Below are 57671 nucleotides of genomic sequence, written 5' to 3' on the forward strand. Positions count from 1 at the left end.
GTGCGCCGCAACAAGGGGCGGGTAGGGGCCGCCGGTGCGCCGCTGGCGGTGCGCAAGCTGCTGGCCAACAGCGCCTGGCATCTGAGCCGACCCGTCTATGACAGCGGTGACGTGAACTGCGAGGATGGCGATCTCGATGCCGCCCACGGCCGTCTGGCCGAACGGGTGGCCCGCTTGCTGGACGAGGGGCACTTCCCGCTGGTATTGGGCGGTGGTCACGAGGTGGCCTTTGGCAGCTGGAGCGGCCTCAATCGTCATCTGGCTGGCCGTGGCCGGGTCGGCATTATCAACTTCGATGCCCACTTCGACCTGCGCATGAAGCTGGAGCAGGCGAGCTCCGGCACCCCCTTCTTCCAGATCGCCGAGCAGTGCGCCGCCCAGGGCACGCCCTTTACCTACGCCTGCCTCGGGGTGGCCGAGACCGCCAATACCCGGGCGCTGTTCGCGCGCGCCGAGGCGCTGGGAGTGTGGCACGTGCTGGACGAGGCGATGACGCCGGCCGAGCTACCGGTCTTGCTCTGCGGGCTGGATGCCTTCATCGCCCGCTGCGATCACCTCTATCTGACCATCGATCTCGACGTGCTGCCGGCAGCCGTGATACCGGGAGTGAGCGCCCCCGCCGCCCGCGGCGTGGAGCTGGCGGTCATCGAACCCCTGATTGCCCATATCCGGGCCAGCGGCAAGCTGCGGCTCGCCGATCTGGCCGAATACAACCCGAGTCTGGATCAGGACAACCGCAGTGCCCGCGTGGCCGCCCGGCTGGTCCATCAGTTAACCAAGTAGCGGCCTGCCACCGGCCGGCCGCCACCCTGCTGCATCGATAAACAAGGAGTGTATATGTCCCAGCAACACCAGGATCCCCGTCACGATCCCAATCGCGTGATCCGCGCCCCGCGCGGCACCACGCTGACCGCCAAGAGCTGGCTCACCGAAGCGCCGCTGCGGATGCTGATGAACAACCTGGATCCCGAGGTAGCCGAGCATCCCCAGTCGCTGGTGGTGTATGGCGGCATCGGCCGCGCCGCCCGCAACTGGGCCTGCTTCGACAAGATCGTCGAGGTGCTGACCCGGCTGGAGGAGTATCAGACTCTGCTGGTGCAGTCCGGCAAGCCGGTCGGGGTGTTCCAGACCCACAAGGACGCACCGCGGGTGCTGATCGCCAACTCCAACCTGGTGCCGCACTGGGCCAACTGGGAGCACTTCAACGAGCTCGATAAAAAGGGTCTGATGATGTACGGCCAGATGACCGCCGGCTCCTGGATCTACATAGGTACTCAGGGGATCGTGCAGGGCACCTACGAAACCTTCTTCGCGGTGGCCAACCAGCACTTCAACGGCGAGCCCAAGGGGCGTTGGATCCTGACCGGCGGTCTGGGTGGCATGGGTGGCGCCCAGCCGCTGGCCGCTACCATGGCCGGCTTCTCGATGATCGCGGTGGAGTGCGACGAGACCCGCATCGATTTTCGTCTGCGTACCCGCTACGTGGACAAGAAGGCCCACAGCTTGGATGAGGCGCTGGCCATGATCGAAGAGGCCAAGCAGAGCGGCAGCGCCGTCTCCGTCGGCCTGCTTGGCAACGCCGCCGATGTGTTCGCCGAGCTGGTGGCCCGTGGCATCACCCCGGACGTGGTGACCGACCAGACCTCGGCCCATGACCCGGTGCACGGCTACCTGCCGCAGGGCTGGAGCGTGGCCCAGTGGCGCGCGCTGCAAAAATCCGCGCCCCAGGAAGTGAACCAGGCCGCTCGCCACTCCATGGCCCGTCAGGTCGAAGCCATGCTGACTCTGCAAGCCCGCGGTGCGGCCACGCTGGATTATGGCAACAACATTCGCCAGATGGCGCTGGAGGAGGGGGTGAAAAACGCCTTCGACTTCCCCGGCTTCGTCCCGGCCTACATTCGCCCGCTGTTCTGCGAGGGCATTGGCCCGTTCCGCTGGGTGGCGCTCTCCGGCGATCCGGAAGACATCTACAAGACCGACCAGAAGGTGAAGGAGTTGATCCCCGATGATCCTCACCTGCACAACTGGCTCGACATGGCTCGCGAGCGCATCGCCTTCCAGGGCCTGCCGGCGCGGATCTGCTGGGTCGGGGTCAAGGATCGGGTACGCCTCGGCCTGGCCTTCAACGAGATGGTCAAGAATGGCGAGCTGAAAGCCCCCATCGTCATCGGCCGCGATCACCTGGATTCCGGCTCGGTGGCGAGCCCGAACCGCGAGACCGAGTCGATGATGGATGGCTCCGATGCCGTCTCCGACTGGCCGCTGCTCAACGCCCTGCTCAACACTGCCAGCGGCGCGACCTGGGTCTCCCTGCACCACGGCGGCGGGGTCGGCATGGGCTTCTCCCAGCACTCCGGCGTGGTGATCGTCTGTGATGGCTCCGATGATGCCGCCAAGCGGGTCGGTCGGGTGCTGCGCAACGACCCGGCCACCGGGGTGATGCGTCACGCCGATGCCGGCTACGAGATTGCCATCAACTGCGCCCACGAGGCGAAACTGGATCTGCCGATGATTGACGGCGCCAACGGTGTCAAAGGAAAGGTGTAACACCATGTTTGAATTGACTATTACCCCGGGCGAGCTGGATCTTGCCACCCTGCGTCGCGTCAGCCGCGAGCCGGTACACATTTCACTGGATCCCGTCGCCCTGGCGGGGATCCACGCCTCCGCCGCCGTAGTCACCAAGGTGATCGAGCAAAACCGAGTGGTGTACGGCATCAACACCGGCTTTGGCCTGTTGGCCAACACCCGCATTCCGGTGGAGCAGCTGGACGAGCTGCAGCGCTCCATCGTGCTTTCCCATGCGGCAGGGATTGGCGAGTACATGGATGACGCCACCGTGCGGCTGATGATGGTGCTCAAGCTCAACTCGCTGGCGCGCGGCTTCTCCGGCATCCGGCTGGCGGTGCTTGAGGCCCTGATGACCCTCATCAACGCCGAAGTCTATCCGGTGGTACCGAAGAAGGGCTCCGTCGGTGCCTCCGGCGATCTGGCGCCGCTGGCTCATATGAGCTGTCTGCTGATCGGTGAAGGCAAGGCTCGCCACAAGGGCGAGCTGATCGACGCCGCCACTGCCCTGAAGATTGCCGGGCTGGAGCCCATCGCGCTAGCACCGAAAGAGGGGCTGGCGCTGCTCAACGGCACTCAGGCGAGCACCGCCTTCGCGCTGGAAGGGCTGTTCCACGCCGAGGATCTGTTTGCTGGTGCCATCACCATCGGCGCCATGAGCGTGGAGGCCGCCCTTGGCAGCCGCCGGCCGTTCGATGCCCGTATCCACGCGGTGCGCGGTCAGCGCGGCCAGATCGACGCGGCCGCCTGCTACCGTCACCTGCTGATGGATGGCAGCGAGATCGGCATGTCTCATCACAACTGCGAGAAGGTGCAGGATCCCTACTCCCTGCGCTGCCAGCCACAGGTGATGGGCGCCTGTCTGACCCAGATCCGCCAGGCAGCCGAGGTGCTGGTGTGCGAGGCCAACGCGGTCTCCGACAACCCGCTGGTGTTTGCCGAGGATGAAGAGATCCTCTCGGGCGGCAACTTCCACGCAGAACCCGTGGCCTTCGCCGCCGACAACCTGGCGCTGGCCATCGCCGAGATCGGCTCGCTCTCCGAGCGGCGCATGGCGCTGCTGATCGACTCGCGGATGTCCGGTCTGCCGGCGTTTCTGGTCAACAACGGCGGCGTCAACTCCGGCTTTATGATCGCTCAGGTCACCTCGGCGGCGCTCGCCTCCGAGAACAAGACGCTGGCCCATCCGGCCTCGGTGGACAGCCTGCCCACCTCCGCCAATCAGGAGGATCACGTCTCCATGGCCACCTTCGCCGGCCGTCGACTGGCGGACATGGCCGAGAACACCCGTGGCATTCTGGCGGTGGAACTGCTGGCGGCAGCGCAAGGGCTGGATTTTCGTGCTCCCCTGCGCAGCACCGAGCTCATCGAGCTGGCCAAGGGCCGGCTGCGGGAAGAGGTCAGCTTCTACGACAAGGACAGGTACTTCGCGCCGGACATCGAGGCGGCCGCCGCGCTGCTGGGCCGTGCCAGCTACAACGACCTGCTCCCGACCGGGGTGCTGCCGAGCCTCTAGGTGGCCATCCAGCCCATAACAAAAGACCGCCCAATCGGGCGGTCTTTGCGTTTCTGGTGTTGGTTGAACGCGGTTATTCGTGTTCGAACATCAGGAACAGATAGACCACGAACAGCACCAGGTGAGTGGCTCCGTGCAGCACATTGGTGCGGCCGCTGCTGAAGGTCACCTTGCACACCATCAAGGTCGTGACCAGCAGTACCATATCGGCGGGGGAGAGACCGAGGCGCACCTCCTGACCGAGCATGGAGCCGATAAAGAGCACGGCAGGCACGGTGAGGGCGATGGTGGCCAGCACAGAGCCGAAGTAAAGGTTCATGGCCCGCTGCAGCTGATTATTGAAGGCCGCCTTGATGGCGCCGACTGCTTCGGGTGCCAGCACGATACAGGCGACGATAAAGCCGCCCAGTGCTGGCGGAGCTGCCAGCACCTTGACCCCGTGGTTGATGGGAATGGCCAGGGTCTTGGCCAGCAGGATCACCACCAGCAGATAGGCGAGCAGCAACAGGGTGTGATAGAGGTTGCTCTGTAGCGGGCCGTGGTGCTCTTCGTAATCCTCATGATCGCTGTCGATGAAGAAGTGGCTGTGGCTGCGGGTCTGGATCAGCAGGAAGACACCATAGAGCAGTACCGAGATGATGATGAGCATCCAGGACATGGCGCTCGACATGCTGCCGATGTTGCCCCCTTCGGTGAAGTTGGGCAGCACTAGGCAGAGCAGGGCCAGCGGGATGATGGCCACCAGATAGGATTTGACCCCGTCCAGATTGAAGCTCTGGGTGTGGTAGCGCCAGCCGCCGAACAGCAGGGTAAAGCCTACCAAGCCGTTAGTCACCAGCATCACCACCGCAAACATGGTGTCACGGGCCATGGTGGGGTTGGGCTCGCCGGTCAGCATCACCGAGGAGATCATCACCACTTCCAGCGATATGACCGACAGGGTCAGGATCAGGGTGCCGAAGGGCTCGCCAAGCTTGATGGCGAGGGCATCCGAGTGGCGCACCACCGAAAAGATGGCCCAGGTGACGATAGCAAGCAGCATCGCCGAGACAGGAAGATAAATCCCGAGCGGAGTGGTCTCTGTCAGCAGGTCGCTGCCGAGCGTCTTGAAAAAGAGCAGGGTGAGCAGGCCAATGGGCAGGGCAATCTCTTGCCGGATAAATGTCTTCATAGGCAATGGTTCTCATCTCGGGGCGGCGCTGGCCGACGGGGATTGATGGGAGGCACGCGTAAAGGTGCTCACGGTAGCCGAATGCTTATGATAAGCGCTCCATCCGGCCAGGGGCAGATCATTTTGTTTCTGAATGTAAACAGGTGGTTGAAGGCGATCAGCCTAGTGGCTCCAGAGGCTGCGTCAGTGCCAGCCAGCCTCTGTGGAAAAGGGAGCAAGCGGGTCAGTTGGGAGGAGCTCTGCCGGACCTGTCTTGTGTAATATCAGTGTCAGCTCTCCTGCGAATATTGTGGGGGCCACGTTTGTTGCCAGATGGCAAGATCTGCCAGCGCCATTGGTCTGCCAAAGACGTAACCCTGGATCAGACAGACGCCGCGTTGTCGTAAATACTCAACCTGTTCCCGCGTATCAACCCCTTCTGCAATCATCTCCATGCCTGATTCCAGACCAAATGTGATGATGGCATCCAGCACACTGCGTTTGAGGTCGTTGGTGCCTATGGTGTCGACAAACATCTTGTCAATCTTGATTTGGCGAATGCCCAGCCGTTGCAAATAGGCAAACCCCCCGTAACCGGTGCCAAAGTCGTCCAGTTTGAAGTGATATCCCATTTGTTGCAGCAGGGTGATCTCGTCGGTGGCACTCTGAATATCGATGATCGGCTTGCGTTCAGTCAGCTCGAAGGTAAGGCGCTCGGGCGACGGATTGTGGTGTTCGCTCAACATGTTGCGCAGCAAGGGTTGTTCGATATGTGCGGCGACCAGGTTGACGCTGATCCACTGCTCTGGCGCCAACTGCGGCAGATCCGTGATCACTTGTTCCAACAACTGTCTGGTAATCGGCAGGATCAGTCCCTGATCTTCCGCATATTCGATAAAGGCGCTCGGGGGGATCAGCTCGTGTCCCCGTTGCCAGCGCAACAGAGCCTCAAAACCGGCCACCTGCCAGGTACGAATATCTACGATGGGTTGATAGAAGGGAATGAACTCCTGGCGCACCACTCCGGCCTGCAATAGCCCCTTGAGCGAGCGGCGATAGTTTCGCAGCGACCAATAGGCGGTCACCAGCAGTCCGCTCAGGATAGCACCGCACCAGAGTGCGATGCGTCTGACTTGCTCGCGAGCAAATTGATCGAGTGCGGAACCTGCCCAGATGGTTTGTCGGGTGAGTTTGTCCTGATCGAAGAAGCTCAGACTGCGGCTGCCTTCTTCGAGCTTGATTGCCTGGTTACCGCGCGGGAAGCGGGGGGTCATTGCCACGGGATCCCGCTGACTGAACTCCAGATAGAAACAGCCACTGCAGGGGAGTTGCAGCAGATCGTGGCTCCAGCTGTTATCGAGCACCCAGTAGGCAATGTTGCCGCCGCTTTGGTAGTAGGCAACCATCTCCTGCTCAGTATTGAAGCTGGCTGTTGTGGCGGTTAGTCCCAGTTTATCGGGAAGCTTTCCCTCCTGGGTGACATTTTTGATGAGCGAAATGCCTATACCCAGGCTTGAGCAGCTTTTCCCTGATGCCAGTTCCAACCCCTGCAGACGAATATGGGTGCTGTAAAAACGGGGATCCCGCAGCAACGCCATGTCGTTGGCACCACAATCGAAATCAAACTGTGCCAATTGCTCGTTCATAGCCTTGTCCAGGGTGTGATGGCGTATCGCCATGGCACGCTTTATCTCGGCCACCTTCTGCTCCATCAGGTGGTTGGCCATTGGTCTGGTAAGCCAGATGCCGACGGACTGGCTTGCCAGAATGGGCAAGACACATAGAAGAACAGTGATCCAGAGGGGGGAGATGCGTAACAAGGTAGTCCTGCCTGTTTCACGAGACACAGATGGGTCACGCAATCATAGTGCATTAGCACAATCAATTTGAGTCCGATATGTCACACTTATTGATTGATTTTTTAACTAATTGGTTTTAATCGATTTTTTTAATTTCTTTTTAAAAGAGGCAATCGTTGACCTGTCATAAATGACAATTGCCCAACTTATCCGAACTGCTTTAGAGTACCCCTGCGGTTTGACTCACCGTGTGTTCAATACTCCTGTATCTGTTTTTTGTCAGTAGCACAGAGTGTTAGTTTTGATATGAGTGTTCCTTTTGGTCCCTTTTGAGGGACCATTTTTCTGTCTGCTATCTTCCCCTGCTCCACCTGTGTACCTTCCTTGGTATTCCCTCTCTGCTTTGGGTATGCTGCCTCGCTTAAATTACAGAAGCGGGATCCCCGTCCATAGTGATGGCTACAGTGCCACTGCTACCATGAACTCCAATGGATGATGCCGGGCATACGGAAAGGCACATGAAACTTACAACACATCTTGTCTCGTTTATTACCTTGTGCGTGATCGCAGCCATGGCGACCGTGCTGATTGGCGGGGTGTTCAGCTTTCGTGAGCTGGGCATGGAGTTGCAGCAAAAGAAGGTTGATGCGCTGGTCGAAGTGATCGACAAGCAGCTCGATGTTGCTCACGGCATGGAGGATATGAGCCGCTGGCTGCCCACCTTGCTGCGGGCGGCTCATGTGGTGGAGCTGGAGGTGCGCCAGAACGACCAGCGGGTCTACTGGTTCCGTGATGTACAACGTCCGGTTAATGAACCGCTGCTGGTGCCATACAGCCATCTACTGCCCCATCAGGCGGGCATGCAGGCCAACTTCAAGCTGGAGCGTCCTTTCAAGGAGGCGGAGTACTCCATCAAGGCGATGTCGGGCATCTCGTTCGGTATCTTTATCGTGGTGTTCGGTCTCTGGTACTCCATCCGCTGGTTGCGCCAGCAGTTGCGCGGGGCCGAGCTGCTGGGCATACGCGCCCAGCTGATCCTCGATGACAAACTGGTCAAACTGAGCCATGACCCCGCCGAAGAGTGGCCGGTTGCCGCCAGCCAGGCACTTGACCATCTGCTGGCTGAGCTGGCGGATGCTCGCAAGGAGCGCAGCCGCTTCGATAACTTCATTCGCAGCAACGCCTTCGTCGACAAGATGACTGGTATTGGCAACCGCCTTTTCTTCGATAACCGGCTCGAGAGCGCCATCATGGAGGCGAGCGTCATGAGTGGCGGTGTCTTGCTGATTGAACTCGCCTGCCTGGAAGAGCTGGAAGCTGACCAGTTCGAGCTGCAGGGACACGATCTGCTGCTGGAGGCGAGTGCCGTGATCAGTGCTTTTGTGCGCAAGCATAATGGCGCCTTGCAGGCTCGTTATGCTGGGCATGTCTTTGCGGTGTTGTTGCCCAATATGTCGGAGAGCGAGATGGTGGACAGTGCCAGCCAGTTGCTCAAGAGCCTGCAACGGCTGCACTGGCCGCAGCAGGTCAATCCGGAGACGGCCATCTACATCGGTGCTGTTTGCTACCAGGCGCAAGACACCCTGCTCAAGGTGCAGGAGGAGGCAGAGCTGGCCCTCAAGAGTGCCCGTCTACAGGGGCACAATGGCTGGTTTCTCTATGAGAAGCAGCTGGACGAGGAGCAGAGCAGCAAGGGGACGGTGCGCTGGCGTACCCTCATCAGTCGCCGTCTTGAAGAACAGGGCATCGATTTTTATACCCAACCGGTCCAGCAGGATCGGGATCAGGTGGTGCTGCAACAGGATCTGCTTACCTATATCCACGATGAGCAGGGGCGGGAACTGCAAGCTGGGATCTTCATGCCAATGGCGGAGAAGGTGGGGCTATTGCTGCAACTGGATCGGCTGGTGGCGGAGCAAACGTTGGTGTTGCTGCGCCAGCGTTCCGAGCAGAGCTGTCCCATCAGCCTGACCCTGAGCGCCCAGAGCCTGCTCAACCGCGAGTTCCAGCGCTGGCTCTTCTTCGCCTTGTTCCAGTTGCCGCGCAGCACCAACGAGCGGTTGATCCTGCAACTCTCCGAATCCCAGGTTACCCGCCACTTCGAAGCACTCAAGCGGCCGCTGCGCTCCCTGCGCATGCTGGGCTGCCAGCTGGCCATTGATCATGCTGGCCAGGATGTGGTGAGCACCCAGTACATCAAGGAGTTCGAGATCAACTTCCTCAAGTTGCACCCCAGCCTGGTGCGGGAGATACACGCCAGACAGGTCAACCAGATGGCGGTCCGCAGTCTGGTAGGAGGCTGCGCCAATACCCGTACCCGGGTGCTGGCAGTGGGGGTAGAAAGTGGCGATGAGTGGAAGATGCTGCGCCACCTCGGGGTGCATGCCGGGCAGGGGCCCTGGTTTGCCGAGCCACGCCGGTTGGTGCTGGAGCCGGCTGGTGATTGAGATAAACGAGAGAGGGTCGTCGTGGGGCGACCCTCTCTCGTTTGCGGTTGCCGTCATGCGGGGCTCACAGTCGCCCTTGTTCCAGCAGTCCGGCCAATCCCTGCATGCCGCCGGTATGGATAAAGACGATCTTGCTGCCAGGAGCGATGCGGCCCGCAGCCAGCTCGCGAAACAGTCCCCACATCGCCTTGCCGCTGTATATCGGCTCCAGAGGCAGACCTGTTTCGGCGCTGAAATCTTGAACCCACTGCCAGAGGGCCGGGCTGAATTTGGCGTAGCCACCATCGTGGTGATCGAGAGCGATCCGCCAACCGGGAATGCTGGCTGCCGCAGGATGGAGGCGACACACCTCGTCAGCGATAAAACTGCCCCCCTTGAGCACGGCGATGGCGAGGATCTGCTCCCGATCCCGTTTGCCAGCGATCAGGCCCGCCAGGGTGCCGCCGCTGGCGCAGGGAAGTACCCATAGATCAGGCGAGAAGGGCACTTCGCTGACCAGCTCCGCCACGCCGGGGATGGCCAGCGGGCTGCTGCCCCCTTCCGGTACGATCAGGGTGCCTGGAGCATCGAATCGGGCCAGCCAATCGGGGTCCTGTCGTTGCCGGTAACTCTGGCGGTCGACGAAAACGAGATCCATGCCCCAGCGCTTGGCATCCTGCAGGGTAGAGTTACTGACGGCATCAGATTCGCCCCGTATGATACCGGTAGTTCGCAGCCCAGATTGGCACCCTGCTGCCGCCAGTGCATGGATATGGTTGGAGTAGGCGCCGCCGAACGAGAGCAAATGGTTTTTACCGTGCTCTCTGGCATGCTGCAGGTGGTATTTGAGCTTGCGCCACTTGTTGCCGGAGATGGCCGGATGGATCAGGTCATCACGCTTGCACCACAGCTCAACACCATAGCGGGTCAGCAACGGATGGTGGAGGCGTTGCAGGGGGGAAGGGAGGATGGCTTGACCCTCTGACTCGGTAGAAATGCTGGCTTGCAATGGTGAGTCCGTCTTTTAATCTGGAGGCTAATCTGCTGTTTATGTTAATATTTCATACATTTAATCACTATTGATGGGCGGGCTTACATGAAACAACTGTTCAGACGGTCGACGCCAAGCCGCCAGGTCGGGCTCTTGCTGGCCAATGACAGGATCATGCTGGCTGCGGTGGGCAATCCCCCCATCTTCGCGACGCGCACCATCAACGGCCCACAGGAGTGGGCAGTGGCCATGAACGAGCTGTTCAGCCGTCATGGACTGGCCAAGTCTAAAGTGCGGGTGGCCCTCGCCGCCAGCCTTTATCAACAGATCCAGATCGACAAGCCTGCCGTGCCTGACGCCGAGATGGCGGGGGCGCTCCCTTGGGCCATCAAGGATTATGTCAGCGAACCCGTGCTGCAACTGGCGATGGATTATGTGGACTTGCCCACCCCGCCGGCCGGTCGTCCTCGCATCAATGTGATTTGCCTGCCCAAGAGCCGGGTGCAACAGCTGGCCGATGCCATCAACGGCATCGCCACCCTGCAATCCATCATCAGCGACGAATTGGCGCTCACCTCTCTCTATGACGCTGACGAGACGGTGCGCATGCTGCTGTGGCAGCCCAAGGGGCAGGATCTGCAACTGCTGGTCTTCCATCAGGGCGGGCTCTGCTTCTCCCGCCAGCTGCGCGGTTTCATCAGCCTGACTGGCGAACATGAGCCGGACAGCATGCTGCTCGATTCACTGGCGCTGGAGATCCAGCGCTCCCTCGACTATCTGGCGGGCCAGCTGAAATTGCCCGAGCTGGGGCAGATGCAGTTTGCCGTCGCCTCGCCCTTTATCGGTACCCTGGTGCGTCACATGGAGCAGACCTTCGGCTTTGCCGTCTCCGCCATGGCCAACAAGGCTGTCCTGGCCGGCGTCGAATACCTCTCGGCCTACGCCGCCGCCATCGGGGAGGATGCGTGATGAAACGTCAGATAAACCTCTATGGCGCCGAGTTTCGCCCCAAGCGGCAGTGGGCCAGCCTCAATCAGATGGCGCTGGTATGGGGCTTTGCACTGCTGCTGATCCTGTTGACGGGGGGGGGGTACAGCTGGCAGCAGCAGCAGGTCAGCCGGGCGCTGGCGCAGCGCTCTGCCGAGCTGGAACTCAAGCGCAGCGAGGCGCAGCGGCTCGATGCCGAGCTGGCGCGCCATCAGGCAGATCCCCGGCTGCAACAGCAACTGGTCAACAAGCAGGATGAGCTGACGGCCAAGCAGGGGCTGATGCGCCAGCTGGGCAGCCTGACCCTGCAAAAATCCCAGGGCTATGCCAGCGTGATGGCGGATCTCTCCCGCATTCGCAACAGCAACCTCTCGTTGCAGCGCATCGAGATCAACGAAGGGCGGATCAACCTCTCCGGCTTTGCCGGACGCAGTCAGGATGTACCGGCCTGGGTCAACCGCTTCAAGCAGACCCCGAGTCTGGTGGGCAAGGAGTTTGGTGAACTGACCCTCAGCCGTGACAAGGAGGGTCGCCTGACCTTCCAGTTGAGCGGCATCGCGCGGGAGAAACCCTGATGAACCTGAAAGCACAATGGCAGGCATGGGGCCAGCGTATCGCCGTGTTGAGCCAGCGGGAGCGGGTGTTGATCCTGCTGACTGGTCTGGTGCTGCTGGGCGCGGCCGGACTCTACGGCTGGCTCGATGGCGCCGATACCCGCCTGCAGCAGGATCGCATGGCCCTGAGCGCCGCCGAGCGCGACCTCGAGATCATGGAGCTGGAAAACCTCGGCAAACAGGCCCGGCTCAAGCGGGATCCCAATCAGGGAGTTCGCGACCAGCTGGCGCAGGTCGAAACGGATCTGGCCCGTATCGACGATGAGCTGAAGGCACAGACCGTCGATCTGATCCCGGCGCACGAGATGCCGCTGGTGCTGGAGGCGCTGCTCTCCCGCTCCGCCAACCTTCACATGCTGGCGCTCAGTTCGCTGGAGCCGACCCCGCTGATGGCGGGAGAGCAGAAGGTCAATCTCTACAAGCATGGTATCCGGCTTCAGCTTGAAGGCGGCTATTTCGATGTGTATCAATATCTTAAAGCGCTGGAAGCCTTGCCGCGCCACTTCTACTGGAAGCAGTTCGACTATCAGGTCAAAGCCTATCCCGGCGCGGTGGTGGAGATGGAGATCTACACCCTGAGTACCAGCAAGGAGTTTATCCGTGGCTAGAGTGTTTGCGTTGTGCTGTTGCCTGTTCAGCTTGCTGGTTCAGGCGGGGCAGGTCGAGGTATTGCAGGATCCCACTGCGCCGCTGGCGGATGTGGCGGTTGGCGCCCGTGCGACCGGCGAGAGCAGCGCCGGTTTGCCGAAGCTGCAGAGTGTGGTGCTGGGCAATGGCCCTGCACTGGCGGTACTCAATGGCAAGAGTTATCGGGTCGGACAACAGGTGGACGGCTATACGCTGGTGGCCATCAATGCCGATGCCGTGGTGCTGGAAAAGGCGGGAAAACGCCATGCGGTAACACTGTTTGCCAGCAAGATCCGGGTTTGAGTCGTGCTTGCCTCTCGAGAGGTGAATCGGCTTTATCGAGTTTAATTGCAAGTCAGGGTGCCCTAATTACATGAAAAAACACCGTCTCTGTCTGATCACCGTGGCCATGATGGCTGCAGGCTGTACCACGTATCAGCACCCCGAGCCGACCCAGGCGAAGGATGCCCTCAAGCAGGCCATGAACGAACAGCAGAAGCAGGCTGCCCCGCTGACCACCTTGCCCAAGTCGGTGCAGAGTGAATTGCTGCAGCTGAACCGGCCGCAGATGCCGGTCGGCATGCCGGAGAAACGGCTGCGTATCGCGGCTCACGACGTGGAGGCGGTGGAGTTTTTCGGTTCCCTGTTCAAGGGCTCCCGTTACAGCGTGGCGGTGCACCCCGGGGTGGCTGGTCAGATCTCGGTCGAGCTCAAGGATGTGACCCTGCCGGAAGTGCTGGCGGTGGTGGGCGACATGTACGGTTTTGACGTACAGCGCAAGGGCAACGTCTTCCATATCTATCCGGCGGGTTTGCGCACCGAAACCATCCCGGTCAACTATCTGATGATGTCCCGGCGCGGCCTCTCCCGCACCTCGGTCAGCACCGGCGGGGTGGCCTCTAACGACAGCAACAGCAGCAATAACAACAACTTCGATAACGCCAACGGCAGTACCAACAACAACACCAGCAACCGCTCCTCCAATGGCGGCTCGGGCAGTGACGGCAACGGCACCCGCATCGAGACCGACACCAACAGCGACTACTGGACCGATCTGCGCGATACCCTGCAGACCCTGATCGGCAGCGGTGACGGTCGCGCCGTCATCACCAGCCCGCAGGCGGGTCTGGTCACCGTCCGGGCCTATCCGAAGGAGCTCAAGGCGGTGCGCGAGTTCCTCAACCAGTCTGAGAGTCATCTCAAGCGCCAGGTGGTGCTGGAGGCGCGGATCCTGGAGGTGGCCCTCAGCGAAGGCTACGAGCAGGGGGTGGACTGGAGCGGATTGACGGCCAGCTGGGATGGCAACAAGGGTATTCCGACGGTGGCTCAGCCCATCCTGACTGCTCCGGGCAGCGACCCTGCGTACAAGCTGTTGAACGGTGCCGGTTCGCTGGGAACCAGCCTGGTGGGCGCAACAAACCCGATTTTCAAGGCAATTGGTGGCGGTGCCGGTTTTACCATCACGGATGGCAACTTCAACGTGGCGGTCAACCTGCTCAAGACCCAGGGGGATGTGAATACCCTCTCCAGCCCGCGGGTGACGGCGACCAACAACCAGAAGGCGGTGATCAAGGTGGGGACCGACGAGTATTTCGTCACCAACGCCTCCACCACGACCACCACCTCAGGGACATCGGCACCGATAGTCACGCCCAATGTAGAGCTGACCCCCTTCTTCTCCGGCATCGCGCTGGATGTGACGCCGCAGATCGACGAAGAGGGCAAGGTGCTGCTGCATATCCACCCCTCCGTCATCGACACCGAAGAGCAGAAGAAAACCATCGATGTCGGCACGGCGGATCCCTTGGTCCTGCCGCTGGCCAGGAGCTCGATCCGCGAGTCCGATACCGTGGTGCAGGCCAACAACGGCGACATCATCGTCATCGGTGGCCTGATGAAGACCGACAAGCAGGAGATCGTCAGCAAGGTGCCGCTGCTGGGGGACATTCCCTGGGTCGGCGAGGCCTTCACCAATCGGCGCGAAAGCACCAAGAAGGTGGAGCTGGTGATCCTGCTCAAACCGACCGTGGTGGAGAAGGACACCTGGCAGAACGAACTGCAGCGCTCCTCCGAACTACTCGACAAATGGTATCCCCCCAAGGGGTGATGGCATGAACGCGTATCAGGCTCTGTCCCCTGGTCTGGTGCTGACGGGTGGTCTGTTGCAGACCGCCCGGCCTTGGCGTGGGAGCTGACGACATGTACCTGAACCACTTCGGGCTGCAGGAGGCCCCCTTCGGCCTCACCCCCAACACTGGTTTCTATTACGGGCTGCCTCCGCACGAGGAGGCGCTGCAGGTGCTCAACTGGGCGCTGGCACAGGGGGAGGGCTTCATCAAGGTGACCGGAGAGGTTGGCACCGGCAAGACCCTGCTCTGCCGCAAGCTGCTGAGCGAACTGGGCTCGGAGGAGCGGCCGGTGCGTCTGGCCTGGCTGCCCAATCCCCATCTCAGCCCGGCCGAGCTGCGCATCGCCCTGGCGCTGGAGCTGGGGTTGCCGGTGCGGGATCAGAGCGAGCTGGATCTGACCGACCGCATCCACCGCCACCTCATTAGCCTGCATCGGCAGGGGAGCCGGGTGGTGGTGCTGATCGACGAGGCGCAGGCGCTGCCGGACGAGACGCTGGAGGCGATCCGGCTGTTCGGCAACCTGGAGACCGAGTCGAGCAAGCTGCTGCAGATAGTGCTGTTTGGCCAGCCCGAGCTGGATAGCCGGCTGGCCAAGCCCCATCTGCGCCAGCTGCGCCAGCGGATCGGCTTCTCCTACTGCCTGCGGCCGCTGCGGTTCGACGAAACCCGCGCCTATCTGGAGCACAGATTGCACATCTCCGGTTATCGCGGGGCCCCGCTGTTTGGCGGGGCGGCCCTGCGCCAGCTGTGGCGCGCCTCGCGCGGCATCCCGCGGCTCATCAATATCCTGGCGCAGAAATGTCTGATGCTGGCCTACGGCCAGGGAGCGCGCCAGATCGACGGCCGGCTGGTGCGACTGGCCGTGCGCGACACCGATGACGCTCGCCGCTTCGTGTCGCGGCGCTGGTGGCCGCTGCTGCTGTTGCTGGGCTGTGCCCTCGCCTATGGAGTCTGGCAATGAGCGTGATCAATCAGATGCTAAAGGATCTGGAACAGCGTCAGCAGGGGGGCGAGGGGGCCGTCTATGTGCCGCCCGTCCGCCAGCAGGGCTGGTGGATGTTGCTGCTGACCCTGATCTGCGGGCTGGCCCTCGGCATTCTGGGCTGGCGTACCTGGATCTACTGGCAGCAGAGCCAGCGGGTCGCCGAAACCCACCAGTTGCAGACGACCGGCGAGCCCAAACCGGACGCCGTTGCCCGCGCCGTTCTCGCACCTGTGCCGGCCAGTGCAGAACAGGAGCCGGTGGATCAGGTGGTGACGCTGCCGACCCCGCGCCAGCTTGCCCCATCGCCGGCCGCCGAGCCGCAACAGGCGCCGGCTGCGCAGGAAGAAGCTGTCGCCGACGAGGCAGACGTAGCGGCCATCGACGAGGAGGGGCCAAGCGATGAGGAGCTGCAACCCGACCTTTATGCCGAACTGGCGGCGGAGCAAGAGGCCCCCGCGGCCGCGCCGCGCAAGCCCGGCGTGCTCAAGATAGAGACGGTCAACCTCTCCGAGGCCGAACTGGCCACCCTGGCCGAGCGCAAGGCCACCACCGCCATGGCCAAGGGCCAGCTGCGCGATGCCCAGGACAACTACTATCAGGTGCTGGCCCACGACCCGCACAATCAGGGGGCGCGCGAACAGCTGGCGGGTCTGCTCTACGGCGAGGGGCGGCTGAGCGAGGCGAGCCAGCTGCTGGAGGAGGGGCTCAGGCTCGATCCGGGGCAGGCGGATTTTCGGCTGTTGCTGGCGCGGCTCGCCATCAGTGGCGGTGATCAGCGCAAGGCGCTGGATTGGCTGACCGGCTACCGACCGGATCTCGCCAGCAATCTGGACTATTACGCCACCTGGGCCGGGCTCAGCCAGGAGCTGGGCCAGCACACCGAGGCGGCGGATCTCTATGTGAAATTGTTGCGCCAGCAGCCGGATCAAGGCCGCTGGTGGCTCGGGCTCGGCGTGGCCGAGGATGGGCAGGGCCACAGCCAGCGGGCGCTGGACGCTTATCGCAATGCCCAGTTGCACGGCAACCTGGGCGAGGCCTCGACCAGCTGGCTTGAACAGCGTATTGCCCAGCTCGCCCCCTGACGGGCGGCCGGGATCACTTTTTTGGAGTTTGCATGGCACAACCCAGACTGAAAATGCGCCTCGGCGACCTGCTGGTTCAAGAGCAGATCATCTCTGATGATCAGTTGCAGCTTGCCTTGCAGCAGCAGCGTCAGACCGGCCGCAAACTGGGTACCACTCTGATTGACCTCGGTTTTATCAGTGAGGTGCAGCTACTGCAGTTCCTCGCTCGCCAGCTGGATGTGCCCTTCTTCGATCTCAATAACCTCACCATCGACGCCGCTGCTGTGCCGTTGCTGCCCGAAGTGCAGGCACGCCGTTATCGGGCGCTGGCAGTCAACCTCACCGACAACAAGGTGACGGTGGCCATGTCGGATCCGGCGGATTTGAGTGCGCTGGATGCCATCGCCGCCCTGCTGAGCCCGCGGGAGATGGTGCTGGCGGTCGCGCGGGAAGGGCAGTTGCTGGAGTATTTTGACCGCCTCTATCGCCGTACCCGCGAGATTGAGAGCTTCGCCGAACAGCTGCAGGAGGAGTATCAGGACTCCGGCTTCGAGTTGGGGTCCGGCAATCTGGGGGCCAGTGACGAGGGGGAGGCGACGGTAGCCAAGTTGCTGCGCTCCCTGTTCGAGGATGCGGTACAGGTGGGGGCGTCGGATATCCACATCGAGCCGGACGAGAAGGTGCTGCGCATTCGCCAGCGGATCGACGGCATTCTCCACGAAAACATCCTCAATGAGGTACGCATCGCCCAGGCGCTGGTGCTGCGCCTCAAGCTGGTGGCCGGGCTCGATATCTCCGAGAAGCGGCTGCCGCAGGATGGCCGTTTCAACATGAAGGTGCGCGGCCGCGATGTCGATGTGCGGATGTCCACCATGCCGGTGCAGTATGGCGAGTCGGTGGTGATGCGTCTGCTGGATCAATCCTCCGGCATTCTGTCACTGACCGAGACCGGCATGCCGCCGGAGATCCTGACCCGTTTCCGCCGTCAGCTCAAACGCCCGCACGGCATGATCCTGGTGACCGGCCCGACCGGGAGCGGCAAGACTACCACCCTCTATGGCGCCCTCTCCGAGCTCAATCAGTCCAGCAACAAGATCATCACGGTCGAAGATCCGGTGGAGTATCGTCTGCCCCGTATCAGCCAGGTGCAGGTCAATCCCAAGATCGGTCTCACCTTTTCCCATGTGCTGCGTTCCACCCTGCGCCAGGACCCGGACATCCTGCTGGTGGGTGAGATGCGGGACAACGAGACGGTGGAGATCGGTCTGCGTGGCGCCATCACCGGTCACCTGGTGCTGACCACCCTGCACACCAACGATGCGGTGACCAGTGCCCTGCGTCTGATCGACATGGGGGCGCCCGGCTATCTGGTGGCGAGCGCCCTGCGAGCGGTGGTCGCCCAGCGGCTGGTGCGGCGAGTGTGTGAGCACTGCGTTGAGGAGAAGGCGCCGGACGAAGGGCAGGCCACCTGGCTTACCGTGCTCTCCGGCGAGGCGCCTGGCCAGCATACCTATCACAAGGGCCGGGGTTGCCAGAGTTGCAACTTTACCGGTTACTCCGGACGGATTGGGGTCTACGAGCTGCTGGAGCTGGATCAGCCGATGATGGATGCCCTGCGCCGCAACGATGCGGAAGGGTTCGCCAAGGCGGCCCGTCAACACGAACACTACCGGCCGCTGGCCCTCACCGCACTCGACTATGCCCGTCAGGGGATCACCTCGGTGGACGAGGTGCTGCGACTGGCCGAGGATTTGGGGTAAGCGATGGCTAATTTTGCCTACAAGGGGCGTGACAGCCAGGGCAACGCCACCAGTGGCGTTGTAGAGGCTGCCAACGAGATGGCGGCCGCCGAACAGCTGATGCGCCGCGGGGTGATGCCTACCGAGCTGAAAGCCAGCAAGGCCAAATCCGCCGCCATCGACTGGTCACTGCTGCTGGAAGGGGGCGTCAAGCTGGACGAGCTGGTGATCTTCAGCCGTCAGATGTATGCCCTGACCCGGGCCGGGATCCCGATCCTGCGCGCCATCTCCGGGCTGGAGGATAGCACCCACAGCAAGCCGCTCAAGCGGGCGCTTCATTCGCTGGGGGAAGATCTCGGCAATGGTCGGCCGCTGTCGAGCTCGATGCAGGCGCACCCCAAGGTATTCAGCAGCCTGTTTGTCGCCATTATCCACGTGGGTGAGAACACCGGTCAGCTGGAAGAGGCCTTTTTGCAGCTTGCCAACTATTTCGAGCTGGAGCTGGAGACCCGCAAGCGGATCAAGACCGCCATGCGCTACCCCAGCTTCGTGATGATCGCCATCGGTATCGCCATGGTTATCCTCAATATCATGGTGATCCCGGTGTTTGCCGGCATGTTCGCCAAGTTCGGGGTGGAGTTGCCGCTGGCGACCCGCATTCTGCTCGCCACTTCCCACTTTTTTGTTCACTACTGGTGGTTGCTGCTCGCCATTTTGGCGGGGATGGTGTTTGGTTGGCGCCGCTGGGTTGCTACCACCAAGGGCAAGCTGACCTGGCACCGCTGGCAGCTCAAATTGCCGATCGTCGGCACCATCATAGAACGCTCCCTGCTGGCTCGTTTTGCCCGCAGTTTTTCCATGATGCTCAAGGCAGGGGTGCCGCTGAACACTGCGCTGACCCTGGTGGCCGATGCGGTGGATAACGCCTGGATGGCGGGGCGGGTACGAGATATGCGCGCCGGTATCGAGCGGGGCGAGAGCCTGCTGCGCACAGCCAGCAGTAGCGGCCTGTTTACCCCGCTGGTGATGCAGATGATTGCCGTGGGGGAGGAGACCGGTCAGGTCGATGACCTGCTCCATGAAGCGGCCGAGTATTACGAGCGGGAGGTGGATTATGACCTCAAGAGTCTCACTGCACGGATCGAGCCGATCCTGATCGGGATCGTGGCGGTGATGGTGCTGATCCTGGCGCTCGGGATCTTTACACCGATGTGGGACATGATGCGCGCTGTTCGGGGTAAGTAACCATGCATCTTTAACTCTGATTGGCGGGACATGATGAGCGTCGTAAGAGGCAATAGGGCGAGGGAGTCGAGGAGTGGATGAGCAGACAGACACAACAGGATGATCGCTGGCTGGCCGGATATCGGCGGATCGCCGTGATAGTCCTGCTGATGGTGATCGTCACGACCCTGGTGCGCAGCTATCAGATCAACCGGGAGGAGGCGCAACAGCTTTCGCTCACCCTGCTGGGGGAGCAATTTGCTGAGCGGGCACAGCGTTTGCACGGGATCTGGCTGAATGAGCGGCGCCCCGGCACCCTGCATAGCGCCGGTCATGGTTGGCAATTTGATGAGCGTGGCTGGCCACTCGGACTATTGCCCCCGCAATCCCCATCAGAGAATTGTCGTCAGTTGTGGCTTGCGCTGGTGGGCGAGACGGAGGGGAGCATGCCACCCTTACAGTTTCTGGCTCGCCCCGATGGCAGTGGCTGCGAGATAGGATGGGATGGTTATTGGCTGGTTTATCTGTTTTCCGACGGGCGAGTGATGAAAAAGCCTTGAATGAGGCTAATCATATGACCCAACTACATGATTTTTTTAGGTCTGCATGAAATAATATCGGCCATTACCAAGGGAGCATGAAAATGAAACCAATGGCACCAACAATGCCGGAAAACGGGATGAGAAGACGGTCTGCCGGCTTTTCCCTCATTGAGCTGGTGATCGTTATCGTGATCCTGGGGATCCTGGCGGTGACTGCACTGCCGCGCTTTCTCGATGTGACTGACGAAGCGAAGAAGGCCAGCGTGGAAGGGGTCTCTGGCGGTTTTGCTACCGGCGTTTCACTGGTACGGGCGCAATGGGAGGCGGAAGGTCGCGCCAAACAGGACAGCCTAAATACCGTGCTCTATGACGGTAGTCGCTTCTATCTGACCACACCAACCGATACCCAGATCAGCAACGGCGAGCTGTCGCCTGGCTATCCCATGGATACCGTTGCAAGCGGTAATCCCGATGTGGATCCGGCCAATCTGACCGCCGAACGTTGTCTCAATATTTGGGAGGGGTTACTGCAAAACCCGCCCAAGGCTACGGCCAGCTTCAATGAAGTGCGCGGTAGCGGCAATGACCTGAAATACTATGCCACAGTGAGCAGTAATGGACTGGATTCGGTCTGCCGTTACTATTTGGTCAATAGTTTGAGTAAGGGCAGTGATGGCAAGTATCAGGATCCGCAAGGCAAGACTGATGCATTTATGAGTTTCAGTTACCGTCCGGCGTCCGGTCAGGTGACCACAAATATTAATTAACAGAGGAAAGTGAAATGAAAAAACAGGCGGGTTTTACCCTGATCGAACTGGTTATCGTGATCATCATTCTGGGTATTCTGGCGGTCACCGCTGCACCCAAGTTCCTGAATTTGCAGGATGATGCTCGTAAAGCAGCTGCAGATGGTGTCAAAGCATCTCTGCAAAGCTCTTCCCAGTTGGTATATAGCAAAGCTGCAATTCTGGGAATTGAGGGTACCTCTGGTGCTGTTTCTGTAGCCGGTACCACAGTTAACACCAAATTTGGTTACCCACTCACCACAGATGCAGGTAAAACTGTTGCTCTGGATGGCTGGAGTGAAGTGTCTGGTACTCCTGGTACTTTTAAACCCAGCAACGAACCTAACAGTAAGTGTGCTGTGACTTATGCGAATACTATTACTGCTGTAGGTGGCGTACCCTCCATCGCAGTAAGTACTGAATGCGGTAAATAATGATTAAAAAGGCGAGGCTTCGGCCTCGCTTTCTCTTTTCCCTGATGAGAAGTCCCATGCCTGCAACCAAGGGCTTTACCCTGATTGAACTGGTACTGGTGATCCTGTTACTCGGGATTCTGGCCGCCTTTGCCGTGCCAAAATGGCTGGGCAAAGGCGGCTTTGAAACTCAAACCGTGCGTGACGAGCTGCTTACCCGGCTGCGGCTGGTACAGACCGTCAATATGCACGAACCGGCCAATCGTTGTACCTCACTGCGGGTTGACGAGGGCCAGTTTGGCCACAGCACGCTCTCCCCTTGTGGTGATCCTGCGGCTATATCGAGCTGGAACGCTAATCAGCTCACCCGTGGCCGTCCGGTGACCCTGTCAGCCGGGATCTCCCTCTCCTCGAACAAGGGCACGCCTCCTTTTGTTATCCGCTTTGATCAGATGGGCCGCCCGCTCGGTAGCTGCGCCGGTGGCTGCGAGCTGCAAGCCACAGATGGTCGCGAAACCAGCCGCATCCAGATTGAGTCTGAGGGGTTTATCCATGAGATCCCTTAAGCGTGGTTTTACCCTGATTGAGCTGATCGTCGGCATCGTGCTGCTGGCCGTGGCCTTGACCGGTATGTTGGGGTTACTTATCAATCAAGCACCTCAGGCAGTGGAGCCGGTGCAGCAGGTGCGCGCCGCCCAGCTTGCCCAGCGCCTCTCCGGCGAGATCCTGCAAAAGTCGTTTGATGAACATTCGGATCATAACGGTGGTCGTTATCGTTGTGGCGAGACCTTTAATGGCCAATTTTATGGGGATTGCAGTTGCCCTGTTGGCGTGGCATGTACCCAGCAACCTCCTGCTCCGACGATTGCTGGTTGGCAGCCTAGTCAATATGGTCCTGATGGTGAGCCCGCATCCTATGCCTATAACGATGTGGATGATTTCGATACCGCAGGTAATTGGGTGGATGCCAACAGCCTGACTCAGACTGCAGCGGGAGTCGGCGGTGAGGAGTATCGCAACTATCAGGTGAAAATTGTGGTGAGCGGAGCCGATTTCAGCGACGGCACCTTCAAGAGTTGTGCCGCACCCTGTTCTGTGGGTAAGCGTATTGATCTGCAGATCAAGCTACCGGATCAGAGCGTGCTCGACTTCTCCTTCTACCGGGGGAACTACTGATGGATCGCTCTGCTGTCGGGGGTTGCCTCTCTACCAGAATATCAGCGCCCCTAGCCAACTCCGGCGCCAGATTACGCCTGGTGGCCAATCGAACCTACCACAAACCTCGGGGTAACCGTGGCTTTACCCTGGTCGAGCTGGTGATGGTCATCCTGCTGCTCGGGATAATGGCGACCTTTACCAGCCAGTTTATCGGTATCGGTACCCAGATTTATGGCGATGCCAGCAGCCGTGAGCAGCTGATGAGCGATGCCCGCTTCGCCATGGAGCGGCTTAACCGCGAACTGCGCGATGCGGTGCCGGGATCGGAGCGGATCGAGACGACTGGCGGGGCATGGGTCGACTCCGGTGCCTGTCTGCGGTTTTGGCCCATCAGCACCTCCAGCCGCTATCTGGCGCTTAACCGTGCTATGTCGGGGAGCACGGCCACCCTTGAGCTGGTGATGGCGACCCCGGCTTCTGCTGCCAACCCACTGGATGTGGATGCCACCGCCGTCAAAAAAAATGATCAGCTGATCGTCTTCCCTGTGCCGGACAAAAATGCCGGTTCGCTCACGGCTGGCTGCGATTATGGCCGCTGCGTGGCCAAGGTCACGGATGTGCTGACGCCCGTATCCGGAGCGCAAACCATCCGCTATACCAGTGCCGAGAGCCTGGCTGGTCTCTCTCCGGGCAGCCGGGTCTACTTTGCCAACCAGCAGGTACGTTACTGTGTGGAAGGAAACACGCTGATCCGTGCCACTGCCCCCATTGGAGCATCCTTACCTGCACAAGGCGTATTGATGGCCGATTCCCTTCGTATTGGAACCTTCTATCGGGAAACCTCGGCGTTTAACGCCGAAGGGGAGTTTGGCATGCGCTTTGTGTTCGAACGCAAGGGGGAGTCGGTCACCTTCAACCACAAGATCGAGGTGTTCAATGTCCCGTGATGCACTCCCGGCAGGACGGATGCGTGGTAGCGCCCTGATGATCGCCCTGTTTGTGATCGTGGTGATGGCGCTGCTGGCGGCCGCCATGGGCCGTTTTCTGGTCGACAGTAGCGAGAAAAATACCGTGGAGGTACGCAGTGTGCGTGCTCTGCTGGCCGCCCAGAGCGGGCTGGAGATTGCTCTGTATCAGCTGTTTCCGAACCGGCCTGCTGCGCCATCTCCCCAGGATCGTTGTGACTGGATCAGCCCGACCCCCTCGTTCACCGGCGTTACCGGTCTGGTGCAGTGCCAAGTTGCTGTGCGTTGCACTCAGGTTCCGGTGACCTATAACGGTGCCGTGACTAATGGCTATCGTCTCGAGAGTGTCGGAACCTGTGGTTCCTCTGAACTGGATAGTGCGAGTCCCGATTTTGCCGTGAGCAGAACTCTGATGCTTGAAGCGTATGACGGAGGCGGACAATGAAATGGGTATGGGCGCTTGCCCTCTTTACTGGCCATGTCTGGGCCTTCGACCCTATCGACACAGGCACGCTCTTTCCGGATGTGGTGCAAGGGCATCATGGCAACAACAATAACGTTTGCCATCAGATTAGCGGCTACCAGCTTAGCCAACTCAACAACGCCAAGATCAACGGTTCCGGCGGTTTGCCTCTCAACTTCTGCTCCATCCAGCCGGATCAGAACAATACGCCGCGCTGCGATGATGGTACTGGCGGCTACATGGTTTGTAGCGTTACTGGCAAAGATATCCGCGGGCTGTCCCTGAGCGGGAATAATGCTTTTCCCGCCATCACCTCCAATTCGACCCAGCTCTGTTCGTTCGGTGCGCAAACGGCTTCCAGTACCTCTTATGGTGCGATGACGGTAGAAAACTGCACTATGACGTTCCCCAGCCGCAGCACCTACCTGATCAAGACGCTGACAGTGCGCAACAACGCGATCCTGGTGCTGGGGGAGGGGGATTACTTCATCGACAAGCTGATTCTGGACAGCGGTACCATCCGTCTCTCAGGCAGTGGCACCACCCGGATTTTCGTCAATCAGGATGTCAAGCTGGTCAATACGGTCAATATCAATGCCAATAATCAGGGCAGTCTCATCTGGGTTAACTATAACGACATGGTGATCGACAACCGCACCACGTTTTATGGTTATCTCTATGCCGATGGGAAGCTCACCATGAACAATAATGCCACCGTCTATGGCAGGGTGACGGCCCGCTATCTGGCCATGGATGCCCAGTCCAGCATCAATGAAGCGGTACTTCCGCCGATGCTGACCTGTTTTGTCGACGGTTTCGAAAGCAGCCAGATCAACCCCGACAGTTGGGTCGTGGCTCAGCGCAACAACAGCACATTGCCATCGGTGCAGAATGGTCGCCTGCGTCTTACCCAGAACGTCACCAACCAGGCCACGTCGGCCACTTTCCAGCGCCTCTTCCCCGGGGCTGGTAACCTGGTGACGGTCGAGTTCGATCAATACGCCTACAAGACTTCCGGCACAAGCGGGGCGGATGGCATGGCGGTGGTGCTCTCGGATGCCACCCTGACGCCACAACCAGGTGCGTTTGGTGGCCCCCTAGGATACGGTTTCAAGACCGGGATCAGTGGTTTTGCGGGCGGCTGGCTTGGTGTCGGGATCGACGAATACGGCAACTACGCCAATGAGGGGGGGTCTTATAATATCGGCTCCCGACCGCAGGCCGTATCTATTCGCGGATCCGGCTCCGGTACCTCCGGTTACCGCTACCTGGCCGGAACCGCCAGCAATCTCAACCCGACCGTCGACAGCGGTACCAACAGCAATCGCCCCCACCGCTATCGCATTACGGTCGACTCTCGCACGGCGGGCAACTCGGTGGCCACCGTCGAACGGGATAGCGGTGACGGGTTTCGTACGCTCGTTGGTCCAATCAACATGACGAGCCAGACCGGCCAAGCGACAGTACCGGGCAACTTCCTGCTGTCATTGACTGGGTCCACCGGGTCGGTGACCAACTTCCACGAGATCGATAACGTGCGGATCTGTGCGCTGCGTTCCAGTCCAGTGGGCACCCAGATCGATCATTTCGAATTCGATCACAGCGGCAATGCGCTGACCTGCAACCCTGAAACCCTGACCATTCGGGCCTGTGCCAATGCCGACTGCAGCCTGTTGGTGACCGAGCCCGTGACTGCCACCCTGCAACCCGCAACGAGTACCAGCGGTGGTTGGGTGGGAGGCAATCAAGTGAGCTTCAGCGGAGGAACCACCACGCTGGCGCTGCGACAGAATACCGCCGGTACGGTGACCGTCGGGGTCAGCGGCTCGACGCCCTCGACCAAACCGTTGAGTACCACCCTGTGCCGGGTTGGCGGTGGCGCCAAGAGTGCGGCTGCCTGTACGCTCACCTTTGCCGACAGCGGATTTATCTTCGACGTGCCCGACACCTACTCGAACCAGCCGCAGACGGTGACCATCAAGGCGGTCAAGAAGAGCGACGTGACCAGGCAGTGCGTGCCGGGGTTTGCCAACCAGAGCAAGAGCGTCAAGTTCTGGGGTAGCTATATCACCCCCACCAGTAACCCCTATAACAGCCAGATGAGCGTCAACAGCAGTACGATAGGTGCCAGTCAGGGCGCTGCAACGCCGCTCTCCCTCGCATTCGATGCTCAGGGGCAGTCGACCATAACGGTTAAGTACCCGGACGCGGGCAAGGTGCAACTGGATGCCCGTTATGATGGTACCGGCAGTGAAGCCGGTCTGGTGATGCTCGGCGCGGATCAGTTTGTAGCGCGTCCGGTGGGCTTGTGCATTACCCCTCCGCAAGGGGTATGCGCGGCAGGTGATAGCAGCTGTCCAGTCTTCAAAAAAGCGGGGGAGACGTTTCAGGTAGATATCAAGGCGATGGCCTGGGAGTCGGCTAATGATGGGGATATCTGCGCAGGAAATCAGACTACGCCCAACTTTGTGCTGAGTGGCATTGGCTTGGGTAGCACCTTGGTGGCACCAAGCCCCGGCTCCAATGCCGTATTGGGTACTTCTACTTACAACCACGTGGCAGCGACCAACAGTGTCAATAGCCTTAGCCAGACTGTGAGCGAGGTGGGAGTGTTCCGGATGACGGCGACGCCACCAGCCAATGGCTACTTCAATTACACCATCCCATCAGCCCAGAGCCAGCCGGTGGGGCGTTTTATTCCTGCCGACTTCAATCTGGTCAGCGGTGATATCGTGCCGGCCTGCAATGCGTTCTCCTACATGGGCCAGCCCTTTGGCATTGCGTTGGATGTGCTGGCTCGTAACACGACGGGTGTACAGACCCTGAATTATACGGGGCCCTTTGCCAAGGGGAGTGCTTTTATCTCGGTTGCCAATAACCTGGATGGTAAATCCCTGTCGAACCGCTTGCGCAGTTTGCAGCCGTTGCCATGGCTAAATGGCCGGGCGACTTTGACTGCCGGTAGCAGCGAGTTTGTGCGCCTCTCTGACACGCAACCGGATGGTCCCTACAACTCTTTGCTGTTTGGCCTTTATATGAGGGATAACGATGGCGACAGAACGCTGATTGCCAGCCCGAATTTCAATGATGCCGTAGTGGGTAACTGCAGTGGCCGCGGTTGTAATGCCCGTTTAATCGACAGTGTGCCAATGAAAGCCTATTTCGGCCGCCTGCAGGCGGGCACGGAGGCAGGCCTGGCCTCGGCGCCGCTGGCCATTCCGCAGCAGATGCAATATTACGAAGCGGGCAACTGGTTGTTGAACAAGGAAGATCAATGTACCCAGCTCTCTTTGGCCAATCAGGGGTTCACTTTCCTCAACCCGAGTCACACCTTTGATGGGGCCAGCCGTGACCTGGAGCTGGGGGCGGGTCGCAAGATAAAGCTGGGGTTGGGCAGTTCGGCACCGGGTGGGGAGGCTGCACTGGCGAAAGACGGGGAGATCCTGTTCCACTTTGCCAAGCCGGACATCTCGGTGCGCATCCCCTACAAGGTCGATTTGGCAAAACAGCCATCATCGCCACTCTGGTTGTCTGACCCAACGAGTGCCAATGACGGCAACCTGCAGGGGGAGGCCATTTTCGGCTCCAGCCGTGGTAATGACAGAATTATTTATCGGCGCGAAGTATTGCATTGAATAATGTGAAAGGGGGGATGGCTCAGCAGCATCCCCCTAAATCCTTGTTTATTAGTGTTTGCAAGCGTGTGCGAGTGAGTGATGACTCGCATTTTTGTCGCGCCTGATTGATTGGCGACAGTTTGAGCGCTTGCCGATTGGGGTGGGCATTGGTAAAGTTAGCCGGTTTTCTGCACCTCCAAATTCTTAGGATTTCCCGTAGCCATGTTCAAAAAGCTCAGAGGCGTCTTTTCCAACGATCTGTCGATCGATTTGGGAACTGCCAACACCCTGATCTATGTAAAAGATCAAGGGATCGTCCTTAACGAACCCTCAGTTGTCGCCATTCGCCAAGAGCGCGGGAACGCCAAATCGGTCGCTGCTGTCGGTCATGCCGCCAAGCAGATGCTGGGCCGTACCCCGGGCAACATCTCCGCGATCCGCCCGATGAAAGACGGCGTGATTGCCGATTTTTACGTGACCGAGAAGATGCTGCAGCACTTCATCAAGCAGGTTCACGACAACAACTATTTCCGCCCCAGCCCGCGTGTGCTGGTGTGTGTACCGTGTGGCTCCACTCAGGTTGAGCGTCGTGCCATCAAGGAGTCCGCTCTGGGTGCAGGTGCCCGCGAGGTTTACCTGATCGATGAGCCTATGGCTGCTGCCATCGGTGCCGGCCTGCCGGTGTCCGAAGCAACCGGTTCCATGGTGGTTGATATCGGTGGTGGTACTACCGAAGTAGCCATCATCTCCCTGAACGGTGTGGTCTACTCCCAGTCCGTCCGTATCGGTGGCGACAAGTTTGACGAAGCCATCATCAGCTACGTCCGTCGCAACTACGGCAGCCTGATCGGTGAAGCCACTGCCGAGCGCATCAAGCACGAGATCGGCTCCGCCTATCCGGGCGAAGAGGTGCGCGAGATTGAAGTCCGTGGTCGCAACCTGGCTGAAGGTGTACCGCGCAGCTTCACCCTCAACTCCAACGAAATCCTGGAAGCGCTGCAAGAGCCGCTGTCCGGTATCGTGGCCGCCGTTATGGTGGCTCTGGAGCAGTCCCCGCCGGAACTGGCTTCCGACATCTCCGAGCGCGGCATGGTGCTGACCGGTGGTGGCGCTCTGCTGAAAGATATCGACCGTCTGCTGATGGAAGAGACTGGCATTCCTGTCGTCGTGGCCGAAGATCCCCTCACCTGTGTGGCCCGTGGCGGCGGCAAGGCGCTGGAGCTGATCGATATGCACGGTGGCGATCTGTTCCACTACGAATAAGACCCAAAGCCGGCCAGCGTGCCGGCTCTTTTTTGACGACCCATGAAACCCATTTTTGGTAGAGGCCCTTCGCTTCAGTTACGGTTGTTTCTCGCCGTCATCATCTCCATTGCTGCCATCGTCGCGGACTCCCGCTTCGGTGTGTTTACCCATGTCCGCGTCTACCTCAGTTCGTTAGTCAGTCCCCTGCAATACATGGCCAATGCGCCCGGTACCCTGCTCGACACCATGTCGACCCAGGTGCAGACCCGTGCCGATCTCATCGAGCAGACCAAGCAGCAGGAGCAACAGCTGTTTACCCTGCGCTCTCGCCTGCTCAAGATGGATCATCTGGAGCACGAGAACCAGCGTCTGCGCGAGCTGCTCGGTTCGCCGGTGCACAAAGAGTCCCGCAAGATGGTGGCCGAGCTGCTGTCGGTGGATTCCGACCCCTTCAGCCATCAGGTGCTGATCAACAAGGGGGCGCTGGATGGCGTCTATAACGGTCAGGCGGTGATCAACGATCAGGGTGTGATTGGTCAGGTGCTCCACGTTGGCTCCACCACCAGTCGCGTGCTGCTGATAACCGACTCCAGCCACGGCATTCCGGTGCGGGTGCTGCGCAACGACTTGCGCGCCATCGCCTCCGGCAGTGGTGAGCTCGACAAGCTGGAGCTGCGCAACCTGCCGCGCAACACCGATATTCAGGTGGGGGATCTGTTGGTCACCTCCGGTCTGGGTGGCCGTTTCCCTGAAGGTTATCCGGTGGCGACCGTGACCCGCTCTGAATATGTGGAGGGCAAGCCCTTCGCCCAGGTCGAGGCCAAGCCGCTGGTCGAGCTGGACAGGCTGCGCTATCTGCTGCTGCTGTGGACCGACAAGAAACCCGAATTACACGATGATGAGAATGGCGAACGGGTGGCAACGGCTGCCTCCGCCGCAGGAGCCACTCGCTGATGCTGCAACCCGCCAGCGGCAGGATCTGGATCTGGATTTCGATCCTGCTGGCTTTGAGCCTGTCGATCCTGCCGCTTCCTTTCGAATTTGATCCATTTCGTCCGGACTGGCTGGCCATGGTGCTCATTTACTGGGCACTGGCGTTGCCGCACCGGACCAACGTCGGCACCGCCTGGGTGGCCGGCCTGCTGCTGGATGTGCTGCTTGGCAGCACCCTCGGCGTGCGGGCCATGGCGATGGCCATCACCACCTATCTGGCAGCATTCCAGTTCCAGAAGATCCGCAACTTCTCCCTCTGGCAACAGGCCCTGATCATCGGTGGGCTGTCGCTGGTAGGCAAGCTGACGGTGTTCTGGGCCGAACACCTGTTTAGCCGGGCCAGCCTCAACTTCGCCTACTTTTGGTCGACGTTGACGACGATGCTAATATGGCCCTGGGTGTTTCTGGTGTTGCGCAAAGTGCGGCGCCGCTTCAATATCAGGTAAATATGAGCAAAAACAACGAACTGCAACTCTATCTTGCATCGGGTTCCCCCCGTCGTCGCGAACTGTTGGCCCAGCTTGGCTATCGTTTTGATGTGCTGAAACTGGATGTGCCGGAGCAACGGGAAGAGGGGGAGAAACCGCAGGATTATGTCTGCCGTCTCGCCCGCGACAAGGCGATGGCTGGTGTGGCGTGTGCGCCGACGGCGTTGCCGGTGTTGGGTGCCGACACCATAGTGGTGCTGGGGGATCGGGTGCTGGAGAAACCGTCCGATCTGCTCGATGCCAAGGATATGCTGGAGGCACTCTCCGGCAAGGTACATCAGGTGATGACCGCGGTGGCGCTGGCCACCCCCGAGCGCTGCGATGTGCGACTGGTCACCACCAACGTGGCGTTTCGCAAGCTGGACGAGGCCGAGATTGAGGCCTACTGGCAAACCGGAGAGCCCTGTGACAAGGCCGGGGCCTACGGCATTCAGGGGATTGCCGGCAAGTTTGTCAGCCGCATCGAAGGCAGCTATAGCGCCGTGGTCGGCCTGCCGCTGCTGGAGACGGATCTATTGATCAAGCAGCATCTGGAACAACACAAGTAATTTTCCGTCAGCTGTGCTCTGCTGCGTTCTTCCTTGCGCGCGTTGTACCGGATTGGCTGTATAAGAATTCAAAACTGGAACAGGCAAGGTTAGTTATGTCGGTAGAACTGCTGGTTAACGTTACCCCCTCCGAAACCCGTGTCGCTCTGGTCGAAAACGGTCTGCTGCAGGAAGTGCATGTAGAGCGTCAGGCCAAACGCGGCATTGTCGGCAACATCTACAAAGGCAAGATCAGCCGGGTGCTCCCGGGCATGCAGGCGGCTTTCGTCGATATCGGTATGGACAAGGCGGCCTTTTTACACGCCTCCGATATTGTGCCCCATACCGAGTGTGTGGCTGTGAAGGAGAAGGAGCAGTTCCAGGTCGGCAATATCGCCGAGCTGGTGCGTCAGGGGCAGGACATCATGGTGCAGGTGGTGAAAGACCCGCTGGGTACCAAGGGTGCCCGTCTCACCACCGATATCACCTTGCCTTCCCGCTATCTGGTCTTTATGCCGGGCAGCGCTCACGTCGGCGTCTCCCAGCGAATCGAGTCCGAAGCGGAGCGGGAGCGCCTCAAGCGCACCGTAGCTGGCTATGTGGATGAGCTGGGTGGCTACATCATCCGTACCGCCGCTGAAGGGGTGGGGGAGCAGGAGCTGGAGCAGGATGCCGCCTTCCTCAAGCGGCTGTGGCGCAAGATCCTCGAGCGCAAGCAGAAGTATCCCCCCTGCAAGATCCTCTACGAGGATCCCAGTCTGGCATTCCGGGTGGTGCGCGATTTCGTCGGCGCAGAACTCGACAAGATCCGCGTTGACTCCCGCCAGAGCTTCGATCAGCTCAAGCGCTTCACCGAAGAGTATGTGCCGGAGCTGGCCAGCAAACTGGAGTACTACCCCGGCGAGTCACCGATCTTCGATCTCTACGATGTGGAGAACGAGATCCAGCGGGCGCTGGAGCGCAAGGTGGAGCTGAAATCCGGTGGCTACCTCATCATCGACCAGACCGAAGCCATGACCACGGTGGATATCAACACCGGCGCCTTTGTCGGCCATCGTAATCTGGAAGAGACCATCTTCAATACCAACGTCGAGGCGACGGCAGCCATCGCTCGTCATCTGCGCCTGCGCAACCTCGGTGGCATCATCATCATCGACTTCATCGACATGCAGTCGGAAGATCACCGCCGCCGGGTGCTGCACAGTCTGGAGCAGGCGCTGTCCAAGGATCGCGCCAAGACCAACGTCAACGGTTTCTCCCAGCTGGGCCTGGTGGAGATGACCCGCAAGCGCACCCGCGAGAGTCTGGAGCATGTGCTCTGCTCCGAGTGCCCCGAGTGCAAGGGACGCGGCCGGGTCAAGACGGTGGAGTCGGTCTGCTTCGAGATCCTGCGGGAGATCATCCGGGTCAACCGTGCCTACGATGCAGATCAGTTCACCGTCTACGCAGCCCCTGCCGTAGCCGACTATCTCCATGGCGAGGAGTCCCACAGTCTGGCGGAGCTGGAAGTGTTTATCGGCAAGCAGGTGCGGGTGGTGAGCGAGCCTCTCTGCGGCCAGGAGCAGTTCGACGTGGTGATGATGTAATTGGTCTATCGCTGGCTGAGTCGGGGCTGGTTAGCCCTGGGGGTCCTGTTCGTACTGCTGGCCATGCTGGTCACCCTGGTGCGGGTCGGGGGCCCTTTGCTGAATCAGTATCGAGAGAGCCTTATCCACACTCTGCTCGGCGATTCGCAAATCAAGGTCAGCGTCGATCAAATTGGACTGAGCTGGACACAATCAGGCCCGGCCCTCGAACTGCAACAGCTCGCCGTTGCCCCCGACTCCAAACGCTATACCGTCAAGCTCGGCAAGGCCTGGGTGCATCTCGACTTCTGGCGCACTATTAACGAGCTAAAGCCGGTGTTTGGCGAGCTGATCCTCAGCGATGGCGATATCACCCTCGACTTGCGCCAACCGGCTGACGACAGCCCTTCCGGCGATCCCCAGCAGGGCGCCCTGCTGCGCTTTCTGCTGACCCAGCTCTCCACCTTTGACATCCATAACACCCGGCTCAATGTCACCACCGCACTGGGCGACATGCGAGCACTCGATATTGCCCAACTGCGCTGGCAGAATCGTGGCAAGCGCCATCAGGGGGTCGGTAAGGCCTATCTCATCAACGGGGTAGGCGAGAGCACCCTGGACCTGATACTCGATGTAGATACGCCACAAGATCGGCTCGATCGCCTCAAGGGGCAGCTCTATCTGGGTGCCCGCCAGCTCGATATTACCCCGACCCTCGCCAGGATCCATGCTGGTGAACCCAAGGTGGCCGGGCAGCTCGATTTCCAGCTCTGGAGCGAGTTTGACAGCGGCAAGCTGGGCAATACCCTGCTGGCCTTTGGCAACAACTACCTGATCTGGAAGGATCCCAAGAAAGGGGAGATGCACCGTTTCGGCCTCGATGGCGGCAAGGTTCAGCTACGCCGCGATGGTGAAAACTGGCAACTGGCCAGCCATGGCGTCACCTTCAAGCTGGATGGTAAACCCTGGCTGCACAGCCGGTTGCAGCTGGAGCGGATCGGTGAGCGGGTGCAGGGCTATGTGCCGCAGATCGATCTCGACCAGCTTGCCCAGCTGAGCCAGCTGGTCTCCGCGATTTATCCTGCCCAGAGCGAGCTGCTCAAGCAGACCAAACCCAAGGGCAAGCTGACAGATTTGACCCTGCAGGCGGATGCCGGGTGGCAGGATATATCCCTCAGCGGCGAGATCGTCAATGTGAGCCTCAATGCCTGGCACGACGTGCCCGGGATGCAGGATCTCGACGGTGAATTCTGGCTCACCCCCAAGGGGGGCAGCGCCAGAGTGGCGCTGGCGAACGACAAGGTGGATCCCGCCCGTCACTTCAAGATGCCGATCCCGGTCGACAACTTCTCGGCCCGCCTCGACTGGTGGCGCGAGGAACAGGGCTGGGTGCTGTACGGGCAGGATATCGCGCTGGATAACCCGGATCTGACCCTGTCCAGCCGTTTCCGCCTCGATCTGTTCGAGCACCCTTTCCTCGCCCTGACCGGTCGCATCGATGTGAAGAATGCGGGCCATGCGGATCGCTACTTCCCGCTGCAGGCGATGGACAAGGGGCTGGTGGATTACCTGAGCGGCGCCATCAAGGGGGGCAAGGCCAAGGGGGCTGACCTGCTCTGGTATGGGGAGTTTCGGGATTTCCCTTATGAGAAAGGTGATGGCATCTTCCAGGTGGCGGTGCCGCTGGAGCGGGCCACCTACGAGTTCTTCCCTGGTTGGCAACCGCTCACCGACCTGCAGATCGATCTCTTGTTCCAGAATGCCGGCCTCGATATGCGCAGCCGCTCCACCCGACTTGGCAAGGCGAGCTCCGACTCGGTGCATGCCTGGATCCCGGATCTCTCCCCAGGCGCCCACCTCTATGTGGATGCCAAGGTGCAGGGGGAGGGTAAGGCCATCAGCGACTACCTGCAGGACTCCCCGCTGGGCAGTTCGGTAGGTCAGGCGCTGCGGGAGATCGAGATCCGTGGCCCGATGGCAGGATCGGTCAAGCTCGATATTCCTCTCGATGGCGAGAGCGAGGTGAAGGCGAGTGGCGATGCCACCTTCAGCAACAACAAGGTGCGGGTCGCCAGTCTGGATCTGCCGCTGGAGAAGGTGCAGGGGCGCCTCGAGTATGACAACCAGCAGACCCGTTTCAGCAACCTCAAGGCGAGCCTGTGGAACCAGCCGCTGACCCTCGACTATCAGGGGCGCCAGCATCAGGATCACTATCAGGTCGACCTCGATTTCAAGGGGCAATGGGATAGCCGCCGCCAACCCGCCGCCATCTCTTCGTACGGTATCCTCAACGGCCGCAGCAACTGGGGCGGCAAGCTCGAGTTGATCTTGCCCGAGAGCAAGCCGTTTAGCTTCCAGCTGGCGCTCGACTCCAACCTGCAGGGGATGGGGCTGGATCTGCCGCTGCCGCTGGCCAAGAGCAGCGCCAGCCGGCTGCCGCTCAAGGTGATCGCCCGTGGCCGGGATGGCAGCGCCGACATTCGCGCCGTGCTGGGGGCTGATGTGGATATGCAGACCCGGCTGGTCTACGGCGAGGGGGTGCCTTATCTCAGTCGGGTGCGGGTTGATATAGGCCAACCGGGTGCCCGGGTAATGCGCGATGCCCCCATGTTGCTTGCCATCAACCAGCAGGAGGCCGATGTGGGCGGCTGGCTGACGCGACTCAAGCAATGGCTGCCAGCGCAGAACCAGACCGGTAATGCGGTAGTCGGCCCTGCCTTCCAGCCACAGGAGTGGTGGGTGGATGGGCAGCTGGCCCGTGCCTATATCGGCAGTGCCACCCTCAAGGCGGCGCGTTTCACCGTGGGACCGACCAATCAGGCGACCGAAGTGATGATCGATAGCCCCGATGTGATGGGGGTGATCCGCCTGCCCGCAGTGGCCAACCGTCCGGTGGATGCCAAGTTTGCCCGCATCTACTGGTCCGGCAAGAGTTCGGATCTCAGCCCGGATCCCGATGCGAAGCAGGATAACGCCATCATGGCTTCGATCCCCTGGCTGACATTCAGCTGTGTCGATTGCCGCTTTGGCGAGTTGCCGCTTGGCGAAGTGAAAGGCGAGCTGCTGCCGGGCGCCAACAAGGTGACTCTCAAGGGGCTGGATATGCGGTTGGCAGGCAGTCAGCTTGCCGGCAGCGTCGACTGGCTGGCCGATGGCAACCGGATGGAGACGCGGGCCCGTGGCAAGCTGACCAGCAACAACAGCGAGCTGCTGCTCAAGCGGCTCGGCTACACCTCCCCCATCGGCGATGCCCCCGGCTCCCTCGCTTTTGACCTGAACTGGCAGGATGTGCCCTATCGCCCGAGCCTGCCGACTCTGGGGGGCAGTGCCAACTATCAGCTGGAGGGCGGCACCCTGCGCGAGGTCAACGACAAGGGGGCGCGGCTGCTCTCTCTGCTCAGTCTCGACTCCCTGCTGCGCAAGCTGCGCCTCGATTTTCGCGATGTGTTCGACAAGGGTTTCTACTTCGAATCCATGTCTGCTTCTGCCACCATCAAGCAGGGGCAGGTCAGCAACAATGATTTCTATATGAAGGGGGCTGCAGGCAATCTGCGCGGCGAGGGGATCGCCGATTTGGTGCGCTGGCGGCTCGACTACGAGCTGAGCTTTTCCCCGAACCTGGGTGGCACCCTGCCGGTGGTGGCGGCCTTTTCCATCACGCCGATCACGGGTCTCTATGTGCTGGCCCTCTCCAAATTGCTGGAGCCGGTGGTGGATGTGGTGACCCGCATCGACTTTCGTATCTCGGGCCCGCTCGACGCACCCAAGCTGATTGAGGCGGGGCGCGATCGCGCACGCATCAAGCTCAACCAGCAGCAGAAAGAGGCGGTCGACGCCGTTGCTCCCAGCCTGCCAACGCAAGAGGTGACCCCTTTCCTGCTGAGCCCCAAACACGCGGGGCCTGCTCAGCGCTGAACGAGCGGCCCGGCACCATCACAAGGAGTGAGCCATGATCCGACATATCCTGCTGATCGCCTTCAAGCCGGACACCAAGCCTGCCCAGATAGATGCGGTGCGTACCGCCTTTCTCGCCATTCCGCATCAGGTCAGCGGTGTGACTGCTGTGGAGTGGGGTGAGAATGACAGCCCGGAGGGGAGGGATGACGGTTTTACCCACACCGTGCTGATGACCTTTGCCGACGAGGCTGCCCGCCAGCGCTATATGCCCCATCCTGATCACGCTGCCCTCAAGGCCATCTTTCGCCCGGTGCTGGCGCGCATCATAGTGCTGGATTACACCCTGCAGGCGGGTGATGCGGTCACCATCTGATGGCCCAAGCGACAAGGAGAGAGTCATGTGGTTAGCCGCAATACAGCTGGTATCTGGCCGTCACTGGCAGGATAACCGGGAGCAGATCGCCGCCGAGCTGGCCGCCTTGCCCAAAGAGCGGCCGCTGCTGGTGCTGTTGCCGGAGAACTTTGCCCTGTTTGGCGAGCGGCAGGGTTATCTGGATGGGGTCGAGACCATAGGTGAGGGCCCGATCCAGCAGCAGCTGGCCGAATGGGCACGAGATTACGGCATCTGGCTGGTGGCCGGGGCTGTGCCGACCACCATCGAAGGTTCCGACCATATCCACACAAGCTCGCTGGTGTTTGACCCAAGCGGTGAGCTCAGGGGCCACTACCACAAGATCCACCTGTTCGACGTGGATGTGGCGGACAATCACGGCCGCTATCGGGAGTCGGAGACCTTCAGCCCGGGGGATGCACCTGTGCTGGTGGACTCCCCGTTTGGTCCCCTCGGCCTCTCGATCTGTTATGATTTGCGCTTTCCCGAGCTCTACCGCCAGTTGGCCCGAGTTGGAGCTCGTGTGCTGCTGGTGCCTGCCGCCTTTACCGCCGTGACAGGCGAGGCGCACTGGGAGCCGCTGCTGCGGGCTCGCGCCATCGAAAACCAGTGCTACGTAGTCGCGGCCAATCAGGGCGGCACTCACGAAACGGGGCGCCAGACCTGGGGCCACAGCATGGTGATCGACCCCTGGGGCCGGGTGCTGGCCAGCAAAGAGTCCGGGCGCGGCACCGTATTGGCGAAGATGGAGCCCGGGCTTATCGACGAATTGAAACGCACCATGCCAGTGCTGCAACACGCCCGTTTGCTCTGATGGTGTGGTGAAAAATTGAAACGCAACCGTTTGCCCGTGCTGGAGCATGCCCGTTTGTTGTGATGGTGTGGCTTGTTGCCAACCCGTCGGCAAGACGATTTAAAACAGCTCGTTACGAGAGTGGAGAAGAAGATTGAGTCTATTGAGCCAGGTTAGTGCCTCCCTGTTGGCCCCGAACGACCTCGACGAAGGGCGCCTGCAGCAGCTGCTCTGCAGCCTGATGAGCCATCAGGTGGAGTTCGGCGATCTCTATTTCCAGCGCAGCTGGCACGAGTCCTGGATGCTGGAAGATGGCATCGTCAAGGATGGCAGCTACAACATCGATCAGGGGGTCGGGGTGCGCGCCGTCAGCGGCGAGAAGACCGGTTTCGCCTACTCGGACGAGCTGAGCCTGCTGGCGCTGCAACAGTCGGTGACTGCCGCTCGCGGCATCGCCGCAGCTGGTGCTCACGGCAAGGTGAAGGCGTGGACTCGCACCGAAGCGAACCTGCTCTATCCGGCCATGGATCCGCTGCAGACCCTCGACAAGCACCAGAAGATCGCCCTACTGGAGCAGATGGACAAGTTCGCCAGAAGTCTGGATCCCGCCATCAATCAGGTGATGGCCTCCATCAGCGGCGTCTACGAAGAGGTGCTGGTGGCCGCCACCGACGGCACCCTGGTCGCTGATGTGCGTCCGCTGGTGCGGCTGTCGGTGACCGTGATCGCCGAGAAGGGGGATCGCCGCGAGCGTGGCAGTGCCGGTGGCGGTGGCCGCTTTGGTTACGACTGGTTCCTCGAACTGGACGGGCTGGAGAGCCGCGCTTTTGGCTATGTGCGTGAAGCGGTGCGTCAGGCGCTGGTCAATCTGGAAGCCATCGACGCGCCAGCCGGCACCATGCCGGTGGTGCTGGGTGCCGGCTGGCCTGGTGTGCTGCTGCATGAGGCGGTGGGTCACGGTCTGGAGGGCGATTTCAACCGCAAGGGCTCTTCCGCATTTGCCGGTCGCATCGGCGAGCAGGTGGCCTCCAAGCACTGCACCATCGTCGATGACGGCACCCTGCCGGGTCGGCGTGGCTCCGTCAGCATAGATGACGAGGGGACGCCGGGTGGCTACAACGTGCTGATCGAGAACGGTATCCTCAAGGGCTATCTGCAAGACAAGCAGAACGCCCGCCTGATGGGTGTGCCACTCACCGGCAACGGGCGCCGCGAATCCTACGCTGCCATGCCGATGCCGCGCATGACCAACACCTACATGTTGGCGGGTCAGTACGATCCGGCCGAGATCATCGCCTCGGTGAAGAAGGGCATCTATGCCCCCAACTTCGGTGGCGGTCAGGTGGACATCACCTCCGGCAAGTTTGTCTTCTCCGCCTCCGAGGCTTACCTCATCGAGGATGGCAAGATCACTGCCCCCATCAAGGGGGCGACCCTGATCGGCAACGGCCCCGAGGCGATGAGCCAGGTCTCCATGGTGGGGAGCGACCTGGCGCTGGATCGCGGGGTCGGCATCTGCGGCAAGGAGGGGCAGAGCGTGCCGGTCGGTGTCGGCCAGCCCACCCTTAAACTGGATCAACTCACCGTGGGTGGCACCCAGTAAGCCTCGACGCAGCACAAGAACAGAGAGAAATCATGCTTACCCTGTCGAAAATATCCAATATCCGGAGCCAGCTCTCTCCTAGCGAGCTCAAGATTGCCGATTACATCCTCTCCTGCCCGGAGCAGGTGACTCGCTTCTCCTCCCAGGAGCTGGCCCAGCAGGCGGAGGTGAGCCAGTCGAGCATAGTGAAGTTCACCCAGAAGATCGGGTTCAAGGGCTTCACCGCCTTCAAGCTGGCGGTTAGCGAGGATCTGGGGCGCAAGCATGCCATCAAGACCGACAATGTCGGTGATCTCTACAATGGCATCGGGCGGGACGATGATCTGGAGACCATGGCCAAGAAGCTGGCGCAGGAGAAGATCAACTCCATCGTCGAGACCACTCAGGCCCTCGACAGTGCTCTGCTGAAGCAGGTACTCGATACCATAGATGGCGCCGGGCGGGTGCAGCTGGTGGGGATTGGCGGTTCGGCACTGACTGCCAAGGATCTCTGGTACAAGTTGCTCAAGATCGGCGTAACTACCCTGTTTGCCCAGGATAGCCATGTGCAGATCTCCATCGCCCAGACCCTGGGGCCGGGTGATGTGCAACTGGTCATCTCCTATTCTGGCGCCAGCCGTGATGTGCTGGCAGCGGCCGAGCTGGCCAAGCGCAATGGTGCCACCCTGATTGCCGTGACTTCGTTCCGGCAAACCCAGTTGCGCCAGATGGCCGACATGGTGCTGGATACGGTGGCGGAGGAGAACGAGTTGCGTATCTCTTCCATCTCCTCACGTACCGCCCAGAACACCATTACCGACATCCTGTTCCTCGGCCTGGTGCAGCGCAGAGACGAGCGAGCCTGGGCACTGATTGACGGTACCCGGGATGCCATCGACCGACTCAACAAGGAGTGAGGTCGGCTCTGCCTCTGTATCATCCGTACAACAAAAAACCACCTGAACAGGTGGTTTTTTGTTGTCTGCTAGAGGTCAAGGGCCCAGCGGATAAAGGCTTTACGCCGCTTGGCATCGGCCGCCAGATAGAGTTCCCGCAGGGTGGCATCCGCCTGCTCCGGCGTAAGTGCCGAAGCGGTATGAATGGTAGTTGCGGCTTGTGTTGCGAAAATGGGGGGCGGACTTGCTGTTGGTGTATGGCTCGCCAGCAGGGCCTGGTAATCGGTGCCCAGACCATCCTGGCTGCGTGGCAGGGCTTGTAGTGTCAGCGGCTGTGATATGCCCTTGTCGTCACTCAGCAGCAGGGTCGGGCTGGCGGCAAACTGGCGGATAGCCGAGGGGCTGGTCAGCACCGGGGTGGTCAGTTGCAGCGTCCCTTGTGCTGGTGCTGTAAGGGTGACCAGCAGAGGAGCTGAGGTCACGCGTCCCGGGCTCTCGTTGGTGGATCGAGGGTCACTTGGGCTGTCAAAGCGCACCAGCAGTCGGGACTCTCCCGCCGGGAGCTCAATGGTCCGGGTGAAGGCCGAGGGTTTGCCCTGTGGCGAGGCGAGCAGGGTGAGGGTATCGGCCAGCTCCAGTCGGGCGGCCGTGGCCGGTACGCTGAGCAGCAGGGCAAACAGGGGGGATAATAGTAGGGGAGAGAGCAGGGAGGATCGTGCCATCATAAGACTCCATAAAGGAGCCGGCCCGCAGGCCGGCAACCAGATCAGAATTCGTAGCGCAGGCCGAGGTGGTAGAAGCTCTCGCTGTTGCTGCTGCCACCAAAGCTGGTGATGGTGCTACCAGCCAGACCATCTTCACCATTGCGGATCACATAGGCGCTGTAGAGGGAAGATCGCGGGGTGAGCTTGTATTGCAGCTCCAGCGTAGTATCGCGCAGTGCCATCTGGTCGCCACCCTCGTTGACGAGGTGACGATAGCCTGCGCGGGCCCCCCACTTCTGGTTGATGTCATACACAGCGGTCAGTTCCCACACCTTGTCTTCACTGTCGGCACGGCCGTCGCGATAGGTCACCTGATCCTTGCTATAGAGGGCACCCAACATCAGAGGGCCGAGATAGTAGCGGGTACCAATCCCGGCGAAGCGATACTCATCGGCATTGGGATCGACCTTGCTGCCACTGCTCTGGGCGGCTTTGGTCTGCTGATACGCCACGACCGGAGCCAGTTTGCCGGCACTGCCCAGATCGAAGGTGTAGCGCAGGGCACCGTTGTAGCCGTAATCGAGATCCGAAGTGCTGTTGCCGAGGATGTAGGCGAGCGAGAGATCCAGATTGCCGAGGGTGTTCTGGTACTGCAGGGTGCCATCCTGACGGAACACCTGCACGGCGGTGGAGTCCACCTTGCTGGCCTGACGAGCCATGGAGACATCAGAGGCCGCAAACACATCGCCAATATCGGTGAACATGATGAGGCCGGAAGAGACGCGCCCGCCGGTCACCTTGCCCCACTGGCCACCGTCGATCCCGGCCCAGACGTAACGGGCAGTGAGATCGCTGCTGTTCTTCTGCACGTTGTTGGCGTATTCGGCTGCATTGACCTGATATTGCGCCATGCCGATCACTGCGACATCGTCATTGACGGTCTGACGGGCGGTAAAGCCGATACGGCCATCGAAGTCACCCTGATCATTGCCGCTCTTCTTGTCGGAAATATTGAAGCCAAGACGACCGTAGAGGTCGACGTTGGAGCCATCGTCAGCCTGATAGATGACGGCCGCATGAGCGGAACCTGTGCCGAGCAGCGCGGGAAGAATCAGAGCAAGCATGGATTTTTTCATTTTTTATCGTTCCTGTACGGGCTCTGTGCCAGAGCCGGGATGAGTTTGGCCATGACCCCGATTGCTCGGGGCCAGACCTTGGCTAGAAATCCGGAGGAGGGATTAACTCAGATCGACGTTCTTGCAGCCGAACATCAGGGTGAAGAGGTAGCCGCCGAGGTAGGCAACGGCGAGGCCGACCGCATAGACCATCATGCCGGGGAAGATCCCCTGGGCGGAGGTCATCAGCGGCAGGGCGACGATACCGGATGGTCCAAAGACGGTGTTGAGGCCGACCGGCAGACCCAGCCAGGAGATCAGGCCAACCACGAAGCCGCCCAGCGAACCACCGCAGCAGGCGGTGATAAAGGGTTTGACCCGCGGCAGGGTGACGCCGTAGATGAGCGGCTCACCGACACCCAGAATGCCTGGAATGATGGTGCCCTTCACCTGAGTGCGCAGTAGGGAATCCTTGCCTGCCCGGCTGTAGAGCGCCAGCGCTGCGCCTACCTGTCCGGCACCGGCCAGCGCCAGGATAGGAAACAGGGAGTTGAAGCCTTGGGCATCCATCAGCGCAAAGTAGACGGGAACGAACCCCTGGTGGATGCCAAACATCACCGAGATGAGGAACAGGCCAGCCAGAATAGCGGTACCGAACGGGTTGCCATTGAGGTTGATGAAGAGCCAGGACATGCCGTTATAGAGTTGCACGCCGAGGGGCATGATCAGGATAAAGGTGACAGCTCCCATGATCAGCAGGGTGATGCAGGAAGTGAGGATCATATCCAGACTGTCCGGCATGTAGCGGCGAACCTGGCGCTCAACCGAGGCGCCGATGATGCAGGCGATCAGCACGCCGATGATGTTGCCGCGGGGATCGATCTGATGCCCGAAGAAGTCGGTGATACCGGAGTAGATGCCGCTGCTGGCCTGAGGGTCATAACCCATGACAAACAGAGAGGCGATGATGGCACCGTTGACGCCGGAGCCACCAAACGCCTTCTGGGCGTTGTAGCCGATCAGGATGCTGAGGAAGCTGAACAGTCCCTTGCTGAAGAGCTTCATGTAGCCGACGAATTCGGCCAGCATGCCACCTGTCTGCTGTTCTTCCAGCAACAGGGTCTGTTCGATCAGGGTGGCACAGCCGAGCAGCAGACCCGCAGCGATAAAACCGGGGATCAGCGGAGTGAAAATGGTGGCAAACTTGGCCAGGAAGCGGTGCGCCGCACTGCTCTGCTTCTGCTTCAGCGCCTGCTTGTTGGCGGCGGCGATGTCGCCAAGATCCGCAGGTTGCGGGCGGGGGGCGGTGAGGATGCCAGCGTCCGTACTCAGCATACCGTTCATCATTTCGCAGGCGGTCTGGGCTTTGCCCGGACCAAGCACGATCTGGAACTGGTTGTCGCTTTCAATCACCCCCATCACCCCGGCGATCCGTTTGATAGTATCGCGATCGGCATGCAGGCTGTCCGCCAGGCTCAGCCGCAAGCGGGTCATGCAGTGGCCACAGTTGGTGATGTTATCCCGGCCGCCGATGGCCTGGATGATCTGGCCAATCATGGAATCAGTTATTTTTGCCATAAAGAACCCGGTCAGTCTGATGTGAGGGGGCGGATGCCCCCGCTTATGTTGTTATCCTGTCGCCATTGCTGGCGCGGCCAATGTGCGGTCGGCCGATTAATCTGTGCATTTGCTGATAAAGCCGCCGCTGCTTTTCAGCCGCTCTCGTGCTTCGCTGGCGGAGATATTGGCCAGGATCATTACGATGGCGGTCTTGCAGTGGCTATCTGCGGCGGCAAGAGCCTGCTCGGCCGTGCCACGGTCACATTCGGTTGCTTCCATGACGATGCGCTTCTGGCGTTCCACCAGTTTGGCGTTGGTCGCCTCCACATCTACCATCAGATTGCCGTAGACCTTGCCGGTGCGGATCATGGCACCGGTCGAGAGCATATTGAGGATCAGCTTCTGGGCTGTGCCCGCTTTCATGCGGGAGGAGCCGGTCACTATCTCGGGTCCGACCACGGCGACCATGCTTATGTCGGCCGCTTTGGCGAGCGGGCTGCCCGGGTTGCAGCTGATGCTGCACACTGTGGCACCCAGGCTCCTGGCATACTGCATGGCGCCCAGCACATAGGGGGTTCGCCCGCTGGCTGCGATGCCCACCAGCACGTCGTGGGCACTGAAGTGGATGTTTTTAAGATCGTTGGCACCGAGTTCTGCATCGTCTTCGGCATTCTCCACCGCCTGCAGTATGGCCTTGTGGCCCCCGGCAATCAGGCCGATGACCCGTTCGGCAGAGACACCGTAGGTGGGTGGGCATTCGCTGGCGTCCAGAATGCCGAGGCGCCCGGAGGTGCCTGCCCCGATGTAGATCAAGCGGCCGCCTTTGCCAAATGCCGCAGCAATAGCATCGACCGCCTTGGCGATCTCGGGTAGCAGTTGGCCTACAGCCACTGCTACGTGTTGATCTTCTTGATTGATGATCCGCAGCATATCCAGCGTCGGGAGCTGATCGATCTCGATGCTGGCTGGATTGCGGGTTTCAGTAATCATGCTTGATAGGTCAATGGTCATCGCTTCCTCTACTTCAGGTCGTCGCCATCCCCGGCGTACATCATCTTTCTTGATGCTGGCTATCATGCTCGATTTTTGATTTTTATTATGAGATCACTATCGCATAATTAATTATTCCGTTAATTTTTGTTTTTTGTAATTAAAATTCCTGAAGAGGCGTACAGGTACAAGAGCGAAGATGACAGGGGGATTGGCTAGCCTGCTTGATGGGCATGCAACAAAAAGCCCCGGTCAGTAGGCCGGGGCTTGCAGAATCATCGGTGTTAATTGACCGAGATGGCGCGGGCGTCGATGAAGTAACGGGCCTTGCCCTGTTTGTCGATCTGGATTTTGGCGAGCAGCCTCTCTTGCTGCCGGTGTTCCCACAGTTGTTCTATGTTGGCAAGGGCTGGATTGGCTATGCCGAGCACATTCAGGTATTCGTGAAACAGGCTATGACTGCCGATTTCGGTCAGCATCTTGGTCATATGGGCACTCTTCTGGAACAAGGGGGGCAGATACAAGATAGCCATGTCGAGCTGAATGAGTGCTGTACAAAAAACAGACAGGATTTTCGTGCAACAACAGCGATGCAGCGGGTCGGGGAGTATGGGAGCTCAGATTACAAAAAGCCCCGGTCAGTGGACCGGGGCTGGCTGGTTATTCGGTATCAGTTGATGGATATGGCGCGAGCATCGATGAAGTAACGGGCATTGCCCTGCTTATCGATCTGGATTTTGGCGACCAGCTGCTCCCGCTTTTTATATTCCCAGTGTTGCTCAATCTTGGCGAGGGATGGGCTCGCAATCCCAACCACGTTCAGGTACTCGTGAAACAGGCTATGGCTCCCTATTTCGGTCAGCATCTTGTCCATCTGCATACTCTCCTGAAGTTGAGTGGGTATTCATCAACAAACCTATCAGCGTCCGTCTGAATAAAGTCTGTATAAAAAACAAACTAACCCATTTTTGTGTCAGTAACATGATCAGGAACAAGATCAGTGCAGATCGTCAGGGACTTTTTGATACCGTTTTCAATCAGAGCTGGCGGGCTTTTGCGGCAACTGATCAAACGTGCCGGAAGCCTGCGGTAGCGCCGGTGCGGTTTGCATGGCCTGGCCGCCGTGGAAGACCGGATCCTGTGCCACTTCCTTGATGCCGTTTATGCAAAACTGCATACCCATGCAGACCAGCAGGAAGCCCATGATGCGGGTCATGGCATCGATGCCGGTGGCGCCAAGGATCTTGCAGACCGGATCCGCCAGCTTCAATACTCCCCAGCTGATCAGGCTCATCAGGGCAAATGCAGTGACCATGGCGCCATAGATAGTGAGGCGGTTGTACTCGTCAGGCAGCTCGGCAATCTGGGCTGCCCCGCTTATTACCAGCGCCATGGTGCCCGGCCCGCACATGCTGGGCATGGTGAGTGGTACGAAGGCGATGCTCTGGTTGATATCGACCCCGCTCTGCTGGCTGGGGGCGGGGAACAGCATGCGAAAGCCGATAAAGCCGATGATGAGCCCCCCGGCCAGGCGCAAACCTGGGATGGAGATCCCGAACAGATCCAGAATCGAAGATCCGATAAAGAAGGTGATGCAGAGGGTGCAGAACAGATAGATGGCCGCCATATTGACCTGACGGCGCACGTGTTCGCGCGACATCCCCTTGCTCAGCCCCAGCAACAGGGTGGCTGTGGTGGGGGGATTGACCATGGGCAGCAGCGCCAGCAAGGCGAGAAATACGACCTGAAAGAACATGTTGAGCCTCGGGTAGCAGGGATGAATGGAAATACCTTGATCCAGGTGGTCACCTGACTCAAGAGGGAGGCTATCTTATGCTGGCGAAACTGAACATAAGCAGTACAAAAAAGCCCCGGCAGTTACCGGGGCTTGTTGTTCGGGTCAGGCCGCTTGCGGCGCTTGCTGTTGTCGGATGGCCCGTTGCTGGAACCAGAGCCAGAGGCCGATGGCAAAACCCAGCACCGACAGACTCACCACATAGTGGGAGGGGGCAAGCATGTCGCTCTTCATCCAGAGGGTTACCGCCATCGGGGTGAGGCCGCCGAAGATGGCGTAGGCCACGTTGTAGGAGAACGACAGACCGGAGAAGCGCACCACCGGTGGGAAGGCGTTGACCATCACGTAAGGCACGGCACCGACAATCCCGACCGCAAAGCCCGCCAGCATGTAGAGCGGCACCAGCTGGCTCGTACCGGCCGCCAGACCGTGATAGAAGGCGTAGCTGGAGCCAGCCAGCAGCAGGGAGCCGAACATGAAGGTGAGACCGCTGCCCAGCAGGTCGATCAGTCGACCATAGACAATGCAGCCGAGGGTCAGGGCAACGATCGCCAGCGAGTTGGCGGTCAGGGCGTCGGCCGGGCTGATGCCATAAACCTTCTGCAGATAGGTGGGGGTCATCAGGATCACCACCACGATACCGGCGGAGAGCAGCCAGGTGAGCAGCATGGAGACCACCACGCTGCTCTTGTGGTTGCGCAGCACCGACTTGAGGGGCAGTTCGTCAGCCAGGGTCTTGTTGGCCTTCATCTCGGCGAAGACCGGGGTCTCGTGCAACCAGCGACGCAGGTACATGGCGACGATGCCGAAGATACCACCGAGCAGGAAGGGCACTCGCCAGCCCCACTCGCTCACTTCGGCCGGGGTCAGGTTCTTGTTGACCGCAGTCGCGATGAGGGAGCCGAGCAGGATGCCGGCCGTCAATCCCGCCGTGAGCGTGCCGCAGGCGACCCCGACCCGACGGGCAGGGACGTGCTCGGCGACAAACACCCATGCGCCCGGCACTTCACCGCCGATGGCGGCGCCTTGCAGGATCCGCAGTCCCAGCAGGGCGATGGGGGCGCCGATGCCGAGTACCGCATAAGTCGGCAACAGACCGATCAACAGGGTCGGCAGCGCCATCATGATGATGCTGAGGGTGAACATCCGCTTGCGACCGATGAGATCGCCAAAGTGGGCCATGATGATGCCGCCAAGCGGGCGGGCCAGATAACCGGCGGCGAAGATGCCGAAGGTCTGGAACTGGCGCAGCCACTCAGGAATGTCGGCCGGAAAGAACAGCTCGCCGATGACCACGGCGAAGAAGACGAAGATGATGAAGTCGTAAAACTCCAGCGCACCGCCGAGGGCAGCCAGACTCAGGGTTTTGTAATCCTGTCGATTGAGGGGGCGGGCGTGATCGTGTTGTTGTGTGCTTGTGGTCATATCCGTATGTTTCCCATCGGTTTTTTTAGTTATTGTCACCCCGTGCAAGGGGCATATACAGGTGATCGAGAGTATGCTGCCTGCCTCTTGTGTGTAAATCGCGCAATTCGCAACACTGTCTTGCATCTTTTTGGGGCAATCTGAATGCCCCGCTGGCGGAGGAATGATGGAAAAGAAACGGGTACTGCTCTCCTGGAGCAGCGGCAAGGATTGCGCATGGGCACTGCATCAGTTGCGGCAAGATCCCGCCATCGAGGTGGTGGGGCTGTTTACCACCCTCAATCAGGCATTCGAGCGGGTGGCGATGCACGGGGTGCGCAAGCAGCTGTTGACCGAGCAGGCCGCCTGCGTCGGGCTGCCCCTCACCACCATCGATCTGCCCTGGCCCTGCAGCAACGAGGATTACGCCCGCATCATGACCGGCTTTATCGCTGATGTGGTGGCACAGGGGATCCGCCATATGGCCTTTGGCGACTTGTTCCTCGAGGATGTGCGCGCCTACCGGGAGAAACAGTTGGCCGGTACCGGCATCGAGCCGCTCTTCCCGCTCTGGGGCAGCAACACCAGGGAGCTGGCGCAGCAGATGATGACGGTGGGGTTGAAGGCGAAGATCAGCACCCTGGATCCGAAAAAGCTGGATGGTGCGCTGGGGGGCCATGAGTTTGACGAGGCACTGCTGGCGGCGTTGCCGGAGGGCGTTGACCCATGTGGCGAGAACGGCGAGTTTCACACCCTGGCCTATGATGGCCCCATGTTCTCCCGTCCGCTCGGCATTCGGGTCGGCGAGACAGTGCTGCGTGATGGCTTTGTCTTTACCGATTTGCTGCCAATCAAGGATTAATTATCGGGCGTCAAATGCTCCCTTTTGCAGGAGTATTCACAGATTTGAGGGGCGGGATGGGGGCACTATTGGCCCCCTCTTTTGATTCAAGATGACAACCTGCCTTATGAAACATTTCTCTCGTCCGGCGCTGCTTGCCTCCTTGCTGGCTGCCGCCCTCTCTCTGCCTGCTGTGGCGGGTCAAGCCGCTACCGTTCAGCCAATCCCTGCCGGTGTCACCACCGTCACCTTGGCCCAGCAGGCGCCGATCCACTGGGTGTCGGTGGAGCAGATTGCCAAGAGTCTGGATGGCCTGCCGCCGATGGCGGTCGGGTTTGATATCGACGATACCCTGCTCTTCTCCAGCCCGGGCTTCTATCGCGGCAAACAGGAGTTCTCGCCCAACGACGAGAGCTATCTGAAGAACCCCGCCTTCTGGGAGAAGATGAACAATGGCTGGGATGCATTCAGCATGCCGAAAGAGGTGGGCAAGGCGCTCATCGCCATGCATCTCAAGCGCGGTGACCACATCTATTTCGTCACCGGCCGCTCGGCCACCAAGACCGAAACCGTGAGCCAGACCCTGCAGCAGACCATGAATATTCCGGCCGACCAGCTCAATCCGGTGATCTTTGCCGGTGATCAGCCGGGCCAGAACACCAAGGTGCAGTGGCTCAAGGATAAGCAGATGAAGCTCTTCTACGGCGACGCCGATGGGGATATCAAGGCGGCGCAGGAGGTCGGCATTCGCGGCATTCGTCTGCTGCGGGCCGCCAACTCCAGCTATCGGCCACTGCCGTTGGCAGGGGCGCTGGGGGAAGAGGTGATCATCAACTCCCAGTTCTGATCCGGAGCGGATCCATGCAAAAGGGCGGGGCCATTGGCACCCGCCCTTTTTGCATCCGTCATCCAGCTCGGGTCAGTCGTCTGCCCACGGCATCTCGGGCAGGCTGTCGAGGAACTCGCCGTAACGGGTCAGATTGAAGGGGCCCTGATCAGCCTCCATCGCCATCAGCTCGGCACCGAGGGCGCAGGCGATATATTGCAGCGCCTCTTCCCGCGGGGTGCCCTTCATCACCAGTCTCATCAAGGTAGCTTTCACGTGGGGCGGGTGACCGTCGTTGAGCTGGTTCTCCACCATCTCCAGCAGCGCGTCTTCGTCAAAAAATTCCTGAGTGTCGTTCATGGGATATCCGCAACAGTGAATGTGGCGGCCAGTATAGCCTGAATGGGGCTAACACATTGAACGGCCTGCGAATAAACAATCCGATGGGGAGGCCATTTGTTACCCATAATTAGGAGGAGTTTGCCAAGGCAAACAGGTTGGAACACAGATAACATGGATGGACACGCCTATGCCCACGATAGATTCCCTGCTGGCCGAGCCCAAGCTACTGCCCCAGATCCCGGAAGTGATGCGCGATTTGATCCAGACCTTCAATGAAAAGGATCCGGATCTGCTCAAGATCAGCAAGTTGATCAACAAGGACCCTGTCATCTCCGCCAAGTTGCTGCGGCTGGCCAACTCGGCCAAATTCGGCAGCAGTCGTCAGATCGGCACCGTCAATGAAGCCGCGGTGCGGCTGGGGTTGGCGATGGTGCGCAACATGGTGCTGGCCTGCGGGCTCACCGAATCGGTCACTGCGGTGCCCGGTATTGACCTCAAACATTTCTGGGGCAGCGTGTTCAACGTGGCGGAGCTGGCCCGCCGTCTGGCGGTGAAGAAAGGGATGAAGGGAGATGAGGTTTTTACCTGCGCTCTGCTGCACGATCTTGGCCGGCTGGTGATGCACGTGGGGCTGCCTGAAAACACTGTCCACCACATTCACGATCTGGAGCTGCACAAGGGGCGGGCCAAGGCAGAAGAGCTGGTGGTTGGCTTCAACTATGCCCAGGTCGGGGCGGCCATGGCTCGTTACTGGAAGTTTCCCGATACCATCAGCAATGCGGTGGAGTATCACTACAATCCCATGCTGGCCAAGGTATTTTCCGCCGAGGCCGGGTTGATCCATCTGGCGATCGTGCTGGCTGCGCAATCTGATGTGGGGGAAGAGGCGCCCCCCGAGTGGCCCCACAAGGTGGCTGATGCACTGGGGCTGAGTTGGGCCGATTGCGCAGCTCAGTTCACTGCACTGCGCGAGCAGGGTAATGGCTACGCCGGGTTACTGGCTGCCTGAGCCCGTTTATCCCATCTCATCAGGGGCCAACGCGGCCCCTTTTTCATGGCCGATGGTGCCACAGACTTGCCAGCCCGGGAGTGACGGGGCACTCTTTGCCCTTCACTTTCCGTTTGAGAGTCCTTGCCATGATTGCCTCCTCCCGCCTGATCCTGCGCGAAATGATCGCCACCGATGCCCCCTTCATCCTTGAGCTGCTCAATGACGGCGACTTTTATCGCTACATCGGTGATCGGGGCATTCGCACTTTGGAGCAGGCGCAGGAGTATATCCAGCAGGGGCCGGCGGTTAGCTATGCCCGTTATGGTCACGGGCTCTATCTGGTGGAGCGCAAAGAGGACGGTGTCAGCCTCGGTATCTGCGGTTTGATCAAGCGCGATACCCTGGAGCAGGTCGATATCGGTTATGCCTTCCTGCCGCAATATCGCGGTCAGGGCTACGCCATTGAAGCGGCGCAGGCCGCCCTTGCCGATGGCAAAAGCCGGTTGGGGATCGGGCAGGTAGTTGCCATCGTCACTCCGGGCAACGAGCGTTCCATCGGCCTGTTGGCCAAGCTGGGGTTGGTGCGCAGTCGACTGGTCAAGTTGAGCGAAGATGCCGATGAGTGCCTGCTGCTGGAGCAGTGATCAAGGTCAGAGAGCGGGAAAGCGAATGGCGAGGTGGCTGTCAGGCTGAGTGACAAGCAAGAGGCCGGGTCTGGCGAAAGGCGTGAGAGAAGCAAAGAGGCCGCCGTGAGTTGCGGCCTGTCTGCATCGGGCGCTGCCGGAGGGCAGGCAGGATCAGTTGAGGTCTTCGATGGAGAACTCGCCAGCGATACCATCACAGGAGATGGCGAAACCGCCGCTGAAGCGGGTGCTGAACTGGATCAGAAACGCATCATTGTCGTGCTCTTGCACAGGCAGGTTGATGGGCTTGCTACGACGCAGGGGCTTGTGTGTTTGTACTGCTTTCATCATGGTATTTCTCTATATAAATTAGGTGTTTGCTCCTTGTATTGGCAAATGTCAGGTCAATGGGCGCGGTCGATTGGGTGAACGACAAGCGCGCAGGAATACCCAGCCCGGTTAAGGGGCGTCTGCACTTTCAAGGAATATGCTGATGCATAAATCAAATTGGGTGGGCAGATCGGGTCTGCACCGTGAGAGCCGGGCAACGCAGGCAGACAGCCTGACGGTTCTCAAGGCGAGTAAATCAGAAGAAGGTTATGCGGGTACTGACAGGATTCATCGTGAGGTGAAGCATTGCAGGGCAAACATAAACAGGCTGATTAACTAGCCGACGCGCATTCTCTCCTCGAAATGAATAAAAAGCAAACAATAATTTGCCGATGTTGAAGCCAGTATGCTTTTCCTCTGTGTAATCAAGGTGCTATCAGCAGCAAATATTCGCAACTATCCGCCATAAAAAGAGGGCTCCCGACGGGAGCCCTCTCTCATTCTGCAATCAGCACAGTGGGCCGACTCAGTAGTCGCCACAGGCCTTCTTGGCAGCCGTGATCATCGGGGTGATGGTCATGCCTTGCACCACGATGGAGAACATCACCACCGAGTAGGTCATCACCAGGATGACCTGACGCAGGTCGACGCCGTGTTCCGGGATCATCATTACGCCGGAGGGGAGTGCCAGTGCCATCGCCATGGCCAGACCACCGCGCAGGCCACCCCAGGTGAGGATCCGCACCGAGAAGGTGTTGTAATTGCGGAATCGGCGGAAAGCCACATAGGGCAGCGACACGCTGATAAAGCGGGCGCCCAGGCAGAGCGGCACCGCAATGACCAGCAGGATCCAGTCACGCCAGGCGAGATCCAGCAGTACCAGCGCCAGACCGATCAGCAGGAACAGCAGGGCGTTGAGGAACTGGTCCATCAACTCCCAGAAGTGATCCAGGTGATGGCTGCTCTGCTCGGAGAAGCCGGAGTGACGGGTCCAGTTGCCGATCATGATGCCGGTGACCACCATGGCCAGTGCGCCGGAGACGCCGATCATGTTGGCAAAGGCAAAACCGGCGGTCGGGATGCAGAGGGTCAGCAGCAGCTCCAATGAACCGTCATCGGTGGCGCTGATCATCACGTGGGCGATAAGGCCCAGCACGGCGCCGAACAGAATGCCGCCGAGGGCCTCGTGCAGGAACAGACCGGCCACGCTACCGAAGGTGGGCTCGACACCACCAAAGGCGACGGCAAACACGGTAGCGAAGATGACGAGGCCAACACCGTCGTTGAACAGGGATTCCCCTTCGATCTGGATGGCGATCTGGGGTGGCGCCTTCATCTTCTTGACGATGGCCAGTACGGCAATCGGGTCAGTGGGGGAGATCAGCGCGCCGAACAGCATGCAGTAGACCAGCGGCAACTCCCAGCCCAGCAGCTTGGCGATAAACCAGAAGCCGTAGCCGATGAGGAAGGTGGAGAGCAGGGTGGCAATGATGGCCAGAATGGTGATCTCCCACTTCTGGCTACGCAGCGCCTTGAGGTTGATGCCGAGGCCACCGGCGAACAGCAGGAAGCCCAGAATCCCCTTCAGCAGGAAGTTCTGGAAGTCGATGCTCTCCATGGTCTTGACGGCAAGAGGTTCCAGATTGAACCAGCCCAGTTTGCCAAACAGCACCAGCAGTGCGGAGATCAGCATGGAGCCCGCAGTAATGGCGATGGTGGTCTGGATCTTCACAACATACTGGTTGGCAAAGGCGATAAAAATCGCCAACGCTGCCAGAAAACAGAGTGTGTAGTAGACGCTCATAGTTATTTTTTTCTCGTTGGTAGACAGCAAGCACGTATCCCTATGCAGGACGGGCATAGGTTACTCTCGGGCCCTATGTTACTCATTACCCATAAATGAGTATATGGTGGCGTATTTGGACTGATAGACGGCTAGATTTCCATTTTATTTGTTTGCTGTTAGGATGCTGTTTACGCAGTTGCATGGATGTAAGAGGAACACGCGGTGTCGAACGTAATGTCGAGCAGAGAGCCGAGCAAGCAGTCGGACGTAACAAAGAAGCTGGAAGCCTGCCTCAGGGAGCGGATCCTGATCATCGACGGGGCCATGGGCACCATGATCCAGGGCTACAAGCTGGGGGAGGCGGATTATCGGGGTGAGCGGTTTGCCGACTGGCATACCGACATCAAGGGCAACAACGACCTGCTGGTGCTGACTCGTCCGGCGGTGATCCGCGAGATCCACGAGCAGTATTGCGCTGCCGGGGCCGACATTCTCGAGACCAACACCTTCAACGCCACTCGCATCGCCATGGCCGATTACGAGATGGAAGAGTTTTCCGCCGAGATCAACCGTGAAGCCGCCCGTCTGGCCCGCACCGTGGCGGACGAGTGGACGGCAAAAGATCCCGCCAAGCCGCGCTTCGTGGCAGGGGTGTTGGGCCCCACCAACCGCACTGCCTCCATCTCGCCGGATGTGAACGATCCCGGCAAGCGCAACGTCACCTATGACCAGCTGGTGGCTGCCTACACCGAATCGACCCACGCCCTGATCGAGGGCGGCGCCGACATCATCCTGATCGAGACCATCTTCGACACCCTCAACGCCAAGGCTGCCGCCTTCGCGGTGGAAGGGGTGTTCGAGGCGCTGGGCTACAGCCTGCCGGTGATGATCTCCGGCACCATTACCGATGCCTCAGGCCGAACCCTCTCCGGCCAGACCACCGAAGCCTTCTACCACTCGCTGCGCCACGTCAAACCGGTATCGTTTGGCCTCAACTGTGCGTTGGGGCCGGACGAGCTTCGCCAGTATGTGGAGGAGCTGTCGCGCATCAGCGAGACCCATGTCAGCGCCCATCCCAACGCGGGCCTGCCCAATGCGTTTGGCGAGTACGACCTCGATGCCGTCGAGATGGCTGAGCATATCCGCGAGTGGGCCCAGAGCGGCTTCCTCAACATGGTCGGCGGTTGCTGCGGCACCACCCCGACCCATATTCGCGCCATGGCGGACGCCGTGGCGGGCATCAAGCCGCGCGTGCTGCCCGAGCTGCCGGTGGCCTGCCGCCTGTCGGGCCTCGAGCCGCTGATCATCACCCCTGAATCCATGTTCGTGAACGTGGGGGAGCGCACCAACGTCACCGGTTCGGCCAAGTTCAAGCGGCTGATCAAGGAAGGGCTCTACGACGAGGCCCTCGATGTTGCCAAGCAGCAAGTAGAGAACGGCGCCCAGATCATCGACATCAACATGGACGAGGGGATGCTGGACGCCGAAGCGGCCATGGTGCGCTTCCTGAACCTCATCGCCGGTGAGCCGGATATCGCCCGGGTGCCTGTGATGATCGACTCCTCCAAGTGGGAGGTGCTGGAAGCGGGCCTCAAGTGCGTGCAGGGCAAGCCGGTGGTCAACTCCATCTCCATGAAAGAGGGGGAGGAGAAGTTTATCCAGCAGGCGAAACTGCTGCGCCGCTACGGCGCAGCCGTCATCGTGATGGCGTTCGATGAGGCGGGGCAGGCGGATACCCGTGCCCGCAAGTTCGAGATCTGCCAGCGGGCCTACCGGCTCCTGGTGGATCAGGTCGGTTTCCCGCCGGAAGACATCATCTTCGACCCCAATATCTTCGCGGTAGCGACCGGCATCGATGAGCACAACAACTACGCGGTGGACTTTATCGAGGCGGTGAAGGACATCAAGACGCACCTGCCCCACGCCATGATCTCCGGCGGCGTCTCCAACGTCTCGTTTTCGTTTCGCGGCAACGAGCCGGTGCGCGAAGCCATTCACGCCGTCTTCCTCTACCACGCCATCAAGAACGGCATGGACATGGGGATCGTCAACGCCGGTCAGCTCGCCATCTATGAAGACATTCCGGCGGAGCTGAAAGAGAAGGTCGAGGCGGTGGTGCTCAACCTCAATGACAATGCCACCGAAGAGCTGCTGGCCATCGCCGAGAAGTATCGCGGTGCCGGTGCCCAGGCTGAGGATCCGCGGGATCAGGAGTGGCGCAGCTGGCCGGTAGGCAAGCGGCTGGAGCACGCACTGGTCAAGGGGATCACCGACTTTATCGAAGAGGATACCGAAGAGGCACGCGCTGGCGCCGAGAAGCCGCTGCACGTCATCGAAGGGCCGTTGATGGATGGCATGAACGTGGTCGGCGACCTGTTCGGCGCGGGCAAGATGTTCCTGCCGCAGGTGGTGAAATCGGCGCGGGTGATGAAGCGGGCGGTGGCCTATCTGCAGCCCTATATCGAGGCGGAAAAGTCGGGTGGCTCCAGCAATGGCAAAATCGTGCTGGCGACCGTGAAAGGGGATGTGCACGACATCGGCAAGAACATCGTCGGGGTGGTGCTGCAGTGCAACAACTTCGAGATTGTCGACCTCGGGGTAATGGTCTCCTGCGAGACCATTCTCAAGACTGCGCGTGAGGTCGGCGCCGATATCATCGGGTTGTCGGGTCTCATCACCCCGTCCCTGGACGAGATGGTGCACGTGGCCAAAGAGATGGAGCGTCAGGGCTTCAAGCTGCCGCTGCTGATCGGCGGTGCCACCACCTCCAAGGCCCACACTGCGGTGAAGATCGAGCAGAACTACTCGGAGCCTGTGGTCTATGTCTCCAATGCCTCCCGCGCGGTGGGGGTGGCCCAGAGCCTGCTCAGCCCGGATCTCAAGGAGGCGTTTGTCGCCCGCATCGACAAGGAGTACGAGATCGCCCGGGATCAGCATGCCCGCAAGCAGCCGCGCTCCCGCCCGGTCAGTCTGGCCCATGCCCGCGCCAACCGGCACCAGCTGGATTGGGTTGGCTACCAGCCGCCCAAGCCCCGTGAGCTCGGGGTGCAGAAGTTCGAAGATGTGGCCATTTCGGTGCTGCGCCCCTACATCGACTGGACGCCGTTCTTCCTCAGCTGGGAGCTGGCGGGCAAGTATCCGCGCATCCTCGAGGACGAGATCATTGGCGAGGAGGCGACCAAGCTGTTTGCCGACGCCAACGCCATGCTGGATCAACTGGAAAAGGATCAGAGTGTGCGCTGCGCCGGGGTGATCGGCCTGTTCCCGGCCAACGCGGTAGGGGACAGCATCGAGGTCTACTGCGACGAGTCCCGCACCGAGGTCATCAAGGTGTTGCACCACCTGCGCCAGCAGAGCGAGAAGCAGGGCTTCCCCAACTACTGTCTGGCGGACTATGTGGCGCCGAAAGAGAGCGGCAAGCCCGACTGGATCGGCGCATTTGCAGTGACCGGCGGCATCGGTGAGGAGGCCATCGCCAAGGCCTACAAGGCGCAGCACGACGACTACAACGCCATCCTTATTCAGGCGGTGTGCGACCGTCTGGCCGAAGCCTTTGCCGAGTATCTGCACGAGCAGGTGCGCAAGGTTCATTGGGGTTATGCTCCCGACGAGGCCCTCAGCAACGAGGAGCTGATCCGCGAGAACTATCAGGGTATCCGCCCGGCCCCCGGTTATCCGGCCTGCCCGGAGCACACCGAGAAGGGGAGCATCTGGGAGTTGCTGGATGTCGAGCAGGCCATTGGCATGCAGCTCACCGAATCCTACGCCATGTGGCCGGGGGCGGCGGTGTCCGGCTGGTACTTCTCTCATCCCGAGAGCAAATACTTCGCAGTGGCGCAGATCCAGCAAGATCAGGTGGAAGATTACGCCGTTCGCAAGGGGATGACGCTGGCAGAGGCCGAGCGCTGGTTGGGGCCAAACCTGAACTGACTCCCGCGTGACATCGGTTGATTTTTAACGAGAAACGGCGGCATCCTTGCACGGGTTGAACAACCTGCGCAGAGCCGCCGTTTAACCTGTTGGTCACAGTGACAGGGTAGAGTGCGGTTTGGCGTGGTTTGTCTTGTTGTCAGGATAAACAATTGGCGTTGTCTTGGCGCTGTGGCACCTTATACTCTCCCGCCCCATCCTGCCCAGGCACAGCCTTCTAGCGGAATTGTCATGAAGATCGCCATTTTATCCCGTGAGCCGAAAAACTACTCCACCCGCCGTCTGGTCGAGGTGG

51 protein-coding genes (2 of these 51 running past the window's edge) are annotated in these 57671 nt (G+C 60.2%); 37 read left to right on the forward strand and 14 right to left on the reverse strand.

Annotation, left to right across the window (positions count from 1 at the left end):
- The 3 genes in view from hutG to hutH are tightly spaced (at most 54 nt apart) and all read left to right on the forward strand, a layout consistent with a single transcriptional unit that may run on beyond the window.
- Positions 1 to 783 carry the 3' portion of a formimidoylglutamase gene (gene hutG, locus G5149_RS08165; protein WP_421212220.1) on the forward strand. It extends 162 nt beyond the left edge of the window, so 783 of the gene's 945 nt are visible here — the last part of the coding sequence; its start codon lies off the left edge, out of view; the stop codon is at positions 781 to 783.
- Positions 784 to 837: 54 nt separating this feature from the next.
- Positions 838 to 2547: a urocanate hydratase gene (gene hutU, locus G5149_RS08170; RefSeq protein ID WP_421212221.1), complete on the forward strand. Its 1710-nt coding sequence runs from the start codon at positions 838 to 840 to the stop codon at positions 2545 to 2547.
- A 4-nt stretch (positions 2548 to 2551) separates the two neighbouring features.
- The gene (gene hutH, locus G5149_RS08175) at positions 2552 to 4084 is read left to right on the forward strand and encodes a histidine ammonia-lyase (RefSeq protein WP_421212222.1); all 1533 of its coding nucleotides are present in this window, start codon (positions 2552 to 2554) and stop codon (positions 4082 to 4084) included.
- Positions 4085 to 4157: 73 nt separating this feature from the next.
- Here hutH and G5149_RS08180 read toward each other — a convergent pair whose 3' ends face one another.
- Positions 4158 to 5255: a calcium:proton antiporter gene (locus G5149_RS08180; protein WP_421212223.1), complete on the reverse strand. Its 1098-nt coding sequence runs from the start codon at positions 5253 to 5255 to the stop codon at positions 4158 to 4160.
- Positions 5256 to 5524: 269 nt separating this feature from the next.
- Positions 5525 to 7054 (reverse strand): EAL domain-containing protein, encoded by a 1530-nt coding sequence (locus G5149_RS08185; protein ID WP_216979630.1) that lies wholly within the window; start codon positions 7052 to 7054, stop codon positions 5525 to 5527.
- Positions 7055 to 7551: 497 nt separating this feature from the next.
- Here G5149_RS08185 and G5149_RS08190 point away from each other — a divergent pair, with 497 nt between their 5' ends.
- Complete coding sequence (locus G5149_RS08190; protein ID WP_005342880.1) at positions 7552 to 9480, forward strand: EAL domain-containing protein; 1929 nt, start codon at positions 7552 to 7554, stop codon at positions 9478 to 9480.
- Between the two features lie 64 nt (positions 9481 to 9544).
- Here G5149_RS08190 and G5149_RS08195 read toward each other — a convergent pair whose 3' ends face one another.
- Positions 9545 to 10468 (reverse strand): 1-aminocyclopropane-1-carboxylate deaminase/D-cysteine desulfhydrase, encoded by a 924-nt coding sequence (locus tag G5149_RS08195; protein WP_421212224.1) that lies wholly within the window; start codon positions 10466 to 10468, stop codon positions 9545 to 9547.
- A gap of 87 nt (positions 10469 to 10555) precedes the next feature.
- Here G5149_RS08195 and G5149_RS08200 point away from each other — a divergent pair, with 87 nt between their 5' ends.
- The 27 genes from G5149_RS08200 to G5149_RS08330 all read left to right on the forward strand — a co-directional run bounded on the left by G5149_RS08200 (position 10556) and on the right by G5149_RS08330 (position 40160).
- Positions 10556 to 11419, forward strand: a complete 864-nt coding sequence (locus G5149_RS08200; RefSeq protein ID WP_139740303.1) for an MSHA biogenesis protein MshI — start codon at positions 10556 to 10558, stop codon at positions 11417 to 11419.
- Positions 11419 to 12012 (forward strand): PilN domain-containing protein, encoded by a 594-nt coding sequence (locus G5149_RS08205; RefSeq protein WP_201947769.1) that lies wholly within the window; start codon positions 11419 to 11421, stop codon positions 12010 to 12012. Before G5149_RS08200 ends, G5149_RS08205 begins: the two co-directional genes overlap by 1 nt.
- Positions 12012 to 12659: an MSHA biogenesis protein MshJ gene (locus G5149_RS08210; protein WP_139412193.1), complete on the forward strand. Its 648-nt coding sequence runs from the start codon at positions 12012 to 12014 to the stop codon at positions 12657 to 12659. The genes G5149_RS08205 and G5149_RS08210 overlap by 1 nt, the downstream gene beginning before the upstream one ends.
- Positions 12652 to 12981, forward strand: coding sequence for a SctD/MshK family protein (locus G5149_RS08215; RefSeq protein WP_265061714.1), 330 nt, complete (start codon positions 12652 to 12654; stop codon positions 12979 to 12981). Before G5149_RS08210 ends, G5149_RS08215 begins: the two co-directional genes overlap by 8 nt.
- A 70-nt stretch (positions 12982 to 13051) precedes the next feature.
- Positions 13052 to 14785 (forward strand): pilus (MSHA type) biogenesis protein MshL, encoded by a 1734-nt coding sequence (gene mshL, locus G5149_RS08220; protein WP_421212225.1) that lies wholly within the window; start codon positions 13052 to 13054, stop codon positions 14783 to 14785.
- 92 nt (positions 14786 to 14877) lie between these two features.
- Complete coding sequence (mshM, locus tag G5149_RS08225; protein ID WP_219326114.1) at positions 14878 to 15768, forward strand: MSHA fimbrial biogenesis protein MshM; 891 nt, start codon at positions 14878 to 14880, stop codon at positions 15766 to 15768.
- Positions 15765 to 16874, forward strand: coding sequence for a tetratricopeptide repeat protein (locus tag G5149_RS08230; protein ID WP_362817215.1), 1110 nt, complete (start codon positions 15765 to 15767; stop codon positions 16872 to 16874). The genes mshM and G5149_RS08230 overlap by 4 nt, the downstream gene beginning before the upstream one ends.
- A 32-nt stretch (positions 16875 to 16906) precedes the next feature.
- Entirely contained in the window at positions 16907 to 18616 is a 1710-nt protein-coding gene (gene mshE / locus G5149_RS08235; protein WP_201947761.1) for an MSHA fimbrial ATPase MshE, read from the forward strand.
- Between the two features lie 3 nt (positions 18617 to 18619).
- The gene (locus tag G5149_RS08240; protein WP_421212226.1) at positions 18620 to 19840 is read left to right on the forward strand and encodes a type II secretion system F family protein; all 1221 of its coding nucleotides are present in this window, start codon (positions 18620 to 18622) and stop codon (positions 19838 to 19840) included.
- Between the two features lie 77 nt (positions 19841 to 19917).
- Complete coding sequence (locus G5149_RS08245; protein ID WP_005342899.1) at positions 19918 to 20379, forward strand: hypothetical protein; 462 nt, start codon at positions 19918 to 19920, stop codon at positions 20377 to 20379.
- A 77-nt stretch (positions 20380 to 20456) separates the two neighbouring features.
- Positions 20457 to 21128, forward strand: a complete 672-nt coding sequence (locus tag G5149_RS08250; protein WP_421212227.1) for a type II secretion system protein — start codon at positions 20457 to 20459, stop codon at positions 21126 to 21128.
- Between the two features lie 14 nt (positions 21129 to 21142).
- On the forward strand, positions 21143 to 21580 hold the full coding sequence (locus G5149_RS08255; RefSeq protein ID WP_139409366.1) for a prepilin-type N-terminal cleavage/methylation domain-containing protein: 438 nt from the start codon (positions 21143 to 21145) through the stop codon (positions 21578 to 21580).
- Positions 21581 to 21636: 56 nt separating this feature from the next.
- Positions 21637 to 22125, forward strand: coding sequence for a prepilin-type N-terminal cleavage/methylation domain-containing protein (locus G5149_RS08260; protein ID WP_337073119.1), 489 nt, complete (start codon positions 21637 to 21639; stop codon positions 22123 to 22125).
- Entirely contained in the window at positions 22112 to 22735 is a 624-nt protein-coding gene (locus tag G5149_RS08265; protein WP_337073120.1) for a type II secretion system protein, read from the forward strand. Before G5149_RS08260 ends, G5149_RS08265 begins: the two co-directional genes overlap by 14 nt.
- Positions 22735 to 23664, forward strand: a complete 930-nt coding sequence (locus G5149_RS08270) for a type II secretion system protein (protein ID WP_216979619.1) — start codon at positions 22735 to 22737, stop codon at positions 23662 to 23664. The genes G5149_RS08265 and G5149_RS08270 overlap by 1 nt, the downstream gene beginning before the upstream one ends.
- A 37-nt stretch (positions 23665 to 23701) precedes the next feature.
- The gene (locus G5149_RS08275; RefSeq protein WP_216954499.1) at positions 23702 to 24127 is read left to right on the forward strand and encodes an MSHA biogenesis protein MshP; all 426 of its coding nucleotides are present in this window, start codon (positions 23702 to 23704) and stop codon (positions 24125 to 24127) included.
- Positions 24124 to 27780: a DUF6701 domain-containing protein gene (locus G5149_RS08280; protein ID WP_216979617.1), complete on the forward strand. Its 3657-nt coding sequence runs from the start codon at positions 24124 to 24126 to the stop codon at positions 27778 to 27780. The genes G5149_RS08275 and G5149_RS08280 overlap by 4 nt, the downstream gene beginning before the upstream one ends.
- 204 nt (positions 27781 to 27984) lie before the next feature.
- A complete protein-coding gene (locus tag G5149_RS08285; RefSeq protein ID WP_005340051.1) occupies positions 27985 to 29025 on the forward strand; it encodes a rod shape-determining protein in 1041 nt (346 codons plus the stop codon).
- A 42-nt stretch (positions 29026 to 29067) separates the two neighbouring features.
- On the forward strand, positions 29068 to 29961 hold the full coding sequence (gene mreC, locus G5149_RS08290; protein WP_421212228.1) for a rod shape-determining protein MreC: 894 nt from the start codon (positions 29068 to 29070) through the stop codon (positions 29959 to 29961).
- Positions 29961 to 30446: a rod shape-determining protein MreD gene (mreD, locus tag G5149_RS08295; protein WP_005342908.1), complete on the forward strand. Its 486-nt coding sequence runs from the start codon at positions 29961 to 29963 to the stop codon at positions 30444 to 30446. The genes mreC and mreD overlap by 1 nt, the downstream gene beginning before the upstream one ends.
- Before the next feature lie 2 nt (positions 30447 to 30448).
- The gene (locus G5149_RS08300; RefSeq protein WP_005342909.1) at positions 30449 to 31036 is read left to right on the forward strand and encodes a Maf family protein; all 588 of its coding nucleotides are present in this window, start codon (positions 30449 to 30451) and stop codon (positions 31034 to 31036) included.
- A 95-nt stretch (positions 31037 to 31131) separates the two neighbouring features.
- Positions 31132 to 32601 (forward strand): ribonuclease G, encoded by a 1470-nt coding sequence (rng, locus tag G5149_RS08305; RefSeq protein WP_005340056.1) that lies wholly within the window; start codon positions 31132 to 31134, stop codon positions 32599 to 32601.
- Entirely contained in the window at positions 32602 to 36495 is a 3894-nt protein-coding gene (locus G5149_RS08310) for a YhdP family protein (RefSeq protein ID WP_421212229.1), read from the forward strand. It abuts the gene before it with no gap.
- Positions 36496 to 36529: 34 nt separating this feature from the next.
- Positions 36530 to 36850, forward strand: a complete 321-nt coding sequence (locus tag G5149_RS08315; protein WP_337073122.1) for a Dabb family protein — start codon at positions 36530 to 36532, stop codon at positions 36848 to 36850.
- A 25-nt stretch (positions 36851 to 36875) separates the two neighbouring features.
- Complete coding sequence (locus G5149_RS08320) at positions 36876 to 37682, forward strand: carbon-nitrogen hydrolase family protein (protein WP_421212230.1); 807 nt, start codon at positions 36876 to 36878, stop codon at positions 37680 to 37682.
- A gap of 133 nt (positions 37683 to 37815) precedes the next feature.
- Complete coding sequence (tldD, locus tag G5149_RS08325; RefSeq protein ID WP_421212231.1) at positions 37816 to 39264, forward strand: metalloprotease TldD; 1449 nt, start codon at positions 37816 to 37818, stop codon at positions 39262 to 39264.
- A 32-nt stretch (positions 39265 to 39296) separates the two neighbouring features.
- Positions 39297 to 40160, forward strand: coding sequence for an SIS domain-containing protein (locus G5149_RS08330; RefSeq protein WP_005342915.1), 864 nt, complete (start codon positions 39297 to 39299; stop codon positions 40158 to 40160).
- 68 nt (positions 40161 to 40228) lie between these two features.
- On the opposite strand, the gene G5149_RS08335 is transcribed toward G5149_RS08330, so the two are convergent.
- The 8 genes from G5149_RS08335 to G5149_RS08370 all read right to left on the reverse strand — a co-directional run bounded on the left by G5149_RS08335 (position 40229) and on the right by G5149_RS08370 (position 47728).
- Positions 40229 to 40864: a DUF2057 domain-containing protein gene (locus G5149_RS08335; protein ID WP_421212232.1), complete on the reverse strand. Its 636-nt coding sequence runs from the start codon at positions 40862 to 40864 to the stop codon at positions 40229 to 40231.
- Positions 40865 to 40905: 41 nt separating this feature from the next.
- Complete coding sequence (locus tag G5149_RS08340) at positions 40906 to 41979, reverse strand: porin (protein WP_337073126.1); 1074 nt, start codon at positions 41977 to 41979, stop codon at positions 40906 to 40908.
- 102 nt (positions 41980 to 42081) lie between these two features.
- Positions 42082 to 43536 (reverse strand): PTS N-acetylmuramic acid transporter subunit IIBC, encoded by a 1455-nt coding sequence (murP, locus tag G5149_RS08345; RefSeq protein WP_421212233.1) that lies wholly within the window; start codon positions 43534 to 43536, stop codon positions 42082 to 42084.
- A gap of 96 nt (positions 43537 to 43632) precedes the next feature.
- Entirely contained in the window at positions 43633 to 44529 is an 897-nt protein-coding gene (gene murQ, locus G5149_RS08350) for an N-acetylmuramic acid 6-phosphate etherase (RefSeq protein ID WP_216979610.1), read from the reverse strand.
- A gap of 263 nt (positions 44530 to 44792) precedes the next feature.
- A complete protein-coding gene (locus G5149_RS08355; RefSeq protein ID WP_041209699.1) occupies positions 44793 to 44996 on the reverse strand; it encodes a hypothetical protein in 204 nt (67 codons plus the stop codon).
- A 182-nt stretch (positions 44997 to 45178) separates the two neighbouring features.
- A complete protein-coding gene (locus G5149_RS08360) occupies positions 45179 to 45382 on the reverse strand; it encodes a hypothetical protein (protein WP_005342922.1) in 204 nt (67 codons plus the stop codon).
- Between the two features lie 159 nt (positions 45383 to 45541).
- Positions 45542 to 46264 (reverse strand): MarC family NAAT transporter, encoded by a 723-nt coding sequence (locus tag G5149_RS08365; protein ID WP_216979609.1) that lies wholly within the window; start codon positions 46262 to 46264, stop codon positions 45542 to 45544.
- Between the two features lie 144 nt (positions 46265 to 46408).
- Positions 46409 to 47728 (reverse strand): MFS transporter, encoded by a 1320-nt coding sequence (locus tag G5149_RS08370; protein WP_421212234.1) that lies wholly within the window; start codon positions 47726 to 47728, stop codon positions 46409 to 46411.
- A gap of 166 nt (positions 47729 to 47894) precedes the next feature.
- Here G5149_RS08370 and G5149_RS08375 point away from each other — a divergent pair, with 166 nt between their 5' ends.
- Both G5149_RS08375 and aphA read left to right on the forward strand, forming a co-directional pair.
- Complete coding sequence (locus G5149_RS08375) at positions 47895 to 48569, forward strand: adenine nucleotide alpha hydrolase (protein ID WP_216951666.1); 675 nt, start codon at positions 47895 to 47897, stop codon at positions 48567 to 48569.
- Positions 48570 to 48675: 106 nt separating this feature from the next.
- The gene (gene aphA / locus G5149_RS08380) at positions 48676 to 49395 is read left to right on the forward strand and encodes an acid phosphatase AphA (RefSeq protein ID WP_005348672.1); all 720 of its coding nucleotides are present in this window, start codon (positions 48676 to 48678) and stop codon (positions 49393 to 49395) included.
- Positions 49396 to 49467: 72 nt separating this feature from the next.
- Here aphA and G5149_RS08385 read toward each other — a convergent pair whose 3' ends face one another.
- Positions 49468 to 49734 (reverse strand): hypothetical protein, encoded by a 267-nt coding sequence (locus tag G5149_RS08385; RefSeq protein WP_005348674.1) that lies wholly within the window; start codon positions 49732 to 49734, stop codon positions 49468 to 49470.
- A gap of 169 nt (positions 49735 to 49903) precedes the next feature.
- Here G5149_RS08385 and G5149_RS08390 point away from each other — a divergent pair, with 169 nt between their 5' ends.
- Positions 49904 to 50725, forward strand: a complete 822-nt coding sequence (locus G5149_RS08390; protein ID WP_337073132.1) for an HDOD domain-containing protein — start codon at positions 49904 to 49906, stop codon at positions 50723 to 50725.
- 128 nt (positions 50726 to 50853) lie between these two features.
- A complete protein-coding gene (locus tag G5149_RS08395) occupies positions 50854 to 51351 on the forward strand; it encodes a GNAT family N-acetyltransferase (protein ID WP_042081371.1) in 498 nt (165 codons plus the stop codon).
- 153 nt (positions 51352 to 51504) lie between these two features.
- Here the strand turns inward: G5149_RS08395 and G5149_RS08400 are convergent, their stop codons facing one another.
- Together G5149_RS08400 and G5149_RS08405 are read right to left on the reverse strand one after the other, a co-directional pair.
- Positions 51505 to 51681, reverse strand: coding sequence for a hypothetical protein (locus G5149_RS08400; protein ID WP_005340085.1), 177 nt, complete (start codon positions 51679 to 51681; stop codon positions 51505 to 51507).
- Between the two features lie 505 nt (positions 51682 to 52186).
- Positions 52187 to 53464, reverse strand: a complete 1278-nt coding sequence (locus tag G5149_RS08405; RefSeq protein WP_021231596.1) for a cation:proton antiporter — start codon at positions 53462 to 53464, stop codon at positions 52187 to 52189.
- Positions 53465 to 53680: 216 nt separating this feature from the next.
- Between G5149_RS08405 and metH the strand changes: the two genes are divergently transcribed.
- Both metH and rimK read left to right on the forward strand, forming a co-directional pair.
- Positions 53681 to 57376, forward strand: coding sequence for a methionine synthase (gene metH, locus G5149_RS08410; protein WP_421212259.1), 3696 nt, complete (start codon positions 53681 to 53683; stop codon positions 57374 to 57376).
- Positions 57377 to 57607: 231 nt separating this feature from the next.
- A protein-coding gene (rimK, locus tag G5149_RS08415) for a 30S ribosomal protein S6--L-glutamate ligase (protein WP_337073133.1) crosses the window boundary here: on the forward strand, positions 57608 to 57671 show its 5' portion. 833 nt of this gene lie beyond the right edge of the window; the window shows 64 of its 897 coding nt (coding positions 1-64); the start codon lies at positions 57608 to 57610; the stop codon falls past the right edge of the window.

This window comes from Aeromonas sp. 600479 (genome assembly GCF_049175515.1).
Taxonomy (GTDB): Bacteria; Pseudomonadota; Gammaproteobacteria; order Enterobacterales; family Aeromonadaceae; genus Aeromonas; species Aeromonas veronii_A.

Coding starts and splice junctions, on each gene's coding strand:
- hutU (WP_421212221.1), top strand. CDS start 838: ATGTCCCAGCAACACCAGGATCCCCGTCACGATCCCAATCGCGTGATC.
- hutH (WP_421212222.1), top strand. CDS start 2,552: ATGTTTGAATTGACTATTACCCCGGGCGAGCTGGATCTTGCCACCCTG.
- G5149_RS08180 (WP_421212223.1), bottom strand. CDS start 5,255: ATGAAGACATTTATCCGGCAAGAGATTGCCCTGCCCATTGGCCTGCTC.
- G5149_RS08190 (WP_005342880.1), top strand. CDS start 7,552: ATGAAACTTACAACACATCTTGTCTCGTTTATTACCTTGTGCGTGATC.
- G5149_RS08200 (WP_139740303.1), top strand. CDS start 10,556: ATGAAACAACTGTTCAGACGGTCGACGCCAAGCCGCCAGGTCGGGCTC.
- G5149_RS08205 (WP_201947769.1), top strand. CDS start 11,419: ATGAAACGTCAGATAAACCTCTATGGCGCCGAGTTTCGCCCCAAGCGG.
- G5149_RS08210 (WP_139412193.1), top strand. CDS start 12,012: ATGAACCTGAAAGCACAATGGCAGGCATGGGGCCAGCGTATCGCCGTG.
- mshL (WP_421212225.1), top strand. CDS start 13,052: ATGAAAAAACACCGTCTCTGTCTGATCACCGTGGCCATGATGGCTGCA.
- mshM (WP_219326114.1), top strand. CDS start 14,878: ATGTACCTGAACCACTTCGGGCTGCAGGAGGCCCCCTTCGGCCTCACC.
- G5149_RS08230 (WP_362817215.1), top strand. CDS start 15,765: ATGAGCGTGATCAATCAGATGCTAAAGGATCTGGAACAGCGTCAGCAG.
- mshE (WP_201947761.1), top strand. CDS start 16,907: ATGGCACAACCCAGACTGAAAATGCGCCTCGGCGACCTGCTGGTTCAA.
- G5149_RS08240 (WP_421212226.1), top strand. CDS start 18,620: ATGGCTAATTTTGCCTACAAGGGGCGTGACAGCCAGGGCAACGCCACC.
- G5149_RS08245 (WP_005342899.1), top strand. CDS start 19,918: ATGAGCAGACAGACACAACAGGATGATCGCTGGCTGGCCGGATATCGG.
- G5149_RS08250 (WP_421212227.1), top strand. CDS start 20,457: ATGAAAATGAAACCAATGGCACCAACAATGCCGGAAAACGGGATGAGA.
- G5149_RS08255 (WP_139409366.1), top strand. CDS start 21,143: ATGAAAAAACAGGCGGGTTTTACCCTGATCGAACTGGTTATCGTGATC.
- G5149_RS08260 (WP_337073119.1), top strand. CDS start 21,637: ATGCCTGCAACCAAGGGCTTTACCCTGATTGAACTGGTACTGGTGATC.
- G5149_RS08265 (WP_337073120.1), top strand. CDS start 22,112: ATGAGATCCCTTAAGCGTGGTTTTACCCTGATTGAGCTGATCGTCGGC.
- G5149_RS08270 (WP_216979619.1), top strand. CDS start 22,735: ATGGATCGCTCTGCTGTCGGGGGTTGCCTCTCTACCAGAATATCAGCG.
- G5149_RS08275 (WP_216954499.1), top strand. CDS start 23,702: ATGATCGCCCTGTTTGTGATCGTGGTGATGGCGCTGCTGGCGGCCGCC.
- G5149_RS08280 (WP_216979617.1), top strand. CDS start 24,124: ATGAAATGGGTATGGGCGCTTGCCCTCTTTACTGGCCATGTCTGGGCC.
- G5149_RS08285 (WP_005340051.1), top strand. CDS start 27,985: ATGTTCAAAAAGCTCAGAGGCGTCTTTTCCAACGATCTGTCGATCGAT.
- mreC (WP_421212228.1), top strand. CDS start 29,068: ATGAAACCCATTTTTGGTAGAGGCCCTTCGCTTCAGTTACGGTTGTTT.
- mreD (WP_005342908.1), top strand. CDS start 29,961: ATGCTGCAACCCGCCAGCGGCAGGATCTGGATCTGGATTTCGATCCTG.
- G5149_RS08300 (WP_005342909.1), top strand. CDS start 30,449: ATGAGCAAAAACAACGAACTGCAACTCTATCTTGCATCGGGTTCCCCC.
- rng (WP_005340056.1), top strand. CDS start 31,132: ATGTCGGTAGAACTGCTGGTTAACGTTACCCCCTCCGAAACCCGTGTC.
- G5149_RS08315 (WP_337073122.1), top strand. CDS start 36,530: ATGATCCGACATATCCTGCTGATCGCCTTCAAGCCGGACACCAAGCCT.
- G5149_RS08320 (WP_421212230.1), top strand. CDS start 36,876: ATGTGGTTAGCCGCAATACAGCTGGTATCTGGCCGTCACTGGCAGGAT.
- G5149_RS08330 (WP_005342915.1), top strand. CDS start 39,297: ATGCTTACCCTGTCGAAAATATCCAATATCCGGAGCCAGCTCTCTCCT.
- G5149_RS08335 (WP_421212232.1), bottom strand. CDS start 40,864: ATGATGGCACGATCCTCCCTGCTCTCTCCCCTACTATTATCCCCCCTG.
- G5149_RS08340 (WP_337073126.1), bottom strand. CDS start 41,979: ATGAAAAAATCCATGCTTGCTCTGATTCTTCCCGCGCTGCTCGGCACA.
- murP (WP_421212233.1), bottom strand. CDS start 43,536: ATGGCAAAAATAACTGATTCCATGATTGGCCAGATCATCCAGGCCATC.
- murQ (WP_216979610.1), bottom strand. CDS start 44,529: ATGACCATTGACCTATCAAGCATGATTACTGAAACCCGCAATCCAGCC.
- G5149_RS08355 (WP_041209699.1), bottom strand. CDS start 44,996: ATGACCAAGATGCTGACCGAAATCGGCAGTCATAGCCTGTTTCACGAA.
- G5149_RS08360 (WP_005342922.1), bottom strand. CDS start 45,382: ATGGACAAGATGCTGACCGAAATAGGGAGCCATAGCCTGTTTCACGAG.
- G5149_RS08365 (WP_216979609.1), bottom strand. CDS start 46,264: ATGTTCTTTCAGGTCGTATTTCTCGCCTTGCTGGCGCTGCTGCCCATG.
- G5149_RS08370 (WP_421212234.1), bottom strand. CDS start 47,728: ATGACCACAAGCACACAACAACACGATCACGCCCGCCCCCTCAATCGA.
- G5149_RS08375 (WP_216951666.1), top strand. CDS start 47,895: ATGGAAAAGAAACGGGTACTGCTCTCCTGGAGCAGCGGCAAGGATTGC.
- aphA (WP_005348672.1), top strand. CDS start 48,676: ATGAAACATTTCTCTCGTCCGGCGCTGCTTGCCTCCTTGCTGGCTGCC.
- G5149_RS08385 (WP_005348674.1), bottom strand. CDS start 49,734: ATGAACGACACTCAGGAATTTTTTGACGAAGACGCGCTGCTGGAGATG.
- G5149_RS08390 (WP_337073132.1), top strand. CDS start 49,904: ATGCCCACGATAGATTCCCTGCTGGCCGAGCCCAAGCTACTGCCCCAG.
- G5149_RS08395 (WP_042081371.1), top strand. CDS start 50,854: ATGATTGCCTCCTCCCGCCTGATCCTGCGCGAAATGATCGCCACCGAT.
- G5149_RS08400 (WP_005340085.1), bottom strand. CDS start 51,681: ATGATGAAAGCAGTACAAACACACAAGCCCCTGCGTCGTAGCAAGCCC.
- G5149_RS08405 (WP_021231596.1), bottom strand. CDS start 53,464: ATGAGCGTCTACTACACACTCTGTTTTCTGGCAGCGTTGGCGATTTTT.
- metH (WP_421212259.1), top strand. CDS start 53,681: ATGTCGAGCAGAGAGCCGAGCAAGCAGTCGGACGTAACAAAGAAGCTG.